Source organism: Bariatricus massiliensis (assembly GCF_900086725.1).
GTDB classification, from domain to species: domain Bacteria; phylum Bacillota; class Clostridia; order Lachnospirales; family Lachnospiraceae; genus Allocoprococcus; species Allocoprococcus massiliensis.
On the sequence record NZ_LT574836.1, the window covers coordinates 230,687 to 288,357 of the forward strand.

At 45.5% G+C, this 57,671-nt stretch carries 55 protein-coding genes, 3 tRNA genes, 1 pseudogene and 2 other annotated features (2 of these 61 running past the window's edge); of the genes and pseudogenes, 51 read left to right on the top strand and 8 right to left on the bottom strand.

What is annotated here, in order from left to right:
- The 7 genes from BN6465_RS02700 to BN6465_RS02730 form a co-directional block, all read left to right on the top strand.
- Positions 1-706 carry the final stretch of an MATE family efflux transporter gene (locus BN6465_RS02700; RefSeq protein ID WP_066731470.1) on the top strand. Its footprint begins 707 nt before the window's first position, so only the last 706 of its 1,413 coding nucleotides appear in the window; its start codon lies beyond the left edge, outside the window; the stop codon is at positions 704-706.
- 100 nt (positions 707-806) lie between these two features.
- Positions 807-1,181, top strand: a complete 375-nt coding sequence (locus BN6465_RS02705; RefSeq protein ID WP_066731472.1) for a Rid family detoxifying hydrolase — start codon at positions 807-809, stop codon at positions 1,179-1,181.
- Positions 1,182-1,263: 82 nt separating this feature from the next.
- Entirely contained in the window at positions 1,264-2,100 is an 837-nt protein-coding gene (locus BN6465_RS02710) for an Mrp/NBP35 family ATP-binding protein (protein ID WP_066731474.1), read from the top strand.
- Between the two features lie 198 nt (positions 2,101-2,298).
- Complete coding sequence (locus BN6465_RS02715) at positions 2,299-3,654, top strand: putative DNA modification/repair radical SAM protein (protein ID WP_066732736.1); 1,356 nt, start codon at positions 2,299-2,301, stop codon at positions 3,652-3,654.
- Complete coding sequence (locus tag BN6465_RS02720; protein ID WP_066731476.1) at positions 3,651-4,418, top strand: TIGR03915 family putative DNA repair protein; 768 nt, start codon at positions 3,651-3,653, stop codon at positions 4,416-4,418. The genes BN6465_RS02715 and BN6465_RS02720 overlap by 4 nt, the downstream gene beginning before the upstream one ends.
- A 153-nt stretch (positions 4,419-4,571) precedes the next feature.
- Positions 4,572-4,799 carry an HPr family phosphocarrier protein gene (locus BN6465_RS02725; RefSeq protein ID WP_066731478.1) on the top strand — a complete coding sequence of 76 codons (228 nt, stop codon included), beginning with the start codon at positions 4,572-4,574 and terminating at the stop codon, positions 4,797-4,799.
- Between the two features lie 226 nt (positions 4,800-5,025).
- Entirely contained in the window at positions 5,026-7,389 is a 2,364-nt protein-coding gene (locus tag BN6465_RS02730) for an ATP-dependent DNA helicase (protein WP_066731480.1), read from the top strand.
- Here the strand turns inward: BN6465_RS02730 and BN6465_RS02735 are convergent.
- Complete coding sequence (locus BN6465_RS02735) at positions 7,386-8,273, bottom strand: LysR family transcriptional regulator (RefSeq protein ID WP_199882784.1); 888 nt, start codon at positions 8,271-8,273, stop codon at positions 7,386-7,388. The genes BN6465_RS02730 and BN6465_RS02735 overlap by 4 nt on opposite strands.
- An 85-nt stretch (positions 8,274-8,358) precedes the next feature.
- Here BN6465_RS02735 and BN6465_RS02740 point away from each other — a divergent pair, with 85 nt between their 5' ends.
- From BN6465_RS02740 to BN6465_RS02820, 17 genes are all read left to right on the top strand, one after another.
- A complete protein-coding gene (locus BN6465_RS02740) occupies positions 8,359-9,069 on the top strand; it encodes a TIGR01906 family membrane protein (protein ID WP_066731484.1) in 711 nt (236 codons plus the stop codon).
- A gap of 108 nt (positions 9,070-9,177) precedes the next feature.
- Positions 9,178-12,936, top strand: a complete 3,759-nt coding sequence (locus BN6465_RS02745; RefSeq protein ID WP_066731488.1) for a phosphoribosylformylglycinamidine synthase — start codon at positions 9,178-9,180, stop codon at positions 12,934-12,936.
- A gap of 311 nt (positions 12,937-13,247) precedes the next feature.
- Complete coding sequence (gene gdhA / locus BN6465_RS02750; protein WP_066731489.1) at positions 13,248-14,582, top strand: NADP-specific glutamate dehydrogenase; 1,335 nt, start codon at positions 13,248-13,250, stop codon at positions 14,580-14,582.
- Between the two features lie 203 nt (positions 14,583-14,785).
- Positions 14,786-14,858, top strand: a tRNA-Val gene (locus BN6465_RS02755).
- Between the two features lie 34 nt (positions 14,859-14,892).
- Positions 14,893-14,966 (top strand) — tRNA-Met (locus BN6465_RS02760).
- 65 nt (positions 14,967-15,031) lie between these two features.
- A complete protein-coding gene (locus BN6465_RS02765) occupies positions 15,032-16,393 on the top strand; it encodes an MATE family efflux transporter (RefSeq protein WP_066731490.1) in 1,362 nt (453 codons plus the stop codon).
- A 33-nt stretch (positions 16,394-16,426) separates the two neighbouring features.
- A complete protein-coding gene (locus tag BN6465_RS02770) occupies positions 16,427-16,750 on the top strand; it encodes a hypothetical protein (protein ID WP_066731491.1) in 324 nt (107 codons plus the stop codon).
- A 7-nt stretch (positions 16,751-16,757) separates the two neighbouring features.
- The gene (gene ispF / locus BN6465_RS02775) at positions 16,758-17,306 is read left to right on the top strand and encodes a 2-C-methyl-D-erythritol 2,4-cyclodiphosphate synthase (RefSeq protein WP_066731493.1); all 549 of its coding nucleotides are present in this window, start codon (positions 16,758-16,760) and stop codon (positions 17,304-17,306) included.
- Positions 17,296-18,447 (top strand): GNAT family N-acetyltransferase, encoded by a 1,152-nt coding sequence (locus BN6465_RS02780; protein WP_066731495.1) that lies wholly within the window; start codon positions 17,296-17,298, stop codon positions 18,445-18,447. Before ispF ends, BN6465_RS02780 begins: the two co-directional genes overlap by 11 nt.
- Before the next feature lie 61 nt (positions 18,448-18,508).
- Positions 18,509-18,746 (top strand) — a binding site (T-box leader).
- Positions 18,747-18,790: 44 nt separating this feature from the next.
- Entirely contained in the window at positions 18,791-19,471 is a 681-nt protein-coding gene (gene epsC, locus BN6465_RS02785; protein WP_066731497.1) for a serine O-acetyltransferase EpsC, read from the top strand.
- Positions 19,458-20,864, top strand: a complete 1,407-nt coding sequence (gene cysS / locus BN6465_RS02790; protein ID WP_066731499.1) for a cysteine--tRNA ligase — start codon at positions 19,458-19,460, stop codon at positions 20,862-20,864. Before epsC ends, cysS begins: the two co-directional genes overlap by 14 nt.
- Positions 20,849-21,307, top strand: a complete 459-nt coding sequence (locus BN6465_RS02795; protein WP_066731501.1) for a Mini-ribonuclease 3 — start codon at positions 20,849-20,851, stop codon at positions 21,305-21,307. The genes cysS and BN6465_RS02795 overlap by 16 nt, the downstream gene beginning before the upstream one ends.
- Positions 21,308-21,350: 43 nt before the next feature.
- Positions 21,351-22,103, top strand: a complete 753-nt coding sequence (rlmB, locus tag BN6465_RS02800) for a 23S rRNA (guanosine(2251)-2'-O)-methyltransferase RlmB (RefSeq protein ID WP_066731503.1) — start codon at positions 21,351-21,353, stop codon at positions 22,101-22,103.
- A 15-nt stretch (positions 22,104-22,118) separates the two neighbouring features.
- Positions 22,119-22,721 (top strand): sigma-70 family RNA polymerase sigma factor, encoded by a 603-nt coding sequence (locus BN6465_RS02805; protein ID WP_066731505.1) that lies wholly within the window; start codon positions 22,119-22,121, stop codon positions 22,719-22,721.
- A gap of 104 nt (positions 22,722-22,825) precedes the next feature.
- A complete protein-coding gene (locus BN6465_RS02810) occupies positions 22,826-23,155 on the top strand; it encodes a sporulation initiation factor Spo0A C-terminal domain-containing protein (protein WP_066731507.1) in 330 nt (109 codons plus the stop codon).
- A 128-nt stretch (positions 23,156-23,283) separates the two neighbouring features.
- Positions 23,284-23,356: transfer RNA gene (locus BN6465_RS02815), tRNA-Thr, on the top strand.
- A gap of 129 nt (positions 23,357-23,485) precedes the next feature.
- Positions 23,486-25,150, top strand: coding sequence for a glutamine--tRNA ligase/YqeY domain fusion protein (locus BN6465_RS02820; RefSeq protein ID WP_066731511.1), 1,665 nt, complete (start codon positions 23,486-23,488; stop codon positions 25,148-25,150).
- A gap of 64 nt (positions 25,151-25,214) precedes the next feature.
- Here the strand turns inward: BN6465_RS02820 and BN6465_RS02825 are convergent, their stop codons facing one another.
- The gene (locus BN6465_RS02825) at positions 25,215-25,595 is read right to left on the bottom strand and encodes a hypothetical protein (protein ID WP_066731512.1); all 381 of its coding nucleotides are present in this window, start codon (positions 25,593-25,595) and stop codon (positions 25,215-25,217) included.
- 251 nt (positions 25,596-25,846) lie between these two features.
- Here BN6465_RS02825 and cls point away from each other — a divergent pair, with 251 nt between their 5' ends.
- The 3 genes from cls to BN6465_RS02840 all read left to right on the top strand — a co-directional run bounded on the left by cls (position 25,847) and on the right by BN6465_RS02840 (position 30,259).
- Positions 25,847-27,433 carry a cardiolipin synthase gene (gene cls, locus BN6465_RS02830; protein WP_066731514.1) on the top strand — a complete coding sequence of 529 codons (1,587 nt, stop codon included), beginning with the start codon at positions 25,847-25,849 and terminating at the stop codon, positions 27,431-27,433.
- 144 nt (positions 27,434-27,577) lie between these two features.
- Positions 27,578-28,852: an adenylosuccinate synthase gene (locus BN6465_RS02835; protein WP_066731516.1), complete on the top strand. Its 1,275-nt coding sequence runs from the start codon at positions 27,578-27,580 to the stop codon at positions 28,850-28,852.
- A gap of 384 nt (positions 28,853-29,236) precedes the next feature.
- Positions 29,237-30,259, top strand: coding sequence for a hypothetical protein (locus BN6465_RS02840; RefSeq protein WP_066731518.1), 1,023 nt, complete (start codon positions 29,237-29,239; stop codon positions 30,257-30,259).
- A 95-nt stretch (positions 30,260-30,354) separates the two neighbouring features.
- Here BN6465_RS02840 and asnA read toward each other — a convergent pair whose 3' ends face one another.
- Positions 30,355-31,365: an aspartate--ammonia ligase gene (asnA, locus tag BN6465_RS02845; protein WP_066731520.1), complete on the bottom strand. Its 1,011-nt coding sequence runs from the start codon at positions 31,363-31,365 to the stop codon at positions 30,355-30,357.
- A 281-nt stretch (positions 31,366-31,646) separates the two neighbouring features.
- On the opposite strand from asnA, the gene BN6465_RS20910 reads away from it, so the two are divergent.
- Positions 31,647-31,805: a hypothetical protein gene (locus BN6465_RS20910; protein WP_199882785.1), complete on the top strand. Its 159-nt coding sequence runs from the start codon at positions 31,647-31,649 to the stop codon at positions 31,803-31,805.
- Between the two features lie 9 nt (positions 31,806-31,814).
- On the opposite strand, the gene BN6465_RS02850 is transcribed toward BN6465_RS20910, so the two are convergent.
- The gene (locus BN6465_RS02850) at positions 31,815-32,039 is read right to left on the bottom strand and encodes a hypothetical protein (RefSeq protein WP_066731522.1); all 225 of its coding nucleotides are present in this window, start codon (positions 32,037-32,039) and stop codon (positions 31,815-31,817) included.
- A 137-nt stretch (positions 32,040-32,176) separates the two neighbouring features.
- Between BN6465_RS02850 and BN6465_RS02855 the strand changes: the two genes are divergently transcribed.
- The 9 genes from BN6465_RS02855 to BN6465_RS02895 all read left to right on the top strand — a co-directional run bounded on the left by BN6465_RS02855 (position 32,177) and on the right by BN6465_RS02895 (position 40,805).
- Positions 32,177-32,683, top strand: a complete 507-nt coding sequence (locus BN6465_RS02855; RefSeq protein WP_066731523.1) for an SEC-C metal-binding domain-containing protein — start codon at positions 32,177-32,179, stop codon at positions 32,681-32,683.
- 77 nt (positions 32,684-32,760) lie between these two features.
- On the top strand, positions 32,761-33,504 hold the full coding sequence (locus BN6465_RS02860) for a YdcF family protein (RefSeq protein WP_066731525.1): 744 nt from the start codon (positions 32,761-32,763) through the stop codon (positions 33,502-33,504).
- 27 nt (positions 33,505-33,531) lie between these two features.
- Positions 33,532-33,745, top strand: a binding site (T-box leader).
- Positions 33,746-33,990: 245 nt separating this feature from the next.
- On the top strand, positions 33,991-34,869 hold the full coding sequence (locus tag BN6465_RS02865; protein WP_066731527.1) for an aldo/keto reductase: 879 nt from the start codon (positions 33,991-33,993) through the stop codon (positions 34,867-34,869).
- Positions 34,870-34,871: 2 nt separating this feature from the next.
- Complete coding sequence (locus BN6465_RS02870) at positions 34,872-35,285, top strand: acyl-CoA thioesterase (protein WP_066731529.1); 414 nt, start codon at positions 34,872-34,874, stop codon at positions 35,283-35,285.
- A gap of 20 nt (positions 35,286-35,305) precedes the next feature.
- The gene (gene thrS / locus BN6465_RS02875; RefSeq protein ID WP_066731531.1) at positions 35,306-37,231 is read left to right on the top strand and encodes a threonine--tRNA ligase; all 1,926 of its coding nucleotides are present in this window, start codon (positions 35,306-35,308) and stop codon (positions 37,229-37,231) included.
- Between the two features lie 101 nt (positions 37,232-37,332).
- Complete coding sequence (locus tag BN6465_RS02880; protein WP_066731534.1) at positions 37,333-37,653, top strand: DUF1540 domain-containing protein; 321 nt, start codon at positions 37,333-37,335, stop codon at positions 37,651-37,653.
- A 139-nt stretch (positions 37,654-37,792) separates the two neighbouring features.
- Positions 37,793-39,193 (top strand): AI-2E family transporter, encoded by a 1,401-nt coding sequence (locus BN6465_RS02885; RefSeq protein WP_066731536.1) that lies wholly within the window; start codon positions 37,793-37,795, stop codon positions 39,191-39,193.
- A gap of 34 nt (positions 39,194-39,227) precedes the next feature.
- On the top strand, positions 39,228-40,148 hold the full coding sequence (metA, locus tag BN6465_RS02890; protein ID WP_066731537.1) for a homoserine O-acetyltransferase MetA: 921 nt from the start codon (positions 39,228-39,230) through the stop codon (positions 40,146-40,148).
- A gap of 3 nt (positions 40,149-40,151) precedes the next feature.
- A complete protein-coding gene (locus BN6465_RS02895; protein WP_066731538.1) occupies positions 40,152-40,805 on the top strand; it encodes a hypothetical protein in 654 nt (217 codons plus the stop codon).
- 94 nt (positions 40,806-40,899) lie between these two features.
- Here the strand turns inward: BN6465_RS02895 and BN6465_RS02900 are convergent, their stop codons facing one another.
- A complete protein-coding gene (locus tag BN6465_RS02900) occupies positions 40,900-41,271 on the bottom strand; it encodes a helix-turn-helix domain-containing protein (protein WP_066731539.1) in 372 nt (123 codons plus the stop codon).
- 150 nt (positions 41,272-41,421) lie between these two features.
- Here BN6465_RS02900 and BN6465_RS02905 point away from each other — a divergent pair, with 150 nt between their 5' ends.
- The 7 genes from BN6465_RS02905 (at position 41,422) to BN6465_RS02935 (ending at position 49,192) form a co-directional block, all read left to right on the top strand.
- On the top strand, positions 41,422-41,976 hold the full coding sequence (locus BN6465_RS02905) for a hypothetical protein (RefSeq protein WP_066731541.1): 555 nt from the start codon (positions 41,422-41,424) through the stop codon (positions 41,974-41,976).
- Between the two features lie 274 nt (positions 41,977-42,250).
- On the top strand, positions 42,251-44,383 hold the full coding sequence (gene nrdD, locus BN6465_RS02910; protein WP_066731543.1) for an anaerobic ribonucleoside-triphosphate reductase: 2,133 nt from the start codon (positions 42,251-42,253) through the stop codon (positions 44,381-44,383).
- Complete coding sequence (gene nrdG, locus BN6465_RS02915; protein WP_066731545.1) at positions 44,383-44,889, top strand: anaerobic ribonucleoside-triphosphate reductase activating protein; 507 nt, start codon at positions 44,383-44,385, stop codon at positions 44,887-44,889. Before nrdD ends, nrdG begins: the two co-directional genes overlap by 1 nt.
- Positions 44,864-45,376, top strand: coding sequence for a dCTP deaminase/dUTPase family protein (locus tag BN6465_RS02920; RefSeq protein WP_066731547.1), 513 nt, complete (start codon positions 44,864-44,866; stop codon positions 45,374-45,376). Before nrdG ends, BN6465_RS02920 begins: the two co-directional genes overlap by 26 nt.
- A gap of 95 nt (positions 45,377-45,471) precedes the next feature.
- A complete protein-coding gene (locus BN6465_RS02925) occupies positions 45,472-46,830 on the top strand; it encodes a spore germination protein (RefSeq protein WP_330384732.1) in 1,359 nt (452 codons plus the stop codon).
- A 96-nt stretch (positions 46,831-46,926) separates the two neighbouring features.
- The gene (locus BN6465_RS02930) at positions 46,927-48,285 is read left to right on the top strand and encodes an MATE family efflux transporter (protein WP_066731551.1); all 1,359 of its coding nucleotides are present in this window, start codon (positions 46,927-46,929) and stop codon (positions 48,283-48,285) included.
- Positions 48,286-48,325: 40 nt separating this feature from the next.
- Positions 48,326-49,192, top strand: coding sequence for a DegV family protein (locus tag BN6465_RS02935; protein ID WP_066731553.1), 867 nt, complete (start codon positions 48,326-48,328; stop codon positions 49,190-49,192).
- A 149-nt stretch (positions 49,193-49,341) separates the two neighbouring features.
- On the opposite strand, the gene BN6465_RS02940 is transcribed toward BN6465_RS02935, so the two are convergent.
- On the bottom strand, positions 49,342-50,697 hold the full coding sequence (locus BN6465_RS02940; RefSeq protein ID WP_066731554.1) for a sodium-dependent transporter: 1,356 nt from the start codon (positions 50,695-50,697) through the stop codon (positions 49,342-49,344).
- A 321-nt stretch (positions 50,698-51,018) separates the two neighbouring features.
- Here BN6465_RS02940 and infC point away from each other — a divergent pair, with 321 nt between their 5' ends.
- The 6 genes and pseudogenes from infC to BN6465_RS02970 all read left to right on the top strand — a co-directional run bounded on the left by infC (position 51,019) and on the right by BN6465_RS02970 (position 55,216).
- Positions 51,019-51,513 carry a translation initiation factor IF-3 gene (gene infC / locus BN6465_RS02945; RefSeq protein WP_066731555.1) on the top strand — a complete coding sequence of 165 codons (495 nt, stop codon included), beginning with the start codon at positions 51,019-51,021 and terminating at the stop codon, positions 51,511-51,513.
- Positions 51,514-51,546: 33 nt separating this feature from the next.
- A complete protein-coding gene (rpmI, locus tag BN6465_RS02950; RefSeq protein ID WP_066731556.1) occupies positions 51,547-51,744 on the top strand; it encodes a 50S ribosomal protein L35 in 198 nt (65 codons plus the stop codon).
- 31 nt (positions 51,745-51,775) lie between these two features.
- Positions 51,776-52,132, top strand: coding sequence for a 50S ribosomal protein L20 (gene rplT / locus BN6465_RS02955; protein WP_066731557.1), 357 nt, complete (start codon positions 51,776-51,778; stop codon positions 52,130-52,132).
- Between the two features lie 140 nt (positions 52,133-52,272).
- Positions 52,273-53,574, top strand: a complete 1,302-nt coding sequence (locus BN6465_RS02960; RefSeq protein WP_066731558.1) for an L-cysteine desulfidase family protein — start codon at positions 52,273-52,275, stop codon at positions 53,572-53,574.
- Positions 53,575-53,602: 28 nt separating this feature from the next.
- Positions 53,603-54,127, top strand: a pseudogene (msrA, locus tag BN6465_RS02965) (peptide-methionine (S)-S-oxide reductase MsrA); the annotation flags it as partial.
- A 120-nt stretch (positions 54,128-54,247) separates the two neighbouring features.
- Positions 54,248-55,216, top strand: coding sequence for a DnaJ C-terminal domain-containing protein (locus BN6465_RS02970; protein ID WP_066731566.1), 969 nt, complete (start codon positions 54,248-54,250; stop codon positions 55,214-55,216).
- A gap of 46 nt (positions 55,217-55,262) precedes the next feature.
- Here the strand turns inward: BN6465_RS02970 and BN6465_RS02975 are convergent, their stop codons facing one another.
- Positions 55,263-55,958: a DUF305 domain-containing protein gene (locus BN6465_RS02975; RefSeq protein ID WP_066731568.1), complete on the bottom strand. Its 696-nt coding sequence runs from the start codon at positions 55,956-55,958 to the stop codon at positions 55,263-55,265.
- A gap of 182 nt (positions 55,959-56,140) precedes the next feature.
- Between BN6465_RS02975 and BN6465_RS02980 the strand changes: the two genes are divergently transcribed.
- Positions 56,141-57,169: a helix-turn-helix domain-containing protein gene (locus tag BN6465_RS02980; protein ID WP_066731570.1), complete on the top strand. Its 1,029-nt coding sequence runs from the start codon at positions 56,141-56,143 to the stop codon at positions 57,167-57,169.
- Here BN6465_RS02980 and BN6465_RS02985 read toward each other — a convergent pair.
- A protein-coding gene (locus BN6465_RS02985) for an ABC transporter ATP-binding protein (RefSeq protein ID WP_066731572.1) crosses the window boundary here: on the bottom strand, positions 57,141-57,671 show its 3' portion. Its footprint extends 264 nt past the window's final position; 531 of the gene's 795 nt are visible here — the last part of the coding sequence; its start codon lies off the right edge, out of view — the gene reads right to left on this strand; the stop codon is at positions 57,141-57,143. The two genes, BN6465_RS02980 and BN6465_RS02985, sit on opposite strands and share 29 nt — an antisense overlap.

A 57,671-nucleotide genomic window follows, 5' to 3' on the forward strand; every position in this document is an offset into this window, starting at 1 on the left:
ATTCCATCTCCGGGATATGTGGCATATCGATAAGGTGCTGTTGAAAGACTTTTTTGTCTATGCAACTCCGGTTATTTTAAATGAGTTGATGTGGGGGCTGGGCTCCTCTGCAAACACCGCGGTCATCGGACACTTGGGTAGTGCCGCGGTGGCGGCCAATTCGGTGGCACAGGTGGCGAGACAGCTGGCCACGGTCGTGGTATTCGGGGTTTCTAATGCCACGGCTATCTATCTTGGAAAGACGATTGGGGAGAAGAAATACGAACTGGCAAAAGCCTATGGAAGAAGATTTGTGTGGCTCAGTGTCGTGACTGGAGCTCTTGGCGGTTGTGTGATTTTATTGGCGATTCCTGTGGCCACACACTTTATGGTGCTGTCGCCGCAGGCACAAGGATATCTTGCGTTCATGTTTTTTGTAATGTCCTACTTTACACTTGCACAGTCTGTCAATACTACGCTGGTCGTAGGTGTCTTCCGCTCCGGAGGAGATACGAAGTTTGGCCTGGCGCTGGATGTATCAACTATGTGGGGGTGCTCCATTCTGCTTGGAGCAGCCGCGGCATTTATATTTCACGCAGGGGTTCCGGTGGTCTATATGATTTTGATGAGTGATGAAGTCATCAAGCTGCCCATTACTATCAAGCGTTTCCTCAGTTATAAGTGGATCAAAGACGTTACGAGGGAGAAAAGTGAACTTGCGATATAAGAAAAGCTATGGTATCCTTATGATATGGCTTCGGGATAAAGACCGAGATGCCTGCCGCGTGACGGCGGGAGGAAGAATATAAGAAAAGGAGATTGAAGAAATGAAAGCAGTAGCAACAGAGAAAGCACCGAAGGCACTGGGACCTTATTCTCAGGGATATGTACATAACGGGATTTTTTGTTCAGCAGGACAGATTCCGATTAATCCGGCGACGGATGCAATTGAAGCGGAGACTATCGCAGAGCAGACAGAGCAGGTCTGCAAGAATCTTGCGGCGGTGCTTGAAGCAGCGGGAACTTCTTTTGACAAGGTTTTGAAGACAACATGTTTCTTAAGCGATATGGGAGATTTTGCGGCGTTTAACGAAGTGTACGCAAAGTATTTCACATCTAAGCCGGCCAGAAGCTGTGTGGCTGTGAAGACACTTCCTAAGAATGTACTTTGTGAAGTAGAATTGATTGCAGTAGTAGAATAATAAACGGGATACCCGCAGATAATTTTATTGTCTGCGGGTATCCGCTTGACTAATATAAATAATCCGGGAGGTTTGAACAGCTATGGCAGAAGAACAAAGCAGCGGATGCTCACCTGAGGCCTGCTCTTCCTGTGCCCACGCGGGTACATGCGAGAGTAAAAAGGCGGATATGAGAGCTCCGGCAAATGCATATTCACAGGTGAAAAAGGTAATTGGCGTAATCAGCGGTAAGGGCGGCGTGGGTAAATCTATGGTGACAGCGTCCCTCGCCCGAATGATGACGGAGCAGGGATATACAGTGGGAATTCTGGATGCGGACATAACAGGCCCGTCAATCCCAAAGATGTACGGTGTCCATGAAAATGCGATGGGGAGTGATGAAGGAATGTTCCCATGTATCGCAAAAGATGGCACTAAGATTATGTCCGTCAATCTTCTTCTTGAGCGGGAGTCAGATCCGGTTATTTGGAGGGGACCTGTAATCGCAGGAGTGGTGACCCAGTTCTGGACAGACGTTATGTGGGGAGACTTGGATTTCCTGCTGGTGGATATGCCGCCGGGTACCGGAGATGTCCCATTGACTGTGTTCCAATCACTTCCGGTGGACGGGGTCGTTATTGTGACCTCCCCTCAGGATTTGGTGCAGATGATAGTGAAAAAAGCCTATAATATGGCGAAACAGATGAATATACCAGTGATTGGCATTGTAGAAAACTATAGTTATCTGGAATGCCCGGAATGTGGAAAGCGAATTTCTGTATTTGGGGAAAGCCATATTGATGAAATCGCAGAGGAGCTGGGTATAGAAGTGCTGGGCAAGATGCCGATAGACCCACAGCTTTCAGAGATGGTCGAATCTGAAAAGTTTTATGAAGTTCAAAATAAATATTTAAAGAATATTACGGAAAAATTCCAGTAATGATTATTTGCAGCGGAGAAGCCGCCGCCCTGTGACAGAGTTGCCGCAGGGCGGTGGTTTTTTGTTATAATAGGAAACTGCATTTTAAAAAGTTGTGGAAATAGATACTTGAATAATTGGGATTAATATGATAGACTTTAGATAGAACGAATGTTCGGAACAAAAGTTCTGGTGGAATGGGAAGGGAAGGATGAGATTATGAGGATACAGGAAGACATGTCTATGTACGATAAGCTGAATATTCTTACAGACGCCGCAAAATATGATGTTGCCTGTACGTCCAGCGGCGTGGAGCGCAGAGGCGACGGCACTGGGATGGGCAACTGCGAGAAAGCAGGAATCTGTCACAGTTTTTCGGCGGACGGACGGTGCATATCTCTTCTGAAGATTCTGTTTACCAATGAGTGCATCTATGATTGTAAATACTGTATAAACAGAGCATCCAATGATGTGCAGAGGACATCCTTCACACCGGATGAGATTTGCCGCTTGACGATGGAATTTTATAGAAGAAATTATATAGAAGGGCTTTTTTTAAGTTCCGGCATACTGAAGAGCCCCGACTACACAATGGAGCTGATTTACGCTGCTCTTTATAAGCTGCGTGTGGAATGTAATTTTCAAGGCTATATTCATGTGAAAGCAATTCCGGGGGCCAGCGCTGAATTGATTCGAAGAGTGGGATTTTTGGCGGACAGGATGAGTGTCAATTTGGAGCTGCCTACCAATGAAAGCCTACGCCTGCTGGCCCCTCACAAGAATAGAAAGAATATTCTTACGCCGATGCGTCTTGTCCAGAAGGGGATGATGCAGAACAAGCAGGAGGTGGCGGTTTACAGGAACGCTCCCCGTTTTGTGCCTGCGGGGCAGAGCACACAGATGATTATTGGTGCGACCCCGGAATCCGATTTTCAGATTATGCAGGTGGCGGAAGCTCTCTATAAAAAGTTTGAATTGAAGAGAGTGTTCTACTCGGCCTTTGTCAGTGTCAACGAAGACACGAACCTCCCCGCTAACAGGCAGGAAGGGCCGCCCCTTCTAAGGGAACACCGATTGTATCAGGCGGATTGGCTTCTGCGCTATTATCATTTTGAGGCGGCGGAACTACTCGATGACAAGAATCCCAATTTCAATGTACTGCTGGACCCGAAGTGCAACTGGGCGCTCAAGCATTTGGAGACGTTCCCGGTCGAAATCAATCGTGCGGATTATCTTACGCTTCTTCGAGTTCCGGGAATCGGATACAAGTCTGCAGAGAGGATTGTGAAGGCAAGAAAGTTTGCGGTTCTGGATTTCGCAGATTTGAAGAAAATTGGTGTGGTATTGAAAAGGGCGTTATACTTTATTACCTGCAGTGGGAAGATGATGTACCCCACTAAGATAGAGGAAGATTATATTACCCGCAACCTCCTCAACGTAGGGGAAAAGCTTCCGGACTCGGTCAAGGAGATGAGTTTCAGACAGCTTAACTTGTTTGATGATGTGAATTTTTATAAGGAAGATCTGCGGGAGAAGAAGAGGAGGATTCCTGCATTTGAGCAGGCTGCGCTATGAAAAGAATATATATTTGCCAAGATAATATTACCGGATTGTTTTCTGCCGTTTATGACGCGTGGAAACAGCGTAGGGAGAGCGGTGAGGCCGGGATCGCTTTTAGAGGAAGCGTGGCGCAGGAGCTGTTCTGTGAGTATGTGGAAGTGGCAGAGTCAGAAGAAAAGGCCATAGCAGTAGAGAATCTGATCAAGAGGCATTTGGGGGATGATTCATACTGGGATTTGTACCATGCGGCGCTTTCTGCGGATTCGGATAAGGGAAGCGCGATTTTAGGGACTATGCTGGAGGCTAGGAAGATACCGGACAGCAGGAAGATCATGAATTATTTGACTTGTCCACATGTGGCTAAAGTCTTTGAACTGAATCGCAGAGTGAGCAATGAGGCTCATTACTTTAAAGAGTTCATACGGTTCAAAGAGCTGGACAGTGGAATTTTAGTTTCCAAGATTCGGCCTAAAAGTCAGGTCCTTACTTGCGTGGCGCCTCACTTTGCGGACAGGCTGCCCTTGGAAAATTGGATGATATATGACCAGACCCATGGCATGTTCGTGGTGCATGAGAGTAAGAAAAACTGGGTCTTGGTCTCGGGGGTACAAGTGAATATAGAGAAATTGGACCGCTATTCTGACTCTGAGTTGGAGATGCAGCGGCTGTTCAAAGGGTTCTGTAAAAGTATTTCTATAGAAGAAAGATGCAGCTATAATAGACAGAGGCAGCACCTTCCATTATGGTTCCGACAAAATATGGTAGAGTTTGAACAATAATATACTATATTTTGGAATTTATTTGGGGAAATAGGCGATTGACAGCAAATAGACGAAGTGGCATAATTGTTTCAATCGATGAGGGCATGATGCTGCCTTCCCGTTCATATAGATAAACGATGGAGTAGGAACCCTGAAAGGAGTGTGTTGGCAATGGAACATGAGTGCAAGATAATGCTTTCGACAGATAATGTCAAAGAATTCGTACGCTCGGCCGAACAATGCGATTTTGATGTTAACGTATTCTATAATCGTTTTGTCATTGATGCCAAATCAATTTTGGGCGTACTTAGCTTGGATTTGTCAAGAGTCTTGACCGTGCAGTATGCCGGATTGAATCCTATGTTTGAAAAGACGCTGCGGAAATTTTGTGTGGCTTAGTGTAAAGAGTTAGATAAAGTGTACAGCGCCTGTCAAAGCAGGAAGCGGCGCGTACAGGAGAAATGAAAAGGGGAAAGGGCACTGCGGCAGCAATTTATGTAACCGCGGGTGCTCTTTTTGTAGTTTATAATCTTTGTTTTACTTTATGTAAGGTTGTGATAAAATGATGCTAGGGTCAAAAGGTCATACAATGCATGTTATTGTATGACAGAGGAGGAATAGACAAATGGAGCAGGATATGCCGGCAGTACGCATTTCCGTCAGAAACTTGGTGGAATTTATATTGCGGGAGGGCGATATTGATAATCGGAACGGCGGGGGGCCGGACAAAGAGGCGATGCAGCTGGGCGCAAAGATACATCGGAAAATCCAGAGGAGAATGGGCTCGGAGTATAAGGCTGAAGTGCCGCTGAAGGTGGAAGTTCCGTGTGACGGTTTTTTGCTGAGAGTGGAGGGACGCGCTGACGGAATTATCAATTCCGGCGGAGCGGTTACGGTCGATGAAATCAAAGGGGTGCTCTGCGAGCTGGAGCAGGTGAAAGCCCCGGCAGGTGTACATCTTGCTCAGGCCAAATGTTATGCATATATTTACGGTGTCCAGAATGAGTATGAAAATGTGAGCGTCCAGATGACTTACTGTCAGATGGAGACAGAGGAAATCCGGCAATTTGTAGAAACATTCTCCATAGCGGAATTGGAAAGCTGGTTCTTGGACGTGGTAAAACAGTATGAAAAGTGGGCCAAATTCCAAGTGGAGTGGCGGGGGCAGAGAAATGCGTCGATTAAGAAGGTTGAGTTCCCTTTCGATTATCGAGAGGGGCAGAGGGAGTTGACGGCTTCTGTATACCGGACGATTTTGAGGAAGAAGAAACTATTTATACAGGCTCCCACCGGTGTGGGTAAGACTATGGCCACTGTTTTTCCGGCCGTGAAGGCCGTGGGGGAAGAACTGGGAGAGAAGATTTTTTACTTGACTGCAAAAACGATTACGAGGACTGTGGCAGAGCAGGCATTTCAGAAATTGAAGGAGCAGGCACTGCGATTCAAAGTACTCACCTTGACCGCCAAGGAAAAAATTTGTTTTTGCGAGGAAACGAACTGTAATCCGGAGCACTGTCCTTATGCCAAGGGACATTATGACCGGGTGAATGATGCCGTCTATGAACTTCTGACGTCATCGGATGACATGAGCCGTGAGTCCGTGGAAGATATGGCGAAAAAGTATAACATTTGTCCTTTTGAAATGTCTCTCGATCTGTCCGTGTGGATGGATGGGGTAATCTGCGATTATAATTATGTGTTTGACCCTAACGCGCATTTGAAGCGTTTTTTTTCAGAAGGAATTTCCGGGGAGTATTTGTTTTTGATAGATGAAGCCCACAATCTGGTGGAGCGGGGAAGGCAGATGTACAGCGCGGACATTTACAAAGAGGAATTCCTTGAAATAAAACGTCTGGTCAAAAATGAGGATGCACGGCTGGCAAAAAGAGCCGATGAATGTAATAAACTGCTTCTTACGATGAAGAGAGAATGTGAATCGTATCAGGTGGTGGAGAGCGTAGGACATCTATATTTGAAGTTTATGAATGTGATGGCGGAGGTGGAACGCTTTCTTGAGAATTGCGAGAACGAAGAGATGCGGGATAAGGTTCTGGACTTCTACTTTCGAATACGTGATTTTTTAGGGATTTATGACAGATTGGATGAGAATTATGTGATTTATACAGAGCTTGAGGAAGACGGGCGCTTTAAGCTCAAACTATTCTGTGTGAATCCGGCCGCCAATCTTCAGCAGTTCCTTGATATGGGGAACAGCGCCGTATTTTTTTCCGCTACCTTGCTTCCAATCCAGTATTATAAAAAGCTTCTCAGCACAGATACGGATAATTATGCGATCTATGCGGATTCTTCCTTTGATTCTAAGAACCGTCTGCTGATGAACGGTACGGATGTGAGTACCAGATACACACGCAGAGGCGAGGGGATGTATCAGAGATATGCGTCCTATATATGGAATACCATCAAGGCAAAAAAGGGTAATTATATGGCGTTTTTTCCGTCCTATAGATTTATGGAGGCGGTATATGAGCAGTTTGAAGCATTTCTCCAGAAAGAGCCGGAAGTGGCGGAGTGTATTCTTCAATCCCACTTTATGAATGAAGAGGCTCGTGAGATTTTTTTGGAGACATTTGAAGAGGAGCGGGATGAAAGTCTTGTGGGATTCTGTGTAATGGGAGGAATTTTCTCGGAGGGGATCGATTTGGCGCAGGAAAAGCTGATTGGCGCCTTTATCGTGGGGACGGGCCTTCCACAGGTCTGCTGCGAGAGGGAGATATTAAAGAATTATTTTGATGATAAGGGAATGCAGGGGTTTGATTATGCTTATCTGTATCCGGGGATGAACAAAGTCCTGCAGGCAGCCGGAAGAGTCATCCGCACAGAGGAGGACAGAGGAGTCATTCTCCTTTTGGATGACCGTTTCCGGGAACCACGGTGTAGAGAGATATTTCCAAGAGAATGGAGCGACTGCGGTCTGACAAGGCTCTCTGAGGTTGAGGCAAAGGTAAAGGAATTCTGGAAATACTTCTAATCCTGAACTTCGTCAAAATAGTTCAAAAATTCCATGGCGGCGCGTGATACGGGGACATGGCTGTTCCAGGAAACCACGAGCTGCCGTGTGGGGAGTTGTTCTTTTGTCTGGACAATGAACAGATTCTTTGACTTATGGGGAATGCAGTAATCCGGAACGAAGGCAATGCCTAAGCCGATGCTGGCGAGGTCGATCAGCAAGTCGTTGCTGCTCAGCTCTATTTCAGGAACCAGATCCAACTGCTGCTGCTGGAACAAACTGTGGAGAAACTCACTGGTGGTACTTTTTTTGTCCAGCATGATGATAGGATAGTCCAAAAGCTGGCTGAATGTCAGTTTTTTCTCCTTCAACTCTGAAAAAGAGGAGTTGGCGATAAAGACATCACGGAACGTCTTGATTTTTTTGACGGAAGCAAGGTTTCCCAAATAGGCATTGGGATAATTGGCCACAATCAAATCAACTTGGCCTGTCTCCAAAAGTTCCGTACACTTTATAGAGGTAGCGTTGGTCACTTTTATATGAGCGCTGGGAAATGCCTTGTGAAAGCGCTCCAAATATGGTACGAGAAAATAGCGGCATATGGTGTCGCTGGCGCCGATGCGGATCTGCCCTCCGGTGGATGCGGATTCTATAATCTGAGATTCGCCCCGTTTGATCAAGTTGATCGCGGGCTCGATATGACGCAGAAGAATTTCCCCTTCGGGAGTAAGCTGCACTTTTTTCGTGCTGCGGATAAATAATGTCTGGTCCAGCTTTTTCTCCAACGCCTTGATAGACTGGCTGACGGCGGATTGAGAGATAAAAAGCTGTTTCGATGCCTCGGAAAAGCTCAAGGTCGCAGCTACATAATAAAATACTTTATATAATTCATAGTTGATATCCATTATTAGTCCTCCTTATAAAGCTAATATGTATTATAAGTGATTAAATGAGAAAATACAACAAAATAGTGAAAGGTAGACACGGAAAATGAAAAATAACGGTTTAAAAAATGCGGTGGCGGTATTGGCAATGTTCTGTCTGATTATTGCAGTCCTGATTACTAGTTTTCAGGCTGCAATTTATGGGGACACGAAATACCGGTTCTATGAGAAAGAATATGAAAGATACGAAGTGACCGAGGAGCTGAATATGGAGATGGCGGATGTAATGGCGGTCACACATTACATGATGGACTATCTGATAGGCAGGGAGGAGGTGCTGTCCATAGAAACTATGGTGGACGGACAGAGGCAGGACTTTTTTAACGAGCAGGACCGGCTGCATATGGAGGATGTAAAGAATCTTTTTTTGGGCGGTCTGGCCCTCCGGTGGTGGCTGTTGGGAGGATTTGCTGTTTTGACCGCATTGTTCGTGTGGCTGAAAGGGGATTGGAAGCGCTGGATTCCCAAGGCCTATTTTATCGGGCTGGGGATATTTGGAGTCCTTACTGTCATTTTAGGGGTCTTGTTCGCATCGGATTTTACAAAGTATTTTACAATATTTCACGAGATTTTCTTTACCAATGATTTGTGGATGTTTGACCCGGAGACGGATTATATGATTCGGATGCTGCCGGAGGGGTTCTTCTATGACATGGTCATGAGAATCGGTCTGGTCTTTGCCGGCCTGCTGGTGCTTCTATTTGCCGCCGCGCTTATATGGAAATGGGTAATAAAGAAAAAGGCGGATAAAATATAAGTAATACTTATAAAAGTGTTAAGATATATTGATTATACTTATAAAAGAAGTTGTGGTATACTTAAAAGGAAAGTAATACCGCGAGAATTACAAAAACGGAGGAAAATTATGAGCAGTGTAAAACGTGTGTATGTTGAAAAGAAACCAGAGTTTGCCGTACAGGCAAAGGAATTGATGCACGAAGTGATAAGCTACCTTGGAATTCAGACAGTGACAAATTTACGTGTACTCATCCGTTATGACGTGGAGGATCTTACGGAAGAGACCTTTGAAAGAGCCTGCAACGGGGTGTTTGCAGAGCCGCCTGTAGACATGCTTTATCTTGAAGAATTCCCGGTAAATGCAGAGGATAGAATTTTTTCCGTGGAATACCTTCCGGGACAGTTTGACCAGAGAGCAGATTCTGCTGTCCAGTGTGTCCAGTTTATCAAAGAGGATGAGACTCCGGTCATTAAGACGGCCACAACTTATGTGATTGAAGGCCAAGTTACGGATGCGGAGTTCGAGGCCATAAAGGCTCACTGCATCAACCCCGTTGATTCCAGAGAGACTGGGATGGACAAGCCGGAAACCTTGGTCACACATTTTGAAGAGCCGGAGGATGTGAAATATTTTGAAGGTTTCAAAGAGATGCCGGAGGCAGAACTGAAAGCGCTTTATAATTCTCTGGGATTAGCGATGACCTTCAGAGACTTCCAGCATATTCAAAACTATTTTAAAAACGAGGAGCACAGAGACCCGTCCATGACAGAAATCCGTGTTTTGGATACGTACTGGTCTGACCACTGCCGTCATACTACATTTTCGACCGAGCTTACCGATGTCACATTCGGCGACGGGGATTACCGGACTCCCATCGAAGAGACTTATAGGGAATATCTGCAGACTCACAGTGAGATATTTAAAGGCCGTGAGGATAAGTTTGTCTGCCTGATGGATCTGGCCCTCATGGCAATGAGAAAGCTGAAAAAGGAAGGAAAGCTGGAGGATCAGGAAGAGTCTGATGAGATTAACGCGTGCAGCATCGTTGTGCCTGTTGAGGTAGACGGAGTGGAAGAGGAGTGGCTTGTGAACTTTAAGAACGAGACACACAACCATCCTACCGAGATCGAGCCCTTCGGTGGTGCGGCAACCTGTCTGGGCGGAGCAATCCGTGACCCGTTGTCAGGGCGTACCTATGTATATCAGGCGATGCGCGTTACCGGAGCGGCAGACCCGACGGTGTCTGTGCAGGAGACTATGAAGGGAAAACTTCCGCAGAAAAAGCTGGTGCGCAGTGCGGCACACGGTTATAGCTCTTACGGAAATCAGATTGGCCTTGCAACCGGCATGGTAAAGGAAATCTACCATCCGAATTATGTGGCAAAGAGAATGGAAATCGGTGCGGTATTGGGCGCGGCGCCGAGACGTGCGGTTATCCGCGAAACATCGGATCCGGGCGATATCATCATCCTGCTTGGAGGGCGCACTGGCCGTGATGGATGCGGCGGGGCTACCGGCTCATCCAAGGTACACACCGAAGAGTCTATTGAGACGTGCGGCGCGGAAGTGCAGAAGGGGAATCCGCCGACAGAGCGGAAGATTCAGCGCTTGTTCCGCAGAGAAGAAGTAAGTAAGCTGATTAAAAAGTGTAATGATTTTGGTGCCGGAGGGGTGTCTGTAGCAATCGGAGAGCTGGCAGACGGCTTAAAGGTAGATTTGGATAAGGTTCCGAAGAAATATGCGGGACTGGACGGGACTGAGATCGCAATCTCTGAATCTCAGGAGCGTATGGCTGTCGTAGTATCGCCTGAAGACGCAGAACAGTTTCTGGCTTACGCGAAAGAAGAGAATCTGGAGGCGGTGAAAGTTGCGGTAGTGACGGAGGAGCCGAGACTTGTACTCTCTTGGAGAGGCAAAGATATCGTAGATATTTCCCGGGCATTTCTTGACACGAACGGTGCGCATCAGGAAACGACCGTTAAAGTAGACATCCCGATGGAGGAGGACAGTCCTCTCGTACAGTTTGTGGAAGTCGGGGATGTGAGGGAAAAATGGCTGAATACTTTGAAGGATTTGAATGTGTGCTCACAGAAGGGTCTGGTGGAGATGTTTGACGGCTCCATCGGCGCGGCGTCTGTTTTTATGCCTCACGGCGGTAAATATCAGATGACAGAGACACAGAGCATGGTGGCAAAGCTCCCGGTGATGAATGGCAAATGTGACACGGTGACGATGATGAGCTATGGGTTCGACCCGTATCTGTCAAGCTGGAGCCCATATCATGGCGCTGTCTATGCGGTGACAGAGTCCGTGGCAAAGATCGTGGCCACAGGCGGTGATTACCGCAGGATTCGATTCACATTCCAAGAGTATTTCCGGCGTATGACGGAGGACCCGTCCAGATGGAGCCAGCCTTTTGCGGCACTTCTCGGAGCCTACAAGGCACAGATTGGATTCGGACTTCCTTCCATTGGTGGTAAGGACAGTATGTCCGGTACGTTTGAGAATATCGATGTTCCACCTACATTAGTATCCTTTGCTGTAGACATTGCAAAACAGCAGGACATTATTACACCGGAACTTAAGAATGCGGGAAATAAACTGGTATGGCTGCGTATAGACAAAGACAGCTACAGCCTGCCTGTATATGAAAAGGTGATGGAGCAGTACGGCAAATTCACGGAGGACATTGGCGGCGGACGCATCGTTTCTGCATACGCCCTTGACCGCCACGGCGTGATTGCGGCAGTCAGCAAAATGGCGTTCGGCAATGGCATGGGTGTCAAGCTGGAGCACAATCTGGATGCCAGAGAGCTGTTTGCACCTGCATTTGGCGATATTGTGGCAGAGGTTCCGGCTGATAAGCTGGGAGAGCTTCAAATAAGTTATACGGTAATCGGTGAAGTGACAAGCGGACAGACACTTTCCTACCGCGATGCGGTAATCACATTAAAAGAAGCCGGGGAGGCATGGACGGAGACGCTCGAAAATGTATTCCGCACCGTTTCTGATGAAGCTGGGACAGAAGAAGTGGCATCTCCTCTTTATAAGACAGAGGATATCCATATCTGCACCCATAAGATAGGCCAGCCCACCGTGTTTATTCCTGTATTTCCGGGAACGAACTGTGAATACGACAGTGCAAGGGCATTTGAGCGTGCCGGAGCCAAGGTGATAACCCGTGTATTTAAAAATATGGATGCGTCCGATATTTTGGATTCGGTGGCAGAATTTGAAAAAGAGATTGCCAAGTCACAGATTATTATGTTCCCGGGAGGCTTCTCAGCGGGTGATGAGCCGGATGGCTCCGCAAAGTTTTTCGCGACAGCGTTCCAAAATGCGAAGCTGAAGGAAGCGGTTGAAAAGCTTTTGGGCGAAAGGGATGGATTGGTCCTCGGTGTCTGCAATGGTTTCCAGACATTGGTAAAGCTTGGTCTGGTGCCTCACGGAGCGATTGTAGGACAGACATCGGATTCACCGACACTGACATACAACACAATCGGCCGCCATATCTCCAAGATGGTTTACACAAAGGTCGTATCGAACAAATCACCGTGGCTTGCGCAGGCAGAGTTGGGTGGTGTGTACACAAATCCTGCTTCCCACGGAGAAGGAAGGTTTGTTGCCAGCGAAGAGTGGCTCGACAGGTTGTTTGTCAATGGTCAGGTAGCAACACAATATTGCGATGTGAGCGGCAATGTATCCATGAACGAGGAGTGGAACGTCAACGGTTCTTACCGCGCGATTGAAGGCATTACAAGTCCTGACGGGCGTGTGCTTGGAAAGATGGCACATTCTGAGCGCCGTGCCGACGGAGTGGCGATTAATATTTACGGCGAACAGGATCTCAAGATATTTGAATCAGGAGTCGCATATTTTAAATAGTTTCAATGAAGTTAAGACCATGGGGGCGAAAGCTCCCATGGTTTTTATTGATATAGGGAATCTCCTGTATTGAAAATATATTTCATACGGAAATGTACAGTTCATAAAAAAAGACAAATGCAGGAAATGAAGAGTATACTTGCATAAAAAGAAAAATAAATCAATAAAACAGGTGAAAAAACAACCATAATTGAAATAGAATGCGCTCTAATATTCAAAAAAATACACAAATAATGGAAAAAATCTTGACATGAGGGGATGATTGTTTTAAAGTGATAAAAGACTAATAGATTCAGGAGGTAGTGAGTAGTATGTCTTATGTTGATGAAGTGATTGAGTTGGTAGTAAAGAAAAATCCGGCAGAACCAGAATTCCATCAGGCAGTTAAAGAAGTGCTGGAATCTCTTCGACTTGTAGTGGAAGCGAATGAAGAAAAATATAGAAAAGACGCGCTGCTGGAGAGGCTGGTAGAGCCTGAAAGGCAGTTCAAATTCCGTGTCCCGTGGGTGGACGACAAAGGTCAGGTTCAGGTCAATACAGGTTACCGTGTACAATTTAACAGTGCGATCGGGCCATATAAAGGAGGCCTCCGCCTCCATCCGTCTGTAAATCTTGGTATCATCAAATTCCTTGGGTTTGAACAGATATTCAAGAATTCTCTCACCGGACTGCCAATCGGCGGTGGAAAGGGTGGATCTGACTTTGATCCAAAGGGGAAGTCGGACCGTGAGGTAATGGCGTTCTGCCAGAGTTTTATGACAGAATTGTGTAAATATATCGGCGCCGATACAGACGTTCCCGCTGGGGATATCGGTACGGGAGCGAGGGAAATCGGATATATGTACGGTCAGTATAAGCGTATCCGTGGACTGTCTGAAGGTGTGCTCACAGGGAAGGGATTAAGTTATGGCGGCTCTCTGGCGCGTACAGAAGCTACCGGTTATGGTCTTTTATATCTGACGCAGGAGATGCTGAAGCTGAATGGACATGAGCTTTCAGGAAAAACGGTGGCCGTATCCGGCTCGGGTAATGTTGCGATTTATGCGACGCAAAAAGCCCAGCAGCTGGGGGCGAAAGTAGTAACGGTCAGCGATTCTACAGGATGGGTATATGATGCGGACGGAATTGATGTCGACGCATTGAAAGAAATCAAGGAAGTAAGCAGGGCCAGACTTACAGAATATAAGAGCTATCGACCTAATTCAGAGTATCATGAGGGGCGCGGCGTATGGTCTGTGAAGGTAGATATTGCACTCCCCTGTGCGACGCAGAATGAGCTGCTGTTAGAGGATGCAAAACAACTGGTGGCAAATGGCTGTATTGCGGTAGCGGAAGGGGCCAATATGCCTACAACTCTTGAGGCGACAGAATATCTTCAGGCGAACGGCGTGCTGTTCGCGCCGGGTAAAGCTGCCAACGCGGGTGGTGTGGCTACTTCAGCGCTGGAGATGTCCCAGAACAGCGAGAGGCTGAGCTGGTCATTTGAAGAAGTAGACGCCAGACTGCAGAGAATCATGGTGGATATCTGCCATAATATGGCGGACGCGGCAGAGCGTTATGATGTAAAAGGAAATTATGTGGCCGGCGCTAATATCGCTGGTTTCGAAAAAGTGGCCGATGCCATGACAGCGCAGGGAATCGTATAAAGAGAGAATATATGTTACTTACTGGAATCCGGGAGGAGGTTTCCGACCGGATTCTGGATGGAAAGATGTGCATAAACTGTCAGAAAATTATTTGTTTTTCAAAAAAAAGATGAACTTTAAAAAAATACAAAAAACTGTTGACATTTGTTGAAAAATCATTGTATAATAGCAGAGCGAGTTGAGGACAACAACTTGTAAAATATGGGATCATAGCTCAGCTGGGAGAGCATCTGCCTTACAAGCAGAGGGTCATAGGTTCGAGCCCTATTGGTCCCATTTTACAGCTAAAAAGCTGTTGACAATTAAATATGGCGGGATAGCTCAGTTGGCTAGAGCATACGGTTCATACCCGTAGTGTCGCTGGTTCGAATCCAGTTCCCGCTACTTAGAAACCCTTGTATATTTGCAAGGGTTTTTCATATATCTGGGTATATTACTAAGGAGAAAAGATGAGGACAAGTAAGCTTACTGAAGGAAAAATATGGAGTACACTGTTAAATTTTGCGATTCCCTTTCTTATGGCCAGCCTGCTTCAGGCGCTCTATGGGGCGGCGGATTTATTCATGGTAGGACAGTTCGCGGACTCTGCGGCTGTATCTGCTGTTGCCAGTGGAAGCCAGATTATGCAGACGCTCACGGGAGTCGTGCTGGGAATATCCACAGGAGGGACAGTTCTGATCGGCCGGTATATTGGCGCAAAGGATGAAGAAGGTGCGGCCAGAGCAGTGGGAACGATGTGCATCGTTTTTGCGGGATTGGCGCTGCTTCTGACACCGCTTATGACCGCGGCGAGCGGCGGGGTTGTCACATTGATGCAGATGCCGACGGAAGCGGTGCATTATGCCAAAGAGTATTTGTTTATCTGCTCCTGTGGGATTCCGTTCATTATTGGATATAATGCGGTCAGTGGTATCTTCCGTGGGATGGGGGATTCCCGCACTCCGGTTTATTTTATCGCCTTGGCGTGTGTGGTTAACGTAGGGCTGGATTATCTACTGGTTGCCAGATTGCATATGGCGGCGGCAGGAGCGGCTGCTGCCACGATTACGGCGCAGGCTGTCAGCTTTTTGGCGGCGCTTTTCTATATGGTGAAGAGAGGACTGGCCTTTCCGTTCGGGCGGAGGCATCTTCGGTTTCATACGCCCTCGGCGGTCTTCATTTTCAAAGTAGGCTGTCCGCTGGCGCTTCAGGATGCCCTTGTCAACATGTCGTTTCTGATTATTACGGCAATTGTCAACAGTATGGGGGTAATCGCCTCGGCGTCGGTAGGTGTAGTAGAAAAGATATTGGGATTCGCTATGCTGCCGCCGGGAGCATTTTCTTCTGCGGTGGCGACTATGACGGCACAGAATATAGGAGCAGGTAAGCCGAAACGGGCTCTTCGGGGACTTCAATTTGGAATTTTGTATTCCCTGATATTTGGTGTGATTGTATTTGTGACGGCTCAAATCACGCCGGAGACAATCACTTCTATTTTTACGACGGATCGTCTGGTCGTGGAGGGGGCTGCCCGGTATTTTCAATCATTTTCCATCGATTGTATGCTGGTCGCGTTCGTGTTCAATATGAACGCCTATTTCAGCGGGTGTGGAAGGTCTGTCATTTCAATGGTGCATAGCCTGCTGGCAACATTCTGTGTGAGGATACCGGTATCCTATTTCGTGAGCCGGATGGAAGGGAGCACCAATGAAATTTTGAGGATGCTTGGATTTGCCGTACCTATGGCAACAGCATTTTCGCTGGCTGTGTGTACCGTATATTTTATATGGCAGAAAAAGCGTGGCAATTCTAACGTAGATGTGATAAAATAGGACAATGAGCAAAGAATACACGGAGGAAAAAAGATGCAGACAAGGACAAGAAAAATATTTATGGCGTTCGTGGGCGCATATTTAGTATATATGGGAGTTCAGTTGGTGAACAGCGCTGTCAAAGGCAATCCACAGAATAAGATTTTATTTATTATATGCGGTGTGGTCTTTGCGCTGTTCGGCGCTGCTACCGTCATATTTAATATCAAGGAATATATAAAGGCCGGTAAGGAAGAACAGGAAGCATTGGACGAAGTTGAGGACGACAGCAATTCCGGACAAGACGACGATGATTCCGGACAGAACGATGGTGCCGGGGAGCAGGAAGAAGATAAGGATTCTGAAGAAGGGAAATAGACAATATATGAGAGTTGGAATGGGTTACGATGTCCATAAGCTGGTAGAAGGACGGGAGTTGATTTTAGGAGGGGTGAGGATTCCTTATGAAAAGGGCCTTCTCGGCCATTCTGATGCTGATGTCCTGCTGCACGCTGTCATGGACGCACTTCTCGGAGCGGCGACCCTTGGCGATATTGGAAAGCATTTTCCTGATACCGATGCTGAGTATAAGGGAATATCCAGTATAGAGCTTTTGAAGCGTGTGGGAAAGCTGCTGGATGATGAGATGTACATTGTGGAAAATATTGATGCGACAATCATTGCACAGCGCCCGAAGATGCGGCCTTATATCCAAGAGATGGAGGCCAATATTGCGGCGGCCTTAGGGATTCGTGATAATCAGGTCAATATAAAGGCGACTACAGAAGAGGGGCTTGGGTTTACCGGAAGTGGTGAAGGCATTTCTTCACAGGCAATCTGCGCGATTGAGAAGCTCACCAATCTTAGGAGTGTGGATGTCACGCAGGTAAGCCGTTCTTGTGCCGGATGCGGGGGCTGCGCCTATGATTCTTAAGAGATTAAAGCAGAGTGAGAATCTGTTGACAAGGCCTTTGTGGGAGCGGGTGTTCGATGAAGACACGCAGGCTTTCGTCGAATATTATTATACAGAGAAGATCAAAGACAATGATATTTATGTGATAGAGACCGATGGTGCCATACGCTCTATGATTCATTTGAACCCTTACGTTCTGCATGTAGGGCCAAGAGAAGTGGCAGGCCGCTATATTGTCGGGGTTGCTACCGACATTTTGTGCAGAGGACAGGGATATATGACCGAGCTGCTGAAAAAGTCTATGCGGGACATGTACACGGCACATCTTCCGTTCACCTTTTTGATGCCTGCGGATGAGAAGATTTATTATCCCCATCATTTCCGCTTTATATATGCGGCGGAGCAATGGCGGATTTCATTGTGTCCGGATGAGGAGACAGAACAGGAGATTCATGCAGAGCCTCTTCTTACGAATGCTATGAAAGCCTCGGAGCGGGCAGGGAATAAGATAGAGCTGCGCAGGGCGGAGAAAGTGGACTGCAAACGCATGTCAGAGTTCGCTGAATATCTGCTGCGCGATACTTGCCAAGTGTACGCCAAACGTGACCGCAGATATTATGAGAGGCTTTTGGAGGAACAGATTAGTCAAAAGGGCGGAATCATGATTGCGGAGGAAGATGACTCCATCAAGGGAATGTTTATTTATGATGATGAAGCAGGCTTTTCTGTGCGGGAGCCCATGACTGCTCCCGGATATGAGTTGGTGTTCGAAGAACTGGGAATTCGGTTCGAGAAACAGCCGAAGAAAAAACCTATCATAATGGCCAGACTGCTTCACATAGAGACTTTGCTTTCCTGTATGGTGTGCTGGGAGGAGATGAATGTCAAATTCTGGCTGGTAGACCCTTTAATACAAGAAAACAATAAGCTGTTTATGATAAAAGGCAATTGTGAGCATCTTGTGGTGCGCACGAAACCTGCCGTGAAGCCGGAGGATGACGTACAGCTTATCAGTATCAGCGCGCTGGCAAGTATTTTGTTCGGTTACAAGTCGCTGGAGGCCATTGAGAAAGAGGAACAGGAGACATTTTCGGATGAGTTTAAAGGCGAGATGCGCAAACTGGTCCCGCTGCAGAATGTTTTTCTCAATGAAATTGTATAGGTTCATGGTTGACAAAATAAAATAATTCGCATAGTATATAACTAGATATGGGATATAAAGAAGAAAGACGAGGAACGAAAAGAGTAACATTCCGGAAGCTTGAAAGAGAGGGACTGTCACCGGCTGAGAGCAGACCTGAAGATAGGGAGTGTGAAGTGCATTCGGGAGTTGATTCGGCGAACTGCTAATTTGGCATAGTAGCCGGGTACGGAGCGCATCCGTTACATGCAGCAAGTGAAAGGTTAGAAAAGTTTTAATCTTTTAATAGAGTGGAACCGCGGATAGACTTCGTCTCTGGATTTTTAGAGACGAAGTTTTCTTTTTTTAAAAAGGAGTTGATTAAGTGGGGATTATTTCGTATATCAGAGATGAGATTGCGGTAGTCAGAGACAGGGACCCTGCAATTAAGTCTGGCATGGAAGTACTGCTGTATCCAAGCTTTAAGGTGATACTGCATTACAGACTTGCCCACAAATTATTTTTGAAGAAGCATTATTTTTTGGCCCGCTGGATATCCCAAAGGGCGGTGCGCAAGACGGGGATTGAGATACATCCGGGAGCGCAGATCGGAAAAGGATTGTTTATTGACCACGGCAGCGGTGTGATTATTGGAGAGACCGCTATCCTTGGGGATAATGTGACACTGTATCAAGGAGTTACGCTCGGGGGCACTGGCAAGGAGCAGGGAAAGCGCCATCCTACGTTGGAGGACAATGTTATGGTCAGTGCTGGTGCCAAGGTTCTTGGCTCTTTCACGGTAGGAAGGAATTCAAAGATAGGAGCCGGCTCTGTGGTGATTGAGGAAGTTCCGCCCAATTGCACGGTCGTCGGAGTGCCGGGGAGAGTCGTAAGGATGGGGGATCAGAAGCTGCCCAGAGCAGAACTTGACCAAATCCATCTGCCCGATCCGGTGCTCAACGATATCAGGGAGCTTCAGGCAGACAACCGGAGGCTGAAAAGGAAACTTGATGAATTGGAAAAGAAAATAAATAAAGAAGAGGTAGAGACAAATGAAAGTATTTAACACACTGTCAAAAAAAAAGGAAGAATTTATACCGCTGGAGGAAGGCAAGGTTAAGATGTATGTCTGCGGACCTACAGTCTATAACTTTATCCATATTGGAAATGCAAGGCCGATGATTGTATTTGATACAGTGCGTCGGTACTTTGAATACAAAGGCTATGAGGTAAATTTTGTATCAAATTTTACAGATGTAGATGATAAGATTATTAAAAAAGCGATTGAAGAAGGCGTGTCCGCGCAGGAAATATCACAGCGCTATATCGAAGAATGCAAAAAAGACATGGCCGGCATGAATGTCAAATCGGCCACGAAGCATCCGCTGGCTACAGAGGAGATCTGCGGGATGGTGGAAATGATTGAGGATTTAATAGAAAAAGGATACGCTTACGAGAAGAACGGCACGGTGTATTTCCGCACGAGAAAGTTTTCGGAATATGGAAAGCTTTCCCATAAGAATTTGGATGACTTAAGGTCGGGGGGGCGTTCTCTGCTGGTGAGCGGGGAGGATGAAAAGGAAGACCCGCTTGATTTCGTGCTCTGGAAGCCGAAAAAAGAAGGCGAGCCGGCGTGGGAATCTCCGTGGTGCGACGGGCGGCCGGGGTGGCATATCGAGTGTTCTGTCATGTCGAAAAAATATTTGGGTGAACAGATAGATATCCATGCGGGCGGGGAGGATCTTGTATTTCCCCACCATGAAAATGAGATTGCCCAGAGCGAGGCTTCTAACGGAAAAGAATTTGCAAAATATTGGATGCACAATGCATTCTTAAATATTGATAACCGTAAGATGTCGAAATCTCTTGGCAATTTCCGCACGGTCCGGGAAATCAGCGAACAGTATGACCTTCAAGTGCTTCGTTTCTTCATGCTGAGCGCTCATTACAGAAGTCCGCTGAACTTCAGCGCCGATTTGATGGAGGCCTCTAAGAACGGTCTGGAGCGTATTGTCAATGCGGCGGATAATCTGAAGCATCTCTTGGGTGTGGCGCAGACAGAGAAGATGACTGGCGAAGAGCAGGATAAGTTTGAAAGGACACAGGAGTATGTAGCCGCGTTCGAAGCGGCGATGGACGATGATTTCAACACGGCAGATGCGGTCGCAGCTATTTTTGATTTGGTAAAATACAGTAACACTACGGCGGATGCTGCAAGTTCCAAGGAATACCTGCAGAACCTCCTTGATTTGATCGTGAAGCTTGCGGATGTTCTGGGGCTGATTGTGGATAAGAAGGAAGAGCTTCTTGACGCGGAGATAGAGAAGCTGATCGAGGAGCGTCAGGCGGCAAGAAAAGCGAAGGATTTTGCGAGAGCAGATGAAATACGTGATAAATTATTAGAGATGGGGATTATCTTAAAAGATACCCGTGAAGGAGTGCAATGGAAAAAAGCGTAAGTTTTGAGCTGGATTCTTATATGTGCGAGCTGTTTGAATTGGAAGAGGTGGATGCAGCCAGTTATTCACCTCTTACTTTGGCATATATTGGGGACAGTATTTATGATTTAATTATTAAAACACTGGTAATCAATGAGGGCAATAAGCCGGTCAAAAAACTGCATAAAGAGACAAGTAGGATGGTACAGGCCTCGGCCCAGTCAGAGATGATGAGAATACTGCAGCCTCTTTTGACAGAGGAGGAGCATGCGGTGTATAAACGTGGGAGAAATTCTAAAAGCGTCTCCCCGGCAAAGAACCAATCGGTTACGGATTACAGGAGAGCTACCGGGTTTGAGGCGCTGATGGGGTGGCTGTATTTGAAAAAGGATTATAAGCGCATGCTGGATTTAGTTAGAATGGGGCTGGAAAGCTTGGATGAGAAACAGGCGGTCGAGGAGTAAGAGCGTACTGGCTGTAGTGAAAATAAGGAAAGGCAGGGAAATCATGCTGGAAGAAAATGGAGTAAAGAGTTTGGTGATCGAAGGGCGCAACGCGGTGCTGGAGGCATTTCGCTCCGGCAAGCCCATCGACAAGGTATATATATTGGACGGTTGTCAGGACGGGCCGATACGCACCATAGTGAGAGAGGCAAAAAAGCACGATACAATTATCAATTTTGTCACAAAAGAGCGTCTGAACCAGATGTCGGAGACGGGAAAACATCAAGGAGCTATCGCGCTGGCGGCAGCCTATGAATATGCAGAAGTGGAAGACATGCTGGATTTGGCAAAGAAACGCGGGGAGGAGCCGTTCTTGATACTGCTGGACAATATTGAGGACCCCCATAATCTGGGAGCAATCATCCGTACTGCTAATCTGGCGGGGGCGCACGGAGTGATTATTCCTAAGCGGAGAGCGGCAGGACTTACGGCTACGGTGGCCAAGACTTCTGCGGGAGCGCTCAATTATACACCGGTTGCCAAGGTCACGAATCTAGTGAAAACGATGGAGGAGCTGAAGGAGAAAGGCCTCTGGTTTGTATGTGCAGATATGGAGGGGGAGGTGATGTACCGTGTGAACCTTAAGGGCCCCATCGGTCTGGTCATCGGCAATGAAGGAGAAGGGGTTGGACGGCTGGTGAAAGAGACATGTGATATGACCGCGTCTATTCCAATGAAGGGGGATATTGACTCTCTGAATGCATCCGTTGCGGCAGGAGTTCTGGCTTACGAGATCGTCCGGCAAAGAATGGCATAGTAAAGGTTGGCGGATATGGATTATGACAAAATGACAGACGAACAATTGATTGAAAAGCTTCGCCTTGGGGACAAGGAGATTACTGATTATATCATGGAGAAGTATAAGGGGCTTGTGCGTCAGAATGCGAAGGCTATGTATCTTCTCGGTGGTGAAAATGATGATTTGATTCAGGAAGGAATGATTGGCCTGTTTAAAGCTGTGCAGGATTATAACCCGGAGGCAGGCACATCATTTTACAGTTTTGCCCAGCTATGCATTTCCCGGCAGATATATACAGCCATGAAGGCGGCCAGACGGAAAAAGCACATTCCGTTGAATTCTTACGTTTCTCTCTATGCAGAGGAGGAGGATCAGGAAGGAAGAATGCCGCTGGCGGAGACGATTGAGGCAGGAGCGGAAAGCAATCCTGAGGAAGCACTTCTCGGCAAGGAATACGCGCGTGCTTTTGAAGAAGAGCTGAAAGAGCGCCTGAGCAAACTTGAGAATCGGGTGCTTTATCTGCACCTTTTAGGTATGGATTATCTGACAATTGCAGATATTATTGGGAAGAGTCCCAAGACGGTCGACAATGCGCTTCAAAGGATAAAGGCAAAAGCGAAAGAACTTGTAAAATAGATATTTTCCCGATTATCCCCGAATTATCACGATTTCGACAAAACCTTCTAAAATTCTTTATATTATAACAAAGGAATGAAATCTTATGACAGGAGAAATGAAAGATGGATGAGAAGGTGGAATCTGTTTTGAGGAAATTGGGGATTACCGCGAGATATAAGGGGCATGAATATATTCAACTGGCATTTCGGCTGATTGAACACGATGAAGAGATTTTGACGGGAATTACAATATTATTGTACCCTGAAATCGCAAAGACACTGGACGTGCCGGTACATAATGTTGAATATAATATACGCACTGCAGTGATGAAATCATGGAAGATGAACAGGCCGCTGCTGGAAGAAGTCTGTGGGTACAAATTGTATAAGCCGCCGTCGAATGCAGAATTTCTTGACGCATTGTTGTATTATGTCCGGCATTTAAAAGAGTAGTTGATGTTTTTGAGGGGAAGGCCGCCTGAAAAGGTGCGTTTTCCCTCCCGAAAAATGGAGAATTTCCATCTTAGATATTGACAATCAGAAGGGGAATATGATATATTTAACAAGTCGCAAAAATGCGTGCTGCCTTGGCTCAGTCGGTAGAGCGTCGCCTTGGTAAGGCGGAGGTCGGCGGTTCGATTCCGCTAGGCAGCTTTCATAACTCCCGTTAAGGGAGTATTTTTTTATTACATAGGTAAGTTCTTTGAATTTATCTATGTAATAAAAAGCCCTCCGGGGAGGATGCGCACAATATTAAACGATAGAGAGTTGAGGAGGAACATCATGGCAGAAGAAATGGTTTCAAAAAATTTTATCGAGCAGGAAATCGATAAAGATTTACAGGAGGGAGTATACGATCATGTCTGTACCAGATTCCCGCCGGAGCCCAACGGATATCTGCATATAGGGCATGCAAAATCTATCCTTTTGAACTATGGACTTGCTCAAAAGTATAATGGTACGTTCCACATGCGTTTTGATGATACGAACCCTACCAAAGAAAAGACTGAGTTTGTGGAGTCCATCAAGGATGACATCCAGTGGCTTGGGGCAGACTGGAAGGAGCATCTTTACTTTGCTTCGGATTATTTTGACACCATGTATGAGTGTGCGGTTCTTCTAATCAAGAAGGGAAAAGCATATGTATGTGATTTGACGCCGGACGAGATTAGGGAGTACAGAGGGACACTTACTGAGCCGGGGAAGGACAGCCCCTATAGGAACCGGAGTGTCGAGGAGAATCTCGCCTTATTCGAAGGAATGCGTGCGGGCCAGTACAAAGACGGAGAGAAGGTTCTCCGCGCTAAAATTGATATGGCCTCACCTAATATTAATATGCGTGACCCGATTATTTATAGAGTAGCTAGGATGAGCCACCACAATACGGGAGACAAATGGTGCATTTACCCGATGTATGATTTTGCCCATCCGATCGAGGATGCGGTAGAAGGAATTACACATTCTATCTGTACATTGGAGTTTGAAGACCACAGGCCGCTTTATGACTGGGTCGTGAGAGAATGTGAATTTGAGAATCCACCTCGTCAGATTGAGTTTGCTAAATTATATTTGACAAATGTGGTGACAGGAAAACGCTATATCAAAAAACTGGTGGAGGACGGGATTGTAGACGGCTGGGACGATCCGAGGCTGGTATCCATCGCGGCGCTTAGACGGCGCGGCTTCACTCCGGAATCTATCCGTATGTTCGTTGATTTGTGCGGAGTATCCAAAAGCCAGAGCTCCGTCGATTACGCAATGCTGGAATACTGTATCCGGGAAGACTTGAAGCTGAAACGTCCTCGAATGATGGCAGTCCTAGACCCTATCAAGCTTGTAATCGACAATTATCCGGAGGGGGAGACAGAGTATCTGGACGCTCCCAACAATCTGGAAAACGAAGAGCTTGGAAGCAGGAAAGTGCCGTTCTGCAGAGAACTTTATATAGAGCGTGACGACTTTATGGAAGAGCCTCCGAAAAAATATTTCCGGCTGTTCCCGGGGAATGAGGTCAGGCTCATGAACGCCTATTTTGTTAAATGTGTGGATTATGAAAAGGATGAGAATGGAAATGTGACGGTAGTGCACTGTACTTACGATCCGGAGACGAAGTGTGGAAGTGGATTTACCGGCCGGAAGGTGAAGGGTACGATCCATTGGGTGCCGGCTCCCTACGCAGTGAAAGCGACGGTTCGGCTTTATGAGAATCTGGTGGATGAAGAAAAGGGCGTGTACAATAAGGAGGATGGTTCCTTGAATTTGAATCCCAATTCATTGACTGTCAAGGAGATTTATGTAGAACCCAATTTTGAAGACGCAAAGCCTTATGACAGTTTTCAGTTTGTGCGTCAGGGATATTTCTGCATAGATGCTCACGACTCAAAACCCGATGCACTTGTGTTCAACCGTATCGTATCCCTGAAAAGTTCATTCAGGCTGCCTAAATAAATACGGATATGCATTAATAAGAAAAGGAATCGGGTCCCAACCCGATTCCTTTTACGTACATACATTATTCACTTTTCTGAGTGGATGCGTCAGATGCGCTGCCCATATCGGCAGCTTCTTCGCTGGCCTTCTCATCTTCTGACGCTATATCTTCCACAGCCTTGTCTGCTTCTGCCACAGCGTCTTCCACAGCCTTGTCAAATTCATCGCTGCAGGATTCTTCTTTTTCTTCTTTGGAATCGGACGATGGTGTGAGGGGCACATAGCCTCGTTCGGAGACTGCGCCTAAGTCATCGTCAAGCTCAAAGTCGTCATCCTCAAAATCATCCTCAAATTCATCTTCTAGTTCATCTTCATTCTTTTTCTTTAATAAATAGTAAACGCCTGCAGCGGCAGCTCCTGCGGCTGTTACTCCAAGCAGAAATTTACCAAACTTTTTAGCCATAATACTGCTCCTTTCCCATATCTTGCTCGTATAACTATAGTATATAAACAACTATATTGTAATACTTTTTCACAAAAAGGGAAAGTAAAATATTTATAAACAGGCGTATTTTACCAAAAAATGTAATAGATAGAGGGCGGAGGGGCGAAAAACTAAGGGACAGCGGGATTGTACGTGGGGTAAAAATGTGTTATTATTATACAATATTGTTATGTTTCAGTAACTTATAGAGAAAGGGATGCAGGACTTAGATGACGAGGGAATTAAGGCACCACGATAAAAGTCAGAGCATGGGGAAAAGAGCAAAAAATAAAGTGTTTGGCGTAATCTACAGCCGTACAGCGGTTGTGTTCGTACTTCTTCTGATGCAGATAGGCGTTATGGGGTTCACCCTTACTTATCTGGAGGGATATACCAACTATCTTTATGGAATATTTGTCATTCTTTCCATGGCGGCTGTTATCTATATTATCAATGCAAAAGGGGCACCGGAGATTAAAATGACGTGGCTTTTATTTATCTTGCTCGTTCCGGTGGTAGGTGTAGGATTTTATATATTTGTGCAGACGGAAATCGGCACACGGTACATAGGAAAGCGGCTGGAGATACTTCGCATGGAGACGGAACCCTATATGAAGCAGAATGAGAATATTGTGGAGTTGATGAGGAGCAGCCGGCTTGCGAATACGAATCTTTCTCACTTTCTGTATCAGCAGTTAGGATTTCCCACGTATGGCAATACGGATGCCCAGTATTTTCCGCTGGGTGACGATAAGTTCCCGGTGCTGGTAGAAGAATTGGCAAATGCTAAAAAGTTTATCTTTATGGAATACTTTATTGTCGAAGAAGGAATCATGTGGGACACTATTTTGAATGTTCTGGCGGCGAAGGTTAAAGAAGGCGTGGAAGTGCGCTTTATGTACGACGGGATGTGCAGCGTTGCCCTGCTCCCCTATGAGTATCCGGAGAAACTTAAGCGGATGGGGATACAGTGCAAGCAGTTCGCGCCGATCAAACCGGTGCTTTCCACCCATCAGAATAACCGTGACCACCGCAAAATCTGTGTCATAGACGGTGCGACCGCGTTTACCGGAGGCGTCAATCTGGCGGACGAATATATCAATGAGAAGATGCGGTTTGGCCATTGGAAAGATACTGCGATCATGCTGAAAGGCGACGCGGTGCAGAGCTTCACCATGATGTTCTTGCAGATGTGGAATGTGGATGAAAAAAGGCCTGACATATATAAGAAGTACTTGACCGTGAAACACAGGGGATTCCGCAGAGAACAGGGATATATGATTCCTTATGGGGACAGCCCTTATGATGATGAGAATGTGGGTGAAGAAGTTTATTTCCATATATTGAATCACGCGAAAAAGTACGTGCATATTATGACGCCTTATTTGATTTTGGATAATGAGATGATTACGACCCTCACCAGAGCGGCTAAGAGTGGGATAGAGGTGCAGATTATCATGCCTCATATTCCGGATAAACCATACGCTTTTTATCTGGCAAAGACCTATTATAGCGAATTGATTGAAAGCGGCGTTCAGATTTATGAATATATGCCGGGATTTATACACGCCAAGGTCTTTACATCGGATGACGACACCGCTACGGTAGGCACTATCAATCTGGACTACCGCAGTCTGTATCTGCATTTTGAATGTGGTGTGTTTATTTATCACAATCCGGTAGTGTATGCTATTGAGAAGGATTTTCAGGAAACATTGGATAAGTGCCACAAGGTAACCTTGACAGAAGTGCAGAATAGAAGCCTGTTTACAAAGGTATATGGACAGGTACTGCGTCTGGTGGCGCCGCTTATGTAAAAAATAAAAGGATTTTTAATGGAAATCAAAATAGGAGTATACAGACGGTTGAAAATGTAGTATAATTTTAACGGCTTCTTATAAGAGAAGCTCATAGCATTTATAAGGGATAGTTATATTAAAAGATACGCAGGAGGATTTATCATGGTTAAAGCAGTAGTTGGAGCGAACTGGGGCGATGAAGGTAAAGGAAAGATTACAGATACCCTTGCTGAAAAGGCGGATATCATCATTCGTTTTCAGGGCGGTGCTAATGCAGGACATACCATCATCAACGATTATGGAAAATTTGCCCTTCACACACTGCCGTCAGGTGTGTTCTACAATCATACCACCAGTATTATCGGCAACGGTGTAGCTGTAGATATTCCGGTATTATTTAAGGAGATTCAGTCTGTCATCGAAAGAGGGGTTCCGGCTCCCAAGATTCTGGTATCTGACAGAGCACAGATGGTGATGTCCTATCACAAAAATTTTGACGCATATGAAGAGGAGAGGCTGGGCGGCAAATCCTTTGGCTCTACCAAATCTGGAATTGCACCGTTCTACTCAGACAAATACGCAAAAATCGGATTTCAAATCAGTGAATTGTTCGACGCAGAGCTGCTGAAGGAAAAAGTAGTGCGCATTGCAGAGCAGAAAAATGTGCTTCTGGAACACTTATATCATAAACCGACGATTAATCCTGATGATTTATATAATGAACTAATGGAATACAAGGAGATGGTTGCGCCGTATGTATGCAATGTTTCTTTATTCCTTGACAGAGCGCTGAAAGAAGGGAAAGATATTCTTCTGGAGGGACAGCTCGGTACATTGAAGGATCCGGATCATGGAATCTATCCTATGGTCACATCTTCTTCCACGCTTGCGGCTTACGGCGCTATCGGGGCAGGGATTCCGCCATATGAGATTAAGCAGATTGTCACCGTTTGCAAGGCTTATTCCAGCGCTGTTGGTGCGGGAGCCTTTGTCAGTGAGATCTTTGGCGATGAGGCAGATGAGCTGAGAAAACGCGGCGGAGACGGAGGAGAGTTCGGTGCCACTACAGGGCGTCCGAGACGAATGGGATGGTTCGACTGTGTAGCCTCCAAATACGGCTGCCGTCTGCAGGGGACGACCGATGTCGCTTTCACAGTAGTGGATGTGCTCGGATACTTGGATGAGATACCAGTATGTGTAGGGTATGAGATTGACGGAGAGGTGACGACGGAATTCCCGGCCACCTATCTGTTGGAAAAGGCAAAACCGGTTCTCAAGACACTTCCGGGCTGGAAATGCGATATCCGTGGAGTTAAGAATTATGAGGAGCTTCCGGAAAACTGCCGAAATTACATTGAATTTATTGAAAAAGAGATTGGCTACCCGATTACGATGGTATCAAACGGACCGGGAAGACATGACATTATTTATCGTTAATAGTGCAAAAGAAAAGGGACTGACGGCAAAGCACCAATTTTTAGGGTCCTACAGACAAACAAGCATATCCGGACGGATATGCTTGTTTTTATAAAAACTTTCCGGGGAGATATAGGTAGTTGAAGTGGACTTGTCCACTCTATTCTATGGTTTTGTATGATTTTATCACTGGAACAGCGTAGGTATGTGTGTTAAAATATTAGAAAGCATTATTATTCTAAAATTCTAAGGGGCACACCCCAATACTGTTTATCATTTCTATATAAACGATTCAGGAATCTCAATGCTTTATTTCATTTATTGACAGCAGAGAGGTTCCCGTTAGATAAGTGAACGAAAGGATACCTCCTGCGAACGACATTTTTTGAATAAGGAGGACAATTTATGGAAAAACACACTTATCAGAAAAATACAGCAGTTAACCGTGTTTACAAATCGCGGATATTTGAAATGGTATTCAGCGACAAGAAGGAACTGTTAAGCCTGTATAATGCGGCGAACGGAACGAAGTATGACGACCCGGAGATGCTGGAAGTGAATACGTTGGAAAATGCAATTTACCTTTCGATGCATAATGATATCTCATTCGTGATTGACTCCAGACTTACGCTCTATGAGCATCAGTCCACCTATAGTCCCAATCTTCCGCTAAGATATCTGATGTATATTTCGGATCTGTATTCAAGCATGACGCGGGATGAGAATCTGTACGGCCCCCGTAAAGTGCTGCTGCCTCCCCCAAAGTTTGTTATCTTTTACAATGGCATCGAGGAGCAGCCGGACGTGCAGGAATTAAGGCTTTCTAGTGTGTTTCAGGTACCGGATGATAAACCGTCGCTGGAGTTAAGGGCCGTTATGCTGAATATTAATCCGGGGCATAATCCACAGCTGCTGGATAACTGCAAGACGTTGAGAGATTACTCTGAATATACTGCCAGAGTCAGGCGGTATGCGGAGAATGTTTCCCTGTCTGAGGCGGTAGAACAGGCGATTACGGAATGTATTAAAGAGGGGATTCTGTCAGAATTTTTGAGCAAGAACAGAACGGAGGCGAAAAAGGTGAGCATATATGAATATGATGAAGAAAAAGTCATGCGTATGATGCGTGAAGCAGCCCGTGAGGATGGCTGGGAAGAAGGTCTTCAAAAAGGGAGAGAAGAAGGGAGAAAGCAAGGAATAAAAGAAGGGATAAAAGAAGGAATAAAAGAAGGAATAAAACAAGGGATAGAAGAAGGAATAAAACAAGGGATAGAAGAAGGGGTAGATCAAAAGTTAAAAGGCCTAATTTGTAAGAAGCTTGCCAAGGGAAAAACATTGGAGGAAATCGCTGAAATATTGGAGGAACCATTAGAGCGGATACAAGCGCTTGCAAAAGAGCTTGCGGAAGCTGAAGAAAAGGAAGAATAAAAAGAAAAAATATGTTTAAATCCCCCGCTTCGTACAGGAGCGGGGGATTTTGTGTAAGGTTATATTTTTAAATAAGTGGTGTGAAAATATATCTGTTACAGCAGGTTGAGGTTATGAGCAGCCGCATACTCTAGTATCTCTTCTGGCCATACGGAGGATTGGACTTCCCCGATATGTGCTTTTCTTAAATAGTACATACAGATACGTGACTGGCCGATACCGCCGCCCACTGTATAAGGCAGTTCCCCAGCAAGGAGTGCTTTTTGAAAATCAAGTTCTATCCGGTCTTCACATCCGGCAGCTTTTAGTTGGCGCAGAAGCGCTTCCTCATCTACCCGGATTCCCATGGAGGAAAGTTCAAGGGCGATATCCAGAACCGGATAGTAGACGATGATGTCACCGTTCAGCTCCCAGTCGTCATAGTCCGGCGCACGTCCGTCGTGCTTTTCGCCGGAAGCCAGTGTCTTGCCGATCTGTTTGATGAAGATGGCTCCTTTTGCCTTGGCAAACCGGTACTCACGTTCTTTCGGTGTTTTGTCCGGATACATGGTCTCCAGTTCCTGAGCGGTGATAAAAGTAATCTCATCGGGCAGGAAGGCCTCTATGTAATTGTAGCGTCTTGCCATGAACTGTTCGGTCTCCTTCAAGGCGCTGTACACTTTGTTCACGGTATATTCCAGAGTCTCCATGTTGCGCTCTTCCTTGGAAATGACCTTCTCCCAATCCCACTGGTCCACATATATGGAGTGGATATTATCGGTATCCTCGTCACGACGAATGGCGCTCATGTCAGTGTAAAGTCCCTCGCCGGAATGAAATTCGTAGCGTTTAAGTGCGTAGCGTTTCCATTTTGCCAGAGAGTGGACAATCTCTACCTCCCTGTCGTTCTGCTCCTTTACACCGAAGGAGACCGGTCGTTCCACCCCGTTCAGATTGTCGTTAAGACCTGATTCGGGTCTTACGAACAGTGGGGCGGAGACACGTGTCAGGTGTAGTGATTTGGCAAGGGCGCGCTCAAAATGGTCCTTTACTTCTTTTATTGCGACTTCTGTTTCGCGGATAGTAAGCGGAGAAGAGTAATTCTCCGGTATCTGTAAATTCTCCATGTATCTCTTCCTTTCTTAACCATATTATCTCTAGTGTAGTGGAAAACGGTATTTTTTGTCAATCACATTTTCTTAAGAAATGAATCAGGGAAACTTTAGAAAATTGACATAGGAAGGTCACAAATATCCATTATGATATAAACATAGTTGCGTGAGAGAAAGTAATTTTACATTTGCAAAATAAACAGGCATATAAGTGGGGGAAGCATAATATAATTAAAATGTCGGGTTTTATCTTTCTGAGATAAAAAATACACTGAACAGTAAAGGAGGTATTCTATATGCATGAAGAGAAAAAGACTGCAGGGCAGGAGACAATTTCTATGGAAGAATACTTATGGAAACGGCAGAAGATAAGAGAGAGGGAAGACTGGAGACGGGGAGCTGCCGGTGGCGAAGAAAAAAGTCCTGCCTGGATGGTGGCAGAACTTTATGTTTAATCAACAGGGCTAGTGCATACTGTCATTATCCTCAGAGTTATCCTTGTGAGAAAGCTTATAGAACATGGTATAAGCATATAAGAGCACAGGAACTAAGATAGTGCAGGCTATGGAGGCCTTTAAAAATCCTTGTGACTTGGTGTGGTCGATAAAAGCAAATACAAGCGTGCTTGCATACATCGCGACAAGGAGGACAACACCGATTATGGCGAGAATGCGCTTAGTTTTTTTCAAAATTAATCACCTCATAAATTTGTACTTTATACACATTATATAGAGAAAAATGCAAATCTACAAGAAAATGTTTTGCAAAGTCGGGGAAAATGCATTATACTAACTAAAGTAGAAGAAACAAAAAGGAGAACTATAAGATGAGTACATTATTGGAACAGTGGAGAGATACGGCTTATTCCAAAGAGATGGATAAAGGAGAGCTTCAGAAATTTTGGGGAACTTATTTCCAGATAGAAAAAGAAATCTATGAAAAGCTTTTGACAAATCCAGATGAAGAAGTCAAGGGGACAGTCAAAGAGCTTGCGGAAAAATATGGAATCGAAGTATTCACAATGACTGGTTTTCTGGATGGAATCAACGACAGTTTGAAAGAGCCTAACCCGATTGAGACAATGGATGAAGACACGGAAGTAAGTCTGATGTTTGACAAAGAACTGCTCTATAAGAATATGGTGGATGCAAAAGCAGACTGGCTGTATGAACTGCCGCAGTGGGAGGAGATTTTCTCAGAAGAAAAGAGAAAAGAACTCTACAAAGAGCAGAAAAGTTCCCGTACCGTACACGTGGAGAAAAAGGTATATCCCAACGACCCATGTCCGTGCGGAAGCGGCAAAAAGTATAAAAAGTGCTGCGGAAAGAACTAACAGCTGCTAGGCATTATGATAAGTATGGCAGGAAGGAGTGGACTTAATGTCCACTCCTTTTTAAACAGGGGGATAAGGTGATTTTTGGAATAATCTGTGTAGGTTACTATTTTGCGATTTGCTGTTATATAAGAAAATGGGATTCAAAATTCCCTAGAATCTGGCTGGCCTTGGGAGTGGTATCGTTTTTGCTCGGCTGGCGGTGGGAACGGCTTCCTGAAGTGGTCACCGCTGGATTGGAGATGGCAGGACTGATTGTGTTGTTGATTTTTGCTGCTGTGGAGCTTTTGATCCTTTCAGGGATGAAAGAGGATAAGTGCGCCGGGGAGGCGGAATATATTATTGTGCTCGGTGCAAAGGTCGACGGCTATCATCTCACCGATGCACTGAAGCAGCGCCTTGACAAAGCGTTATTATATCTGAGGACCCACGACAAAACAAAAGTAATCGTATCAGGTGGTCAGGGGCCGGAGGAATATGTGACAGAGGCTCAGGCTATGGCTGAATACTTAATCCGCTGCGGCGTGGAGCCATCCAGAATCCTCAAAGAAGAAAAGTCCACGACCACACGGGAGAATTTGATTTTTTCGGGACGGATCATGAGAGAAGATCCAGACACAGAGTGTATGGCAAGGACAGGGATTGTGACGAACAACTTTCATATTTACCGTGCGGTATGCATTGCAAAACAAGTGGGCTATCAAAACGTGATAGCTTTGGCGGCGCCTACTGCACCGATTATGTTTGTGAATTACATGACACGCGAATTTTTTGGAGTGCTTAAAATGTGGGCAGAGCGGAAGAAGACAAAAGTAGATTGACAAAAAAAATCTTCGTGATATAATGGATAAAAAGCGTTGACGAGACGAGTAAGGCGTGGAAGGATACAGAGAGAGAAGCCATAGGCTGGAAGCTTCTTATCACAGAACCGTCTGAAGACTACCTCTGAGCGGCTGTAAAGCAGCACGGCTGATACCGTTATCATCAAATGAAGTGGTTTCGGAACAATTTCCCGAAACAAGCGGGGTGGAACCGCGAGTTAAAAAAGAACTCGTCCCTTGCAGCAACCCAAGCTGCAAGGGACTTTTTGCGTGAAGCAAGGATTGCCAGCGGCGCAATAAGAGGGAAGGAGGGTGCTTGCACCCGAAAGCCCGCTTATTGCGGCATTGTCAGGCTGCACACGACTGAGAAGGAGCGAAGCGGAATCGAAGTGCGCTCCGTGTGCAGACTGTAGTAGCACAGGTCTCTTCTGTGCTACACTGGCAATCCGTAAGACCAGCGGCGCAATAAGAGGGAAGGAGGTACACATGAACAGTATCAATGATTGTTACACCTTGAATAATGGAATTAAGATTCCATGTATTGGCTTCGGTACTTACAAGGCTGCCGAGGGAAATAATATACAAATTTTAAAGACTGCGATAGAAGCGGGATACCGCTATTTTGATACCGCATCCTTTTATGGAACGGAAGATTACCTTGGGGAGGCGGTGAGACAAAGCGGACTGCCTAGGGAAGAGTTCTTTCTGGTCTCCAAGATGTGGAAAGAGGAGATGGGGTATGACAGGACGAAAAAGGCGTTTGAGGAAACATTGCAGCGTCTTCAGACGGATTATCTTGATATGTATTTGATACACTGGCCAAGGCCGGAGGCTTCCTGCAGCGAGTGGAAACAGTTAGACTTAGATACGTGGAGAGCTATGGAAGAGCTTTGTCAAGAGGGAAGAATCAAAGCGATTGGATTGAGCAACTTTCTTCCACAGCATCTGGAAAACATTCTTGCACATTGTAAGATAAAACCGGCGGCTGTGCAGTTGGAGCTCCATCCGGGCTATATGCAGGAGGCTGGGGTGCGCTACTGTGAAGAGAAAGGGATTTTGCTTCAGGCGTGGAGCCCCATCGGAAGACAGCGGGTGCTGAACGAGCCGCTTCTTGTTGAACTGGCGCAGAAATATCAGGTGTCCCCGGCACAAATATGCTTGAGGTTCCTTGTGCAGAGAGGCATTGTACCGCTGCCGAAATCTTCATCTATGGAGAGGATGAAGCAGAATATGGAAGTATTCGGATTTGATATTTCCACGGAGGATATGTACCGCATAGCCACCATGCCTCAGGCCGGATGGTCAGGTGAGCACCCGGACCCGGAAGTGGCACAGAAGATAAACAAAAGAAAGATTGGGGAATAGAGATGAGACCATATCAGCATAAAGTGCAGTATTATGAGACAGATCAAATGAAAGTGGTCCACCATTCTAACTATATACGTTGGTTTGAAGAGGCTAGAATTGATTATATGGAGCAGCTCGGTATGCCTTATGAGGATATGGAGAAGAATGGAATTATTAGTCCGGTAATTTCTGTAGAAGCAGAGTATTTAAGGATGGTAAAATTTGGCGACACTGTTGTCATAGAAGCCAAAATCAAGGAATACAACGGGATTAAACTTACCATTGGGTATTCGGTGGTGGACGAGTCCACCGGCATGGTGCACTGCAGGGGAATTACCAGACACTGTTTCTTGAATGAAAAGGGACGCCCTGTCTCTCTGAAGAGAGAATGCCCCCAATATCATGAAATGTTTTTAAAAGGCTTGGAAGCCTAAAAGAAAGAGAGGAAGATAATATGAAAATTACATTGAAAGATGGCTCCGTGAAGGAATATGACCAGAGCAAGTCCGTCATCGACATTGCCGCCGATATCAGTGAAGGACTGGCAAGGGTTGCCACGGCAGGTGAAGTGAACGGTGAAATTGTGGACTTGAGAACGGTAATAGACGAAGATTGTGAATTGAGCATCTTGACTTTTAATGATGAAAAAGGAAAAGGCGCTTTTCGCCATACTGCGTCACATATTATGGCACAGGCAGTGAAGAGATTGTATCCAGATGCGAAGCTTGCAATCGGGCCTTCTGTGGCGGATGGATTCTATTACGATATTGATAGGGAAGTTCCTTTAGTAGCGGAAGATTTGGAAAAAATTGAAGCGGAAATGAAAAAGATTGTAAAGGAAGCACTCCCGATTGAACAATATACAATGCCGCGGAATGAGGCGATTGCATATTTCAAAGAAAAAGGAGAACCATATAAAGTAGAATTGATTGAAGATCTGCCCGAAGATGAAGTTATCAGCTTTTATTCACAGGGAGAGTTCACTGACCTTTGTGCCGGACCGCACCTTATGACGACGAAACCTGTAAAGGCAATCAAGCTTACCAGTCTGGCGGGAGCTTACTGGAGAGGCAGCGAGAAGAATAAGATGCTGCAGAGAATCTATGGAACTGCCTACCCTAAAAAGGCAGAATTGGATGAGTATCTGCACATGATAGAGGAAGCCAAGAAGCGTGATCATAGAAAATTAGGAAAAGAACTTGGACTGTTCATGATGCGTGACGAAGGTCCGGGATTCCCATTCTTCCTTCCAAAGGGCATGGTGCTCAAGAATCAGCTGCTTGATTACTGGAGAGAGATTCACCATAGAAATGGATACGTGGAGATTGCAACACCAATCATGCTGAGCCGTCATCTCTGGGAGACATCAGGACACTGGGACCACTACAAGGACAATATGTATACAACGGTTATTGACGAAGAGGATTTTGCTATCAAACCGATGAACTGTCCGGGGGGAATCCTTGCATATGAAGCAGAACCGCGCTCTTACCGAGACCTGCCGCTACGCATGGGAGAGCTGGGACTGGTACACAGACATGAAAAATCAGGACAGCTGCATGGACTGATGCGTGTAAGATGCTTTACACAGGATGATGCCCATATCTTTATGATGCCGGAACAAATCCGTGATGAAATCAAAGGAGTGGCAAGGCTGATCGATGAGGTTTACAGTCTGTTTGGTTTTAAATACCATGTAGAGCTTTCCACAAGGCCGGAAAACAGTATGGGAAGTGATGAAGACTGGGAAATGGCTACATCGGCGCTTCAGGGAGCCCTCGATGATCTGGGACTTAACTATGTTGTGAATGAAGGCGACGGTGCGTTCTACGGTCCTAAGATAGACTTCCATTTGGAGGATTCCATCGGAAGGACATGGCAATGTGGTACCATCCAGCTTGATTTCCAGCTTCCTCTTAGATTTAACTTGGAATACACAGGGGCTGACGGAGAAAAGCATCGTCCAATCATGATTCACCGTGTAGCGTTCGGCTCTATTGAACGTTTTATCGGAATATTGATCGAACATTTTGCAGGGGCGTTCCCGACATGGCTTGCTCCGGTACAGGTAAAAGTGCTCCCGATATCTGATAAATACATGGAATATGGGAAGAAGGTTCTTTCTGAGCTGGAGCACGCCGGAATCCGGGCCGAGATAGATACACGCGCCGAAAAAATCGGATATAAGATACGTGAGGCGCAGATGCAGAAAATACCTTATATGCTTGTTGTGGGAGCAAAAGAGGAAGAAGACGGACTTGTGTCTGTGAGAAGTAGATTTGAAGGGGACGAAGGACAGAAAAATTTAAGTGACTTTGTAGCTGCTATCAAAATGGAAATTGCGGCGAAGACAGTCAGAGAAGTAAAAAGTAAGGAATAAAAATAGCGCTGTGCGCCGCTTCCTTTTCTACGTTTGTGGAATAATAGAAAATGGGATTGGGCATACTAGTACAGATTTCAGAAATAGAAGGAGGTAATAGTATGCCAGAATTAAAGTGTACAGTGCAGACATGTTTGCACAACAAGAATTTTTACTGTGACCTGAATGCAATCAAAGTAGGAGGAGACTCCGCTAAAAGAGCAGAGGAGACATGCTGTGACAGCTTTGAAGAAAGAAAAAGCGGAACATACAGCAATGTTACAGGGGAAGCAACACCTACAAGTAAAATTGACTGTAAGGCAGTGGAATGTAAATACAATGAAGAATGTGCCTGTCATGCCGGAAAAATCAGTGTTGAAGGAAGTCAGGCCTGCCAATGCAGCCAGACAGAATGTGCAACCTTCACATGCTGCGGAAAGTAGTAAAAGACAAAAAAGACACCTGTGCGGCAGGTGTCTTTTTGCGTGCCGGCAATAGTTTTTAAGATTAGTCTATAATGGTTGACTCTAGAGCCTTTGGGACGGTATAATGAAAAAGACTATGAGAGAAAAGGTGACTTAAATGGAAAAAGATGAAAAAAAGGCTTCTTCGGCCCCTTATTATGACAAAAGACCTAAATTTGGAAATAAAGGACCGTCAAAACTTCGCCAGCAGTTCAGTCAGGGGATGACTTATTTTCTAGTCATTGTAGCCTGTGTACTGTTTTACTTTGCGCTTCTCCGGCTGGACGCTATATCCGGCGCGGTGACAAAGATCATAAATGTACTCAAGCCTGTAATATATGGGCTGGCAATCGCCTATCTGCTGAATCCAATCGTGAAAAATGTGGACCGGTTCCTTGTACCGCTTCTTGAGAAAAAACTGGACAGGAAGAAAGCTCGTAAATTGTCCAGAGGAATCGGCGTCATAACGGCTATCTTATTTTTGATTGTTTTGATTGTGGCTCTGTGTAATATGCTGATACCAGAATTGTATAAAAGTATCCGTGACTTAATCTATACACTGCCCGGACAGTTGAGCGAGATGGTAGATAAGTTCAATCATTTTCAGTCAAAAGACACGACGACTCGTGTGTTCATACAAAATATTTTAGAGCAGGGGACTGAGAGTCTTCAGACATGGCTTCGCAACGACCTGCTCCGCCAGACGAACACTTTGATGTCCAATCTTACCGTAGGGGTTATCAGTATTGTCAACGAACTCCTCAATTTCCTGATTGGGCTGATTGTTTCTGTGTACGTACTTTTCAGTAAAGAACTGTTTGCGGCTCAGTGTAAGAAGATTGTGTATGCACTTATGAAGACTAATCATGCCAACATGATGCTTCATCTGGCCCAAAAGAGCAATGACATTTTCGGCGGTTTTATTATAGGAAAAATAATTGATTCCGCAATTATAGGAGTGCTCTGTTTTATCGGACTGACACTTTTAAATATGCCTTATACATTGCTTGTCAGTGTTATAGTAGGAGTGACAAATATCATTCCATTCTTTGGTCCCTACATTGGAGCAATACCGAGTGCACTGCTGATATTACTGGAAGACCCAAGAAAGGGTATTTATTTTATTATTTTCATCCTGTTTCTTCAACAGCTTGACGGGAACATTATTGGCCCGAAGATTCTCGGGGATTCCACCGGCTTGTCGGCCTTTTGGGTTGTCTTCTCCATCCTTTTGGGAGGCGGTCTGTTCGGCGTCGTTGGAATGATTGTAGGCGTCCCGACTTTTGCGGTCATTTATTATATTATTATGATGATCGTGAATCAGATGCTTGAGAGAAAGAAGCTGCCGCTTACTACGGTGAATTATGGCGTGAAGAGTTATGTGGATGAAGACGGGCAGTTCGTAAGCGATGATGTTGAAGCTGTGAGTGAGATTAAAAATGAGGATGAGAAGTCCATTCATCAGTTTATAAAAGAGGAAGAAGAACGTCAGGGCTCTGAAAAAGATGAAGATAAATAAAAGCTGGAAAGAATAATAGAAAAGGGGAATTATTATGCCGATCCGGGTACAGAATGATTTGCCGGTTAAGGAAATACTGGAAAGAGAAAATATATTTGTGATGGATGAGCACCGTGCGACACATCAGGATATTCGTCCTATCAAGATTGGATTATTGAATCTGATGCCGCTGAAGGAGGATACAGAGCTTCAGCTCCTTCGGTCTTTGTCGAATACACCGCTGCAGGTTGATATGACGTTTGTGACTGTAAAAAGCCACGAGTCGAAAAATACTTCCCTCAGTCATCTGAATCGGTTTTATGAGACGTTTGATGAAATTAAAGAGCGCAGATTTGACGGATTTATTATTACAGGCGCGCCTGTAGAGCAGATGCCTTTTGAGGAAGTAGACTACTGGGATGAGCTGAAAGATATCATGGACTGGACGAAGACTCATGTTACATCGACCATTCATCTCTGCTGGGGGGCTCAGGCGGCTCTTTACCACCACTATGGTATTGATAAGGCACCGCTGGACTCTAAGCTGTTCGGTGTCTTTTGGCATAGGGTCATGAATCGAAAAATTCCACTTGTCAGAGGATTCGACGATGTGTTCATGGCTCCGCATTCCAGACATACGGATATACCGATAGAAAGAATCCGTGCAGATAAGCGCCTTATGATTTTGGCTGAATCAGAAAAAGCAGGAGCTTTTCTTGTGATGGCAGAGAACGGGCGTCAGATATTTGTCATGGGACATCCGGAATACGACCGGATTACATTGGATCAGGAATACAAGAGAGATAAAAGCAAGGGCCTTCCTATTGAACTGCCTGAGAATTACTATCCAGAGGACGACAGTGAGCAGAGGCCTCTGCTTACTTGGCGGGCTCACGGAAATAATCTATACAGTAATTGGCTTAATTATTACGTATATCAGGTGACGCCGTATGATTTGGAGGGGACACCGTTTTAAGATATGAAAAATAAAAAGATAGGAATGACATTTATTGCAGTAATATTTACTCTTTTGCTTGCTCTTGCTTCCCGTGCATCGGCGGATACAGCCAAGGATGCGTTGACACTTCATTCAGAAGTCGGGAAAATGTTCCACGATTATTATAAAGCAGAGCCACGAGAAGGCGATGTCTATGCTGTAGGCAAAAATACTATAATCAGTAAAGAAGACATAGAGCAGGCGGTTGAATTCTATATCATAGCAGGCTTGAAGGAAGACGATGCAAGAGAAAAAGCGGAGCAGTATGTATTTGGACAGGAGGCGTTGTACTATAAGGCTATTCAGGAAGGCTATCAAGTTACGGACGAAGAAGTACATAACTATATAGAACAATGCAAAGTAGAGCTTGAAACCCTCTCGAACCGCGACGAAATAGAAGCTATCATAGCTCAGTATGACAGTGAGGAGGAGTACTGGAATCATCAATTTGTAGTGTATCAGAAAGACTTGCCGATTATGAAATATCTGAAAGATTTAGAAAAGGAATTTTGGAATGGTAAGAAGGAGCAGTCTTACGATTCATCGGCTTTGAATGATGAGGATTGGGTAACGTACTATAATTCTTTCAGAGATAGTCTGATTGGGGAAGAGGATTATCAGTTAATTGGAAAGTAATATGCAATTTAAATGGTGTCATAAAATGTCTGTTATTCCAGACGTTTTATGACACCTTTTTATTTTCTATTAATTTATCGGGAGGCTGTATCTGTTAAGATTGTTTGGCGCTTTTCTTCGAGGGCTTTCCGGAGGGAGTCGGAAATGCTTCTATCACATGTATGAGATTATCCCTGACATACCGTCTATAATTATCGGGCAAGGGAGCCAGAAGTTCCAATATTTCCTGAACGACTGGGTCATGCTCGGCAGATACACCGCTTAAATAGTCACATAATAAAAAATCCAGATGCACATTCAGGCCATCTGAAAATTCTACCATGGTCTCAAAAGAGGTGACTTGTGAACCGTTTTCGATTCTGCTTATGGTAGTTTCACTTAAATTCATTTTCTGAGCAAGCTCTGCCTGAGTAAGCCCGGCATTCTTTCGGGCCTCACGTACCCGGTCGCCAAAAGATTTTTTCATAATTGATTCCCTCGATTCTACTTATAGCTAGTTTACCATTAATAGTGCTCAATTTAGAATGATGTTATACGACTGAACTGGTTTACAAATACGCATGGTAACTGTTATTATAATGAAAAGTATAATAATATAGAGCGAGGAAGTGAGAGAATGAATTTTGAACTGTACAGGGAGGACATGGAGGCTGTCAAGATTGCACTGGGAACTTGCGGCAGGCTGGGAATGAGCAGGGAAAACGCGCTGGTGAATAGCATAGGTTATCTCAGGGATTACTATGAGATGGATCCGGAGGCGGAATATCTGCTGGGAGCGGTACTTCAGATGAGAGTTTATCTGGAGCTGGGATTTGAGTACGAGAAGTATGAGAATTTGTTCGATGAGATTTTGCGCAAAGCAGAGATGCGCAGGAGTGAGCTGTACGAGGGGAGAGTCTATGCCCCTGAGCCGATTAAACTGAACAAAAGCCAGATACGGAATATGCTGAGAAGGTGGTCACCGACAAAGCAGAACACAATGACGATCAAAGAGGTAGTGGAACACATTTTGGAAAAGGTGACCCATCGAAAATACGGAACATATTATTACCGCAATCATCCTCCGGCCAGTTTAACAGGGGATGATGTCTATGTCCTTGTCATCAATGAGAACGAATGCTACTTCCACGACATGACAAGAGAACGGTATTATACATTTCGGGATATTTAAACAATAGCTTTTTTGTAAAGAAGATAGTATAATGATTACTAGTTCACATTAGGGACTTGATAATTAAGAAATTAGATTTTTTACAATAGGTATATTGACGGCTATTTGGTAACGTGATAATATAATTGGTATCTACATGATGTAGTAAATAGTGGACGGGACAACACAAAATGTAGAATAATAGACTCCGCCGAAAGGCGGAATTTTTAGGCTTCTGCGCAAATAATTTGGGAAATGGCAGGCTTTTGGGATAAAATAAGGAGGAAAGACAGATATGGAACTGAATAAAGTTAAGGTCATTAAAAAAGATGGTACGGAAGAGGAATTTAACGTACATAAGGTTGTGGTGGCGGTCAACAAGTCGGCTTACCGCGCGCTGATTAAATTCAGTGAGAAAGACATAGAATTTATCTGCCGCTTTGTGGAAGAGAAGGTAGAGGAGATGGGCGTGGACGCCATTCCCATTGCTGAGATGCATAATGTGGTGGAAGGAGCGCTTGAGAAGGTGAATCCGGCCGTGGCAAAGAGTTATCGTGACTACCGCAATTATAAGCAGGATTTCGTACATATGCTGGATGAAGTGTACCGGAAAAGCCAGTCGATTATGTATATCGGAGACAAGGAGAACAGTAATACGGACAGCGCCCTTGTATCTACAAAGCGAAGTTTGATATTCAATGAATTGAATAAAGAGCTGTATAAAAAGTTCTTTTTGACGGTGGAAGAACTTCAGGCGATTCGGGAAGGATATATATATATCCATGATATGTCTGCAAGAAGAGACACGATGAACTGCTGTCTTTTCGATGTAAAGAATGTACTGACCGGAGGGTTCGAGATGGGGAACCTCTGGTATAATGAGCCAAAGACGCTGGATACGGCGTTTGACGTTATTGGAGATATTGTGCTCAGCGCTGCCAGCCAGCAGTATGGGGGATTTACAGTGCCGAGCGTGGACGAGATATTAGAGCCCTATGCAGAGCGCTCCCACAAAAAGCTGCTTGAGAAGTATACGGGATTGGGATTGTCTCAGGAGGCTGCGGAAAAAATCGCGTGGGCCGATTTGACGAAAGAGATGGAGCAGGGATTTCAAGGCTGGGAGTACAAGTTCAACTCCGTATCATCCAGCCGCGGCGATTACCCGTTCATTACTGTCACAAGCGGAACCAACATCAGCAAATATGGAAAGCTGGTGACAAAGACGATGCTGGATGTAAGAAAGAAAGGGCAGGGCAAGGAAGGCCATAAGAAACCGGTACTTTTTCCGAAGCTGGTGTTCTTGTATGATGAGAACCTGCATGGCCCGGGCAAGCCGGGTGAGGATTTGTTCGAGGCAGGGATTGACTGTTCTGCCAAGACCATGTATCCTGATTGGCTGAGCCTCACCGGAAAAGGATACGTGGCCAGCATGTATAAGCGGTACGGAAAGGTCATCAGTCCCATGGGCTGCCGTGCTTTCCTGTCTCCTTGGTATGAAAGAGGAGGGATGAATCCGGCGGACGAAAATGATATGCCGGTGTTTGTAGGACGTTTTAACATTGGCGCGGTAAGCCTGCATCTGCCCATGATACTGGCCAAATCCAGACAGGAGAACAAGGATTTCTTTGAAGTGCTCGATTACTATCTGAATCTGATCCGCAAGCTTCATATAAGGACATACGAATATCTGGGAGAGATGCGTGCGTCCACAAACCCACTGGCGTACTGTGAAGGCGGTTTTTATGGCGGGAACTTGAACCTCCATGATAAAATCAAACCTCTTTTAAAGTCGGCTACGGCTTCCTTCGGCATAACAGCGCTCAATGAACTGCAGCAGCTGTACAACAAAAAATCTATTGCAGAGGACGGAGAATTCGCGCTGAAGACATTGGAATTTATTAACAAGAGAGTCACAGAATTCAAGCAGGAGGACGGTTATCTGTACGCGATTTACGGTACTCCGGCAGAGAACCTCTGCGGCGTACAGGTGCAGCAGTTCCGTAAGAAATACGGAATTGTGGAAAACGTATCCGACCGTGAATATGTCAGCAACAGTTTCCACTGTCATGTGTCAGAGGAGATTACGCCTATTATGAAACAAGATTTGGAAAACCGTTTCTGGGATTTGAGCAACGGCGGAAAGATTCAATATGTCAAATATCCCATTGGATATAATAAAGAAGCAATCAAAACTTTAGTCCGCAGGGCGATGGATATGGGATTCTATGAAGGAGTCAATCTGTCTCTCGCTTATTGTGACGACTGTGGGCATGAGGAATTATCCATGGACGTGTGTCCGGTATGCGGAAGTAAGAATCTGACAAAGATAGAGCGTATGAATGGTTATCTTTCCTACTCCAGAGTGAAGGGGGATACCCGGCTGAATGATGCCAAGATGGCAGAAATTGCAGAAAGGAAAAGTATGTAATGCGTTACCATAATATTACCAAGGATGATATGCTGAACGGGGACGGCCTGCGGGTTGTTCTCTGGGTGGCAGGGTGCAGCCATTGCTGTAAGGAATGCCACAATCCAATCACATGGGACCCGAACGGAGGCCTGTTTTTCGACGATGCGGCAAAGAAGGAAGTTTTTGACGAGCTGGATAAAGACTATATCAGCGGCATCACCTTCAGTGGTGGAGACCCGCTGCACATAGCGAACGCCTATGATGTGACAGAATTGGTGAGGGAAATCAAAGAAAAATATCCGAAAAAAACAATCTGGCTGTACACCGGTTCTCTGTGGGAAGAAGTAAGGCATATGGAAATTGTCAAATATATTGATGTATTGGTGGACGGAGAGTTCGAGATAGAGAAGAAAGACGAGGCCCTTCACTGGAAGGGGAGTTCTAACCAGAGAGTTATTGATGTACAAGAATCATTAGACAAAGGAGAAGTAAAGCTGCATGAAGAGGATTGCCAAGTTTCATAAAGTGAGCCTGCAACAATTTGCCGAGGGTTTCCAAGATACGTTCGAAGGCGTGAACGAAGAGAAAGTACAGGAGCTGTACAGTCAGATAAAGCTGCCGAAGCGCGCGACGAAAGGGAGTGCGGGGTATGATTTCTATGCGCCGGATGATTTCGTGATCGGGCCGGGGGAGACGGTAAAGATACCGACCGGAATCCGGGTGGAGATGGAAGAAAATTGGGTGCTGAAATGTTATCCCAGAAGTGGTCTTGGTTTTAAATACCGGCTTCAGCTCAACAACACGGTGGGGATAATAGACAGTGACTATTTTTATTCCAAGAATGAGGGCCATATTTTTGCAAAACTGACGAATGACACGAAAGAAGGAAAGACCGTAGAAATAGCGAGAGGAACGGGATTTATGCAAGGGATTTTTGTGGAATACGGCATTACAGTGGATGATGAAGCCGAGGGTATCAGGGACGGTGGATTTGGAAGTACAAGTAAATAAAGTTGTTCATTTTGCCCCCGGGCTGTGTATATTTCCACAGTCTGGGGGGCATTCTAACTTCATATAGCAGATTTTAATATATGGAGGAGCGAGGAATGGAAAAGCAGACGATCAGTAAGGAATTGAAGAAGAATGTAATGTATTTGTCAAATGTTCTTCCCGTGGAACAGAGCTTCGACATTATTCAGAGGAACATGGTTATCGGAGGCAGGGACAGTGCCTTTTACTTCATAGATGGGTTCACGAAGGATGAAGCAATGCTTAAGATTATGGATTCCTTTTTTGGGGTACAGGCTGAGGATATGCCCGCGGATGCCACGAGCTTTGCCGAGCGGTATGTGCCCTATGTGGAAGTGGATATACTGGGTGATTTTAATGATATACTAAAAAATATTTTATCCGGTGTGACTTGTGTATTTATTGACGGTTACGAGGCATGTGTAGCCATTGACTGCAGGACTTATCCGGCCAGAAGCGTGGAGGAGCCGGATAAAGATAAATCTCTTCGGGGCTCCAGAGATGGGTTTGTGGAGACCATTGTCTTTAATACCGCCATGATGCGCCGGAGGATTCGTGATCCACATCTGGTAATGGAGATGACAGAGATAGGAAAAAGTTCACGTACGGATGTGGCGGTATGTTATATGTCGGACAGAGTGGACAAAGATATGCTGAAGACAATTCAGGATAAGCTAGCTCAAATCCAAGTAGACGACCTTCGCATGAACCAACAAACACTTGCGGAGGCGCTGTATAAGCGCAATTGGTATAATCCTTTTCCAAAGTTTAAATTCACGGAACGGCCGGACACGGCAGCAGCCTGTCTATTGGAGGGTAAGGTAATTATTCTTGTGGATAACTCGCCCTCGGCCATGGTGCTTCCCACATCCATATTCGATATGATAGAGGAGGCAAATGATTACTATTTTCCCACCCTTACTTCACTATATTTAAAAATATCAAGAGCAATCATTACTTTCCTGACCGTATTTATGACCCCGGTTTTTCTGCTCTTTATGCAGAATCCTAATTGGATTCCGGAGATGTTCAAGTTTGTGACAATTCAAGATACTGTCAATATTCCGTTGATTTTTCAGATACTCATACTTGAGCTTGCGATTGACGGCCTGCGGTTAGCGGCTTTGAACACACCGAGTATGCTGAGCACTCCGCTCAGTGTAATCGCCGGTATCGTAATGGGAGAATTCTCGGTGAAATCCGGCTGGTTCAACTCGGAAATCATGCTGTACATGGCATTTGTATCCGTCGCCAATTACACACAGCCCAACTTTGAACTGGGATATGCCCTCAAATTCATGCGGCTGCTGCTGTTGATATTGACTGCGGCATTCAATTGGATTGGATTTGTCGTAGGATGCATTTTGGTAATACTAAGTGTGTGTGTCAATAGGACTCTTTCCGGAAGAAGCTATCTGCATGTAAAACTTAATTAAATTGTCATTGTGAATCCCATTTTTTGGTATTATAATACAGTTTGTGAGAGAAATAAGGCAGAGGAACCATAGCTGTATGAAACAGGAGAGGGATTTATGGAGAACAGACAGGATGAAAGGCTTGGAACAGAAAAGCTTGGAAAATTAATTGTGAGCATGGCGCTTCCCGCAGTGGCAGCACAGCTGATCAACGTACTTTACAACATTGTAGACAGGATTTATATCGGCCACATAGCCGGTTATGGGGACATGGCGCTGACAGGGGTCGGCGTTACGTTTCCTATATTGATGATAATTTCAGCCTTCAGCGCTTTTGCCGGAATGGGCGGGGCGCCCTTGGCTTCTATCCAGCTTGGAAAGAAAAATTACCGCAAGGCGGAGGAGATTCTTGGAACCTGTACAGCGCTCCTGCTCGTATTTTCAGTAGTATTGACCGTAATCTTTATGGCGGCCAAGACGCCAGTGCTATATGCCTTTGGGGCTACTGAAAATACGATTACATATGCACAGCAGTATATCAGCATCTATCTTATAGGTACCGTATTTGTGCAGTTCGCGCTGGGACTGAATACTTTTATCAGCGGTCAAGGCAATGCGAAGATAGCGATGCTGTCCGTTTTGATTGGCGCTGTTATTAATATTATTTTAGACCCGATATTGATTTTTGCCGTGGGAATGGGAGTGCGCGGGGCGGCGCTGGCGACGATTATCTCTCAGGCAGTGAGCTGTATATGGGTAGTTAGATTTCTGACTTCGAAAAAGAGTGTAATCCGCATCAAAAAACAGTTCATCAGGTTGGACAAAAAGACGGTGGAACATATTGCGGCATTGGGAATTTCGCCGTTCATCATGCAGAGTACAGAAAGCCTTGTATTGATTACGCTGAACAGCAGCCTGAAAAATTACGGTGGAGACTTATATGTCGGCTCCATGTCCATACTGACCAGTGTCATGCAGCTCATTTCTATACCGGTACAGGGGATGAATCAAGGAATACAGCCTATATTGAGCTATAACTATGGAGCGGGGAACAAAGACAGGGTCATCGGTACTTTTAAACGGATGTTAGCCCTGTGCCTCAGTGTCACTATTGTACTGTGTGGAATCGCAATTTTGTTTCCTGAAATATTCAGCCGTCTTTTTACGGACAAGGCAGAACTTCTGGCAGTGACTGACAGAGTGATGCCCATATATTTTCTGGGGATGACTGTTTTTGGAATCCAGATGGCCTGCCAGTCCACATTTATTGCGCTTGGACAGGCAAAGGTGTCGCTGTTCATCGCACTTCTGCGCAAGGTAATACTATTGATACCGCTTGCTTTAATTCTTCCAAGATTTTTCGGGGTGATGGGAGTCTATTACGCAGAACCCGCAGCAGACATCATATCGGTACTTACTACGGCTGTGCTATTTGTAGTGACAATGAAAAAAATTTTGCGTAATTGGCAGAAATGAGTTATACTATACTAAATAGAAGGATAGGAGGGGTTGCGCAATGAAAGAATACATAATCATTACAGACAGCACCGTGGATTTACCAAAAGAATATGTTACGGAGGAACTAGGGATACCATACATTCCACTTTCCTATATCATAGATGGAGAGACTTATGAAGACATGAGCGGGCTCACTGGTAAAGAATTTTTTGTGAAGATTCGTGCAGGTTCCATGCCTACTACATCTCAGATAAATCCAGAGCAGGCCAGAGAGGCACTTACTCCATATTTGAAGGAAGGAAAGGATGTTCTTTATTTAGGTTTCTCATCGGCCCTGAGTGGGAGTTATAACAGTGTACGAATGGCGATGGAAGAGCTGAGGGAGGAGTATCCCGGCCAAACGCTTATTGCGATAGATACACTTTGTGCTTGTCTGGGCGAGGGACTTCTCGTGTACAAGGCAGTGCAGCTAAAGCGGGCAGGGAAGACAATCGAGGAAGTGGCTGAATGGGTGGAAGCGAACAAGCTTCATATTATGCATAATGTTACGGTGGACGACCTTTTCCATCTTCACCGTGGCGGCAGGGTATCCAAAGCGACAGCTATCGTGGGTACTATGGTGAAGATCAAACCTATTATCCACATGGACGATAATGGCGCCCTGAGCGTAATTGGAAAAGAGAGAGGGCGTAAAAAGTCACTGCATAAGATAGTGGATATGGCGGTAGAACAGTCGAAGGGCTGGGAGAACGATATCGTCATGATTACCCACGGCGACTGCGAGGAAGACGCACAGTATGTGGCAGAGCTCGTGAAAGAAAAGATGGGAATCAGCAATATCCTTATCAATTGTATAGGAACGGTAATCGGAAGCCACACAGGCCCGGGCGTAGTTGCTGTATTCTGTATGGGAGAAAAGCGTTAAGATAGTAGAATATAAAATATCCGCGATATCATTCCGATATCGCGGATATTTTTATAATATAGAACACTTCGGCCCCTATGTTATAAAAATCCCTTCGGAGGATGTGCACAATGGGCAGAGGAAAGCAGCTTCGCAGCCGCACTTTGTTTTTACAGGGAGAAGAAGCCGAGCGCATTGGCGACGGAGCTTACGAGGATTGCGACTAAGAACCATGGGGCAATCCATTTAATCATGACATTGAACATCTTTTCCGATTTGAACTTTCCGTCTGTTGCTTTGACTTCGTCGGCAATGACTTTAGGCTTGATTATGAAGCCTACAAATATGCAAGTAAAGATTGCCACTATAGGCATGAGTACACTGTTGCTTACAAAGTCCATAATATCGAGGATCGTCATTTCTCCAAGCGATATGTCGCTCAGCAGTCCGAAACCGAGCGAAGGAAGCAGGCCCAGCAGGAAAGAGAAAGCGGTCACAATCAGACAGGCATTCAGGCGTTTTATGTGAAATTTATCTATGATAATAGATACAATGGTCTCCATCAATGAGATGGCGGACGTCAGGGCGGCCAGAAGGACAAGAAGGAAAAAGACCGTTCCAATTAACCCGCCCATGGGCATGCTGTTGAACACCTTGGGGAGTGTGATGAACATGAGTCCCGGACCTGCGCTGAGAGCAGATTGATCGCCGCCAGTGAAGGCGAAGACACCGGGAATAATCATAAGACCTGCGAGGAAAGCGATTCCGGTATCAAAGATTTCAATTTGGCGCACCGCACCCTCCAGATGGTTCTCTTTCTTCATATAAGAGCCGTAAGTCACCATGATTCCCATAGCCAGAGACATAGAATAGAAGAGCTGGCCCATGGCGGCGAGAATGGTCTTTACAGAAAAATTCTTGAAATTAGGTTTCAAATAATAAATAACACCGTCCATTGCTCCGTCGATGGTACAGGTATAGATTGCGATGACCAGAGTAAGAAGAACGAGAATCGGCATCATAATCTTACTCACTTTTTCAATACCCTTTTCGACACCAAGGATAACTATGACAGCAGTGATTCCTAAAAAGAGGCTGAACCAGAGAATTGGTCCGCCTGTCTGGGAGATAAAAGCAGTAAAGTAATTGTCGCCGGCCGCAGCCTGCACCTCACCGCCGATAAAAGAAGCAAGGTATTTGGTCACCCAGCCTCCAATTACAGAATAATAAGGAAAGATTATAATAGGTACAAAGGAAGCCAAAACTCCCAGAAACCCGAATCTCTTATCCAGAGCTTTGAAAGCCCCGATGGCGCTCAAACCTGTCTTGCGGCCGATAGCAATCTCCGCAATCATAAGTGTGAAGCCGAATGTGACCGCCAGTATCAGATAGACCAGTAAAAAGCTGCCGCCCCCGTATTTTGCTGCCAGATACGGAAAACGCCAGATATTTCCCAGTCCCACGGCTGAGCCGGCTGCCGCGAGTACAAAGCCCAGCCTGCTTGAAAAGCTGCTTCTTTCTTTCATATGTAATTCCTCCTCATAATCTCTCAAAACTTGTGTTTTTTTGACAAATGTATTATCATTATGCCATGAATACTATAGGATTTCAAGAAAAAAGTGTTGACAATAAAGGCTGACTGTGGTAAATTATAACTTGCGTGAAGCAAAAAATAAAGAAGAGTATCCACTCTCACCTTAGCGCATAGGGCGACTAATGGTTAGATATTGAAACAAAGCTATTATCCTGAAACAGGAGATAGTCTGTGTTGATTTATACGAAGTGGATAGTCTGAAACTATTCACTATTTTTTTATTTTATGGAGGTGCACAACAATTAGCGATTTAATGATCAACGAACAAATCCGCGACAGAGAGGTACGTGTGGTTAGTGAGAGTGGGGAACAATTAGGAATTATGCCGACGAAGGAAGCTATGAAGCTTGCGTTGGAAGCGGAGCTGGATCTTGTGAAAATTGCTCCTACAGCAAAGCCGCCTGTATGTAAGATTATCGACTACGGTAAATACAAATATGAGCTTGCTAGAAAAGATAAGGAAGCAAAAAAGAAACAGAAGACTGTTGACGTAAAAGAAGTGCGTCTCTCACCAAATATTGACACGAACGATTTGAACACAAAGGTAAATAATGCGAAAAAGTTTATCTCTAAAGGCAACAAAGTGAAAGTGACTCTTCGCTTCAGGGGAAGAGAGATGGCTCACATGCATCAGAGCAGACACATTCTTGATGACTTTGCAAAGCTTCTGAGTGATGTCGCTGTTGTTGAAAAACAGCCGAAACTGGAGGGCCGTAGCCTGAGCATGGTTTTAACTGAAAAACGTTAAAAATAAATTATTAAACATAAGGAGGAATTTATCATGCCAAAAATTAAAACAAATAGAGCAGCTGCAAAGCGCTTCAAAAAAACTGGAACAGGTAAGTTAAAAAGAAACAAAGCTTATAAAAGCCATATCTTAACAAAGAAGTCTACTAAGAGAAAAAGAAACCTTAGACATGCAGTTATCACTGATGCTACAAACGTTAAGAACATGAAAAAGGTATTACCATATCTGTAGGATAGGCAGAAGATAGAAGGAGGATTAAGAAATGGCAAGAATTAAAGGCGGCATGAACGCTAAAAAGAAACATAACAGAACTTTAAAATTAGCAAAAGGATATAGAGGAGCCCGCTCCAAACAGTACAGAGTTGCAAAACAGTCTGTAATGAGAGCGCTCACATCTGCATACGCAGGAAGAAAGCAGAGAAAACGTCAGATGCGTCAGTTATGGATTGCACGTATCAACGCAGCTGCTAGAATGAATGGATTATCATACAGCAAGTTGATGCACGGACTCAAAGTAGCCGGTGTTGACATGAACAGAAAAATGCTTGCTGAGATGGCAGTTAACGACGCTGCTGGATTTACAACAATGGCAGAAGTTGCTAAGAAAGCATTGGCTTAATACTTTGAAGTTTGAGAGAAGAGGGAAGACTCGCAGGCAGTATGCTTGCGGGTCTTTTTCATAACTTAGCAAGTTAAAGTTGACTTGCCCACTTTATTCAAATGATAAAAAATAAATTCAAATGAACGAGAGGTGTGTACATGCAAGAGCTTACTAGGCTGATCAAAGAAGATATGAAACCGGCGCTTGGGGTGACGGAGCCGGGAGCGATAGCATATGCAGTCGCTTCGGCGAAAGAATATGTGTCCGGCAAAATTATAAAAGTAGAAGTTGCCCTAAATTCGGGAATGTACAAAAACGGCTATACTTGCGGAATTCCCAATTCATCGGAATATGGTAATCTGCATGCGGCGGCGCTTGGAGCGGTCGGGGCAGACGCAGGGCTGGGACTACAGTCTTTGGCTTATATCACGGAGGAGGACAACAAGATAGCCAAGCGTATGGTGGAAGAGGGAATCGTTGAGGTCATGTTAGATCACATCGGCTCGGACATCACCATCGACGCAACAGTTAAAACAGAACTGGATTGCTGTACCGTCTACATCCGGGGGAGCCATACTGGGATTTGTGCTGTGGAGAAGAATGGGGAGATGCTCGAGGGAAGCCGTGATGCTCTGGCGCTTAAAGCGGAGCTGGCAGGGCAGGAAGAAGCAGCGGTTATCCACAAGTATACATTCCGGGAGATTTTGGACTATGTGAGAGTGGTTCCTGTGGAGGAGATAGCGTTTATAAGAGAAGCCTATACTGTTAACATGGAATTATTGAAAGCGGGTCTGGAATCCGGACATATGACTATCGGCCCCATGCTCTTAAAAGAAAATGGAAACAGAGTAATATCGGAAGACGCACAGAAGACAGCCCAGCTCTTATGTAATGGGACGATTGAAGCAAGGGTGATGGGACTAAATAAGCCGGCCATGAGCATTACGGGAAGCGGTGCCCACGGCATTATTGCAACCATGCCGCTTTATGCCTGTCATAAAGCTGAGGGAGGCGCGGAAGATGATGAAAAGCTGCTGCGGGCCACGGCCCTCAGTTATCTCATCACTATGTATATCAAAGAGTATTCAGGGAAATTATCGGCATTCTGCGGCTGTGGGATAGCGGCGGGGACCGGAATGGCATGCGGTCTTGCTTTTATGAGAGACGCGTCTGAGCGTGAGCTTATCATGGTAATTCAAAATATGGCATCCGGCCTGACGGGAATGATATGCGACGGCGGCAATCAAGGATGTGCGATGAAGGGGATTGTAGCTGTGGATGCGGCATTTAGGGCGGTGGAGATGGCCATTCAGGGAATCTGCATTGAGAATATGCATGGAATAAATGGGAAGACCCCTGAGGAAACAATGTACAATATGGGGTGCATCGCTTCCCCGGGAATGGAAAAAACAGAGAAGGTAATTCTTGAAATTATGAGCCGGACGGGGCGTAAAGCTTAAAATGATATTTAAGAAGGAGAGGAAAATCATGGAAAATAACAGAGGAAATTTACGAGACATTTATTTTGCCGGAGGATGCTTTTGGGGCGTGGAGGAGTATTTTTCCAGAGTTCCGGGCGTCGTTGATACGATATCAGGTTATGCCAACGGCCGTACCGAAAATCCTACCTATGAGGAGGTATGTTCGGACGCAACTGGATTTGCAGAGACTGTCCATGTGAAATATAATCCAGAGATTGTAGGTTTAAAGACGCTGACGGCCTTGTTCTTTGAAATTATCGATCCGGTCAGTGTAAATCGTCAGGGAAGTGACAGTGGTACCCAGTACCGTACAGGAATCTACTATACGGAGACGGAAGATAAGGCGCTCGTTGAAGCGATGCTGGGCGAACTGCAAAAGAAATATGTAGAGCCACTGGCGGTGGAGCTTCAGCCTCTTATGAATTTTTATGCCGCAGAAAATTATCATCAGGATTATCTGCAGAAAAATCCCGGCGGTTACTGCCATATTGATTTCAGCAGTCTTGAGCGGCTGGAGACGTTGCCGGACGGGACGGTAAATATGACAGCTGAGTAAAATTGTGTTGACACCTATAAAAAATAGTGTTATATTACATGTAGAACAACTATAATAAATGTAACACTGCGTGTATAAGGACGTGAGGTGAGCACAATGGCAGTAAAGAAAGATTATTACGATACACTTGAGATTGATAGAGGAGCTGACGAGACCACAATTAAGAAAGCGTACCGGAAGCTGGCGAAAAAATATCATCCCGACACGAACGCCGGGGATGAGCAGGCGGAACAGAAGTTCAAAGAGGTGACAGAGGCATACAATGTCCTGAGTGACAGTGAAAAGAGAAAGCTGTACGATCAGTTCGGACATGCGGCTTTCGATGGAAACGCGGCCGATGCCGGTGCTTACGGAGGCGCATATCAGGAATATCACTTTGACGGTGGAAACGTGGATGACATTTTTGGAGACATATTCGGAGACATATTCCGAAATGGCAAGTCCGGAAGCTATGAGTATCACGGTTTTGGCGGAGGGTTCGGCGGCGACAGCTTCAGCAGGAAGGGAGCCGACCTGCGGGCAGATGTGTCGGTAAGCTTTGAGGAGGCTGTCTTTGGCTGTGACAAGATGATTAGTCTGCAGAATATGGAGAAGGGGGACGGCACGTTGCAGACCCTTCAGGTTCATATACCTGCCGGTATTGAGAGCGGGAAGAGCATCCGTCTGCGGGGTAAGGGCATGCCGGGAGTGAACGGAGGCGCATGCGGTGATCTGCTTCTGAAGGTGAATGTGGGAGAAAAGCCGGGATATGAGCGCCGGGGGCAGGATATCTATACGACATCTTTTGTTCCATTTACGACTGCCGTGCTGGGCGGTGAGATTCGTGTACCGACACTGTACGGAGAGGTAATCTGTAAAGTGAAAGAGGGCACTCAGTCAGGCACAAAGATCCGGCTCAAAGGGAAAGGTGTCGTATCGATGAAAAGACCTGATGTGTATGGCGACCAGTATGTGACCGTACAGATTGAAGTTCCCCACAACTTAAGTCAGGAGGCAAAACAGAAATTACAGGAATTTGAACAGATATACAGGCACGGCGCTAAAAAGAGACATGCTGCCGGGTAGAAAAACAGGCTCGGAATCCGAAAGGATTCCGGGCCTGTCTGGCATATTAGCTGTTGTGTGCGGCTGATACTCTTTTCAGAATATCCTGCATCTGGGCAATTTCTGTCTGTTGTGCTTCTATAATACTCTGTGCCAGAATAGTCACTTGTTCTTCATCCGTGTTTCCCAATATAGCCTGTGCCATCTCCACCGCCATCTGGTGATGCATAATCATGCCTTCTGCAAATGCTGCTTCCACATTCGCGGGTGTCTCATGAGAAGCATGGCTGGAATGGTGGGAAGACATCATTTTATCGTACCCCTCAAGATAGGCCTTTTCCTGTTCAAGGTTCTGAGCGCCTCCATCTTTGATTTCACTGGCAAATGCCTGCATCTGTTGAATTTCTTGCTTTTGCATCTGGACGATGTTTTCGGCAAGCTTACGAAGTTCCTCGTCTCTGCCGCCGTATTTCATATAGCTTTCACACATCTCGACTGCAGCCTGATGATGAGGAATCATCCCGTTCAGAAAATCCAGAGCCGCGTTGCCTGTTGACTCTACATTTGTCATATCTTCCATCATCTTAGCCATCAAGGCGTCTTGTTCTTTTAAGTAGTTGCGAAGGTTGTCGCTGCCGGCCGTGTCTGAGGACGGAGAGTCGTTCCGTGTTTTCGCGTTTCCACCAAGAGCGGCCCAAATAATCAGTAAGATGATAATAAGTGCGGCTATGCCGCATGTCCAATAAATAGTTTTTTTATTCATGATTTCCTCCATACGATTAGCATGTCCGCTGAAATTCTTTTTTATTCCCGGCTATATTAAAAATAGTCTTTATAACTTACCGGTGCTACGGGAGATAACCTGCGCTACGGTACTGGTATTATGGTTAAAATGCGCCGAAGGCGGGCAGATTATAACATGAATAGTATGGGGAGAGTTAGAAAATGAAAATGTATTATGCAAGGACACCTGAAGATTATGAGGAGTTTTTTCACCGCCAGATGGGAATGCGAAGATTGGAACATGCAGAGCAGGAGAACTTGTGGGAACATCCGCAGAATGGATGTATTATCAATTCCGGCTCTAGAGGACAGATTCAGTTTAGCATAGGAAGCTATACCGTGCCGGAAGATTTTTGCGTGGAGTATGGATATGATACGCGGTACCTGCATTTGGGAATCATATATGAAGGTACCACTTATTCGCTTGTTGAAGACAAATTAAAGGCGAGTGCGGCTCCCTCGGCCTTTTTGGCGGTGGAACATGAATGTGGGGGTGTAAATTGTTGGAAGAAGGGACAGCATCTTAAAGGGATTGAAATGTCCGTGGACATGATTTACCTAAAGGAAGTGATTCTTCCTTTTCTGGGCTTGGAGGAAGATGCTCTTTCCTTTTTGGAGGAGAATGTCCGATATACCCTTCTGCCGGACGAAATACGCAATCTGATTTTCCGGGCAGAGCAGATGATTCGGGACGGCAGTTTTACTGCCCCGCTTAGGATTTCTCTGTGTCTGGAATTTATTGCGCATTTACTGCATCCTGATAACCGGAACATATTTACCTGCGGAGAGACTGATTTTTGTAAATATATATCGGTGGGAAAAAGTCGGGTAAAAATTACAAGTGAGGATTTTAAAAAAATTGTGGAGGCCCATGACCGAATCGAGAAGGATGCGTCTTCATTTTTTACGATTTATGAGCTGAGCCGGGAGCTGGGAATCAGTGAACAGAAGCTGAAGGCAGGGTTTAAAGAGTTGTATCGGCAGACGCTCTGGGATTATGCGAACAGTGTGCGGATGCATACGGCAGTTATGCTTTTGCAGAACACAGACATGAGAATCAATGAAATATCCCAGAGGGTCGGCTATCAAAGTCAGGTGGCTTTTAGCAATATGTTCAAGAAGTGGTGTGGATTGACGCCCGGACAGTTCCGTACCCAGTCCATCAGCTGTGATGGCGTCCCATGGGAATGATGAAGGGAGACGCTGATACAGGGTCCTCCATGACGATACAGTCCAGCCCGTAGGTGTCCTTAATAAGCTGCGGGGTGATAATTTCCTGTGGAGTTCCACAGGCCATAAGAGAGCCGTCCCGCATGGCGAATAGATAGTCTGCGTAGCGTGAGGAAAGGTTAATATCGTGCAGGACCATGACAATCGTAGTACCCCGCCTACGGTTCAAATCTGTGAGAAGATCCAGTATCTCCACCTGATAGGAGATATCCAAAAAAGTGGTAGGTTCATCCAACAGCAGGATGTCGGTCTGCTGTGCCAGCGCCAGCGCAATCCAGACCCGCTGCCGCTGTCCGCCTGATAATTCATCTACACTGTTGTCTGCAAGTGCAGAGATACCCATGATGTCCATGGCTTCTTCTACCGCCTTAAAATCCTCAGTGGTCATGCTTTTAAGCAGACGCCGGTAAGGGAAGCGTCCCCTTGCAACTAGATCTGCCACCTTGATTCCATCCGGGACGGT

Bases quoted from the DNA above. Each gene is read 5' to 3' on its own strand.
- BN6465_RS02980 (WP_066731570.1), top strand. From the start codon at position 56,141: ATGAAAATGTATTATGCAAGGACACCTGAAGATTATGAGGAGTTTTTT.
- BN6465_RS02715 (WP_066732736.1), top strand. From the start codon at position 2,299: ATGAGGATACAGGAAGACATGTCTATGTACGATAAGCTGAATATTCTT.
- BN6465_RS02975 (WP_066731568.1), bottom strand. From the start codon at position 55,958: ATGAATAAAAAAACTATTTATTGGACATGCGGCATAGCCGCACTTATT.
- BN6465_RS02925 (WP_330384732.1), top strand. From the start codon at position 45,472: ATGGAAAAGCAGACGATCAGTAAGGAATTGAAGAAGAATGTAATGTAT.
- nrdD (WP_066731543.1), top strand. From the start codon at position 42,251: ATGGAACTGAATAAAGTTAAGGTCATTAAAAAAGATGGTACGGAAGAG.
- BN6465_RS02825 (WP_066731512.1), bottom strand. From the start codon at position 25,595: ATGGCTAAAAAGTTTGGTAAATTTCTGCTTGGAGTAACAGCCGCAGGA.
- BN6465_RS02770 (WP_066731491.1), top strand. From the start codon at position 16,427: ATGCAGACAAGGACAAGAAAAATATTTATGGCGTTCGTGGGCGCATAT.
- BN6465_RS02745 (WP_066731488.1), top strand. From the start codon at position 9,178: ATGAGCAGTGTAAAACGTGTGTATGTTGAAAAGAAACCAGAGTTTGCC.
- gdhA (WP_066731489.1), top strand. From the start codon at position 13,248: ATGTCTTATGTTGATGAAGTGATTGAGTTGGTAGTAAAGAAAAATCCG.
- BN6465_RS02900 (WP_066731539.1), bottom strand. From the start codon at position 41,271: ATGAAAAAATCTTTTGGCGACCGGGTACGTGAGGCCCGAAAGAATGCC.
- cls (WP_066731514.1), top strand. From the start codon at position 25,847: ATGACGAGGGAATTAAGGCACCACGATAAAAGTCAGAGCATGGGGAAA.
- rlmB (WP_066731503.1), top strand. From the start codon at position 21,351: ATGCTGGAAGAAAATGGAGTAAAGAGTTTGGTGATCGAAGGGCGCAAC.
- BN6465_RS02820 (WP_066731511.1), top strand. From the start codon at position 23,486: ATGGCAGAAGAAATGGTTTCAAAAAATTTTATCGAGCAGGAAATCGAT.
- BN6465_RS02920 (WP_066731547.1), top strand. From the start codon at position 44,864: ATGAAGAGGATTGCCAAGTTTCATAAAGTGAGCCTGCAACAATTTGCC.
- BN6465_RS02960 (WP_066731558.1), top strand. From the start codon at position 52,273: ATGCAAGAGCTTACTAGGCTGATCAAAGAAGATATGAAACCGGCGCTT.
- BN6465_RS02765 (WP_066731490.1), top strand. From the start codon at position 15,032: ATGAGGACAAGTAAGCTTACTGAAGGAAAAATATGGAGTACACTGTTA.
- BN6465_RS02725 (WP_066731478.1), top strand. From the start codon at position 4,572: ATGGAACATGAGTGCAAGATAATGCTTTCGACAGATAATGTCAAAGAA.
- BN6465_RS02740 (WP_066731484.1), top strand. From the start codon at position 8,359: ATGAAAAATAACGGTTTAAAAAATGCGGTGGCGGTATTGGCAATGTTC.
- BN6465_RS02865 (WP_066731527.1), top strand. From the start codon at position 33,991: ATGAACAGTATCAATGATTGTTACACCTTGAATAATGGAATTAAGATT.
- BN6465_RS02720 (WP_066731476.1), top strand. From the start codon at position 3,651: ATGAAAAGAATATATATTTGCCAAGATAATATTACCGGATTGTTTTCT.
- rplT (WP_066731557.1), top strand. From the start codon at position 51,776: ATGGCAAGAATTAAAGGCGGCATGAACGCTAAAAAGAAACATAACAGA.
- thrS (WP_066731531.1), top strand. From the start codon at position 35,306: ATGAAAATTACATTGAAAGATGGCTCCGTGAAGGAATATGACCAGAGC.
- BN6465_RS02840 (WP_066731518.1), top strand. From the start codon at position 29,237: ATGGAAAAACACACTTATCAGAAAAATACAGCAGTTAACCGTGTTTAC.
- BN6465_RS02895 (WP_066731538.1), top strand. From the start codon at position 40,152: ATGAAAAATAAAAAGATAGGAATGACATTTATTGCAGTAATATTTACT.
- BN6465_RS02970 (WP_066731566.1), top strand. From the start codon at position 54,248: ATGGCAGTAAAGAAAGATTATTACGATACACTTGAGATTGATAGAGGA.
- rpmI (WP_066731556.1), top strand. From the start codon at position 51,547: ATGCCAAAAATTAAAACAAATAGAGCAGCTGCAAAGCGCTTCAAAAAA.
- BN6465_RS02870 (WP_066731529.1), top strand. From the start codon at position 34,872: ATGAGACCATATCAGCATAAAGTGCAGTATTATGAGACAGATCAAATG.
- ispF (WP_066731493.1), top strand. From the start codon at position 16,758: ATGAGAGTTGGAATGGGTTACGATGTCCATAAGCTGGTAGAAGGACGG.
- BN6465_RS02705 (WP_066731472.1), top strand. From the start codon at position 807: ATGAAAGCAGTAGCAACAGAGAAAGCACCGAAGGCACTGGGACCTTAT.
- asnA (WP_066731520.1), bottom strand. From the start codon at position 31,365: ATGGAGAATTTACAGATACCGGAGAATTACTCTTCTCCGCTTACTATC.
- infC (WP_066731555.1), top strand. From the start codon at position 51,019: ATGATCAACGAACAAATCCGCGACAGAGAGGTACGTGTGGTTAGTGAG.
- BN6465_RS02855 (WP_066731523.1), top strand. From the start codon at position 32,177: ATGAGTACATTATTGGAACAGTGGAGAGATACGGCTTATTCCAAAGAG.
- BN6465_RS02805 (WP_066731505.1), top strand. From the start codon at position 22,119: ATGGATTATGACAAAATGACAGACGAACAATTGATTGAAAAGCTTCGC.
- BN6465_RS02795 (WP_066731501.1), top strand. From the start codon at position 20,849: ATGGAAAAAAGCGTAAGTTTTGAGCTGGATTCTTATATGTGCGAGCTG.
- BN6465_RS02880 (WP_066731534.1), top strand. From the start codon at position 37,333: ATGCCAGAATTAAAGTGTACAGTGCAGACATGTTTGCACAACAAGAAT.
- BN6465_RS02935 (WP_066731553.1), top strand. From the start codon at position 48,326: ATGAAAGAATACATAATCATTACAGACAGCACCGTGGATTTACCAAAA.
- BN6465_RS02810 (WP_066731507.1), top strand. From the start codon at position 22,826: ATGGATGAGAAGGTGGAATCTGTTTTGAGGAAATTGGGGATTACCGCG.
- BN6465_RS20910 (WP_199882785.1), top strand. From the start codon at position 31,647: ATGCATGAAGAGAAAAAGACTGCAGGGCAGGAGACAATTTCTATGGAA.
- BN6465_RS02940 (WP_066731554.1), bottom strand. From the start codon at position 50,697: ATGAAAGAAAGAAGCAGCTTTTCAAGCAGGCTGGGCTTTGTACTCGCG.
- BN6465_RS02780 (WP_066731495.1), top strand. From the start codon at position 17,296: ATGATTCTTAAGAGATTAAAGCAGAGTGAGAATCTGTTGACAAGGCCT.
- BN6465_RS02835 (WP_066731516.1), top strand. From the start codon at position 27,578: ATGGTTAAAGCAGTAGTTGGAGCGAACTGGGGCGATGAAGGTAAAGGA.
- BN6465_RS02905 (WP_066731541.1), top strand. From the start codon at position 41,422: ATGAATTTTGAACTGTACAGGGAGGACATGGAGGCTGTCAAGATTGCA.
- BN6465_RS02930 (WP_066731551.1), top strand. From the start codon at position 46,927: ATGGAGAACAGACAGGATGAAAGGCTTGGAACAGAAAAGCTTGGAAAA.
- metA (WP_066731537.1), top strand. From the start codon at position 39,228: ATGCCGATCCGGGTACAGAATGATTTGCCGGTTAAGGAAATACTGGAA.
- BN6465_RS02735 (WP_199882784.1), bottom strand. From the start codon at position 8,273: ATGGATATCAACTATGAATTATATAAAGTATTTTATTATGTAGCTGCG.
- BN6465_RS02885 (WP_066731536.1), top strand. From the start codon at position 37,793: ATGGAAAAAGATGAAAAAAAGGCTTCTTCGGCCCCTTATTATGACAAA.
- BN6465_RS02710 (WP_066731474.1), top strand. From the start codon at position 1,264: ATGGCAGAAGAACAAAGCAGCGGATGCTCACCTGAGGCCTGCTCTTCC.
- nrdG (WP_066731545.1), top strand. From the start codon at position 44,383: ATGCGTTACCATAATATTACCAAGGATGATATGCTGAACGGGGACGGC.
- cysS (WP_066731499.1), top strand. From the start codon at position 19,458: ATGAAAGTATTTAACACACTGTCAAAAAAAAAGGAAGAATTTATACCG.
- BN6465_RS02730 (WP_066731480.1), top strand. From the start codon at position 5,026: ATGGAGCAGGATATGCCGGCAGTACGCATTTCCGTCAGAAACTTGGTG.